At 42.6% G+C, this 57,671-nt stretch carries 57 protein-coding genes, 3 pseudogenes and 1 riboswitch (1 of these 61 running past the window's edge); of the genes and pseudogenes, 50 read left to right on the top strand and 10 right to left on the bottom strand.

The genetic code is table 11. The annotated features are described in order from the left end of the window. From E3K36_13640 to E3K36_13520, 25 genes are all read left to right on the top strand, one after another. Positions 1 to 1,150, top strand: partial view of a hypothetical protein gene (locus tag E3K36_13640; GenBank protein MCF6156251.1) — the 3' portion only. The gene continues 998 nt to the left of window position 1, outside the view; only the last 1,150 of its 2,148 coding nucleotides appear in the window; its start codon lies off the left edge, out of view; it ends in the stop codon at positions 1,148 to 1,150. A gap of 56 nt (positions 1,151 to 1,206) precedes the next feature. After that, on the top strand, positions 1,207 to 1,554 hold the full coding sequence (locus E3K36_13635; protein MCF6156250.1) for a four helix bundle protein: 348 nt from the start codon (positions 1,207 to 1,209) through the stop codon (positions 1,552 to 1,554). 63 nt (positions 1,555 to 1,617) lie between these two features. Then, positions 1,618 to 2,964, top strand: coding sequence for a hypothetical protein (locus E3K36_13630; GenBank protein ID MCF6156249.1), 1,347 nt, complete (start codon positions 1,618 to 1,620; stop codon positions 2,962 to 2,964). A 176-nt stretch (positions 2,965 to 3,140) separates the two neighbouring features. Further along, positions 3,141 to 3,407, top strand: coding sequence for a carboxypeptidase regulatory-like domain-containing protein (locus E3K36_13625; GenBank protein MCF6156248.1), 267 nt, complete (start codon positions 3,141 to 3,143; stop codon positions 3,405 to 3,407). Between the two features lie 394 nt (positions 3,408 to 3,801). After that, positions 3,802 to 5,187, top strand: a complete 1,386-nt coding sequence (gene argH / locus E3K36_13620) for an argininosuccinate lyase (protein ID MCF6156247.1) — start codon at positions 3,802 to 3,804, stop codon at positions 5,185 to 5,187. 17 nt (positions 5,188 to 5,204) lie between these two features. Then, complete coding sequence (lysA, locus tag E3K36_13615) at positions 5,205 to 6,494, top strand: diaminopimelate decarboxylase (GenBank protein ID MCF6156246.1); 1,290 nt, start codon at positions 5,205 to 5,207, stop codon at positions 6,492 to 6,494. A gap of 12 nt (positions 6,495 to 6,506) precedes the next feature. Then, on the top strand, positions 6,507 to 7,148 hold the full coding sequence (locus E3K36_13610; protein MCF6156245.1) for a bifunctional precorrin-2 dehydrogenase/sirohydrochlorin ferrochelatase: 642 nt from the start codon (positions 6,507 to 6,509) through the stop codon (positions 7,146 to 7,148). A gap of 156 nt (positions 7,149 to 7,304) precedes the next feature. Then, positions 7,305 to 8,198, top strand: coding sequence for a 4Fe-4S dicluster domain-containing protein (locus E3K36_13605; protein MCF6156244.1), 894 nt, complete (start codon positions 7,305 to 7,307; stop codon positions 8,196 to 8,198). A 4-nt stretch (positions 8,199 to 8,202) separates the two neighbouring features. After that, the gene (locus E3K36_13600) at positions 8,203 to 8,628 is read left to right on the top strand and encodes a hypothetical protein (protein ID MCF6156243.1); all 426 of its coding nucleotides are present in this window, start codon (positions 8,203 to 8,205) and stop codon (positions 8,626 to 8,628) included. 28 nt (positions 8,629 to 8,656) lie between these two features. Further along, positions 8,657 to 9,610, top strand: a complete 954-nt coding sequence (locus tag E3K36_13595) for a cysteine synthase family protein (protein ID MCF6156242.1) — start codon at positions 8,657 to 8,659, stop codon at positions 9,608 to 9,610. Then, positions 9,595 to 10,062, top strand: a complete 468-nt coding sequence (locus E3K36_13590; protein ID MCF6156241.1) for a M67 family peptidase — start codon at positions 9,595 to 9,597, stop codon at positions 10,060 to 10,062. Before E3K36_13595 ends, E3K36_13590 begins: the two co-directional genes overlap by 16 nt. A gap of 95 nt (positions 10,063 to 10,157) precedes the next feature. Next, positions 10,158 to 10,403 carry a sulfurtransferase TusA family protein gene (locus tag E3K36_13585; GenBank protein MCF6156240.1) on the top strand — a complete coding sequence of 82 codons (246 nt, stop codon included), beginning with the start codon at positions 10,158 to 10,160 and terminating at the stop codon, positions 10,401 to 10,403. A gap of 174 nt (positions 10,404 to 10,577) precedes the next feature. After that, entirely contained in the window at positions 10,578 to 11,096 is a 519-nt protein-coding gene (locus E3K36_13580) for a ubiquinol-cytochrome c reductase iron-sulfur subunit (GenBank protein MCF6156239.1), read from the top strand. A 45-nt stretch (positions 11,097 to 11,141) separates the two neighbouring features. Then, positions 11,142 to 12,899 (top strand): FAD-dependent oxidoreductase, encoded by a 1,758-nt coding sequence (locus E3K36_13575; GenBank protein ID MCF6156238.1) that lies wholly within the window; start codon positions 11,142 to 11,144, stop codon positions 12,897 to 12,899. A 65-nt stretch (positions 12,900 to 12,964) separates the two neighbouring features. Next, positions 12,965 to 13,735: a DUF4405 domain-containing protein gene (locus E3K36_13570; protein MCF6156237.1), complete on the top strand. Its 771-nt coding sequence runs from the start codon at positions 12,965 to 12,967 to the stop codon at positions 13,733 to 13,735. A 54-nt stretch (positions 13,736 to 13,789) separates the two neighbouring features. Further along, entirely contained in the window at positions 13,790 to 14,512 is a 723-nt protein-coding gene (locus E3K36_13565; protein MCF6156236.1) for a hypothetical protein, read from the top strand. A 47-nt stretch (positions 14,513 to 14,559) separates the two neighbouring features. After that, positions 14,560 to 15,651, top strand: coding sequence for a hypothetical protein (locus E3K36_13560; GenBank protein ID MCF6156235.1), 1,092 nt, complete (start codon positions 14,560 to 14,562; stop codon positions 15,649 to 15,651). Positions 15,652 to 15,724: 73 nt separating this feature from the next. Next, positions 15,725 to 17,470: a hydroxylamine oxidoreductase gene (locus E3K36_13555; protein MCF6156234.1), complete on the top strand. Its 1,746-nt coding sequence runs from the start codon at positions 15,725 to 15,727 to the stop codon at positions 17,468 to 17,470. 108 nt (positions 17,471 to 17,578) lie between these two features. After that, the gene (gene speB, locus E3K36_13550; GenBank protein MCF6156233.1) at positions 17,579 to 18,505 is read left to right on the top strand and encodes an agmatinase; all 927 of its coding nucleotides are present in this window, start codon (positions 17,579 to 17,581) and stop codon (positions 18,503 to 18,505) included. Between the two features lie 212 nt (positions 18,506 to 18,717). Continuing rightward, positions 18,718 to 19,443, top strand: a complete 726-nt coding sequence (locus tag E3K36_13545) for a tetratricopeptide repeat protein (GenBank protein MCF6156232.1) — start codon at positions 18,718 to 18,720, stop codon at positions 19,441 to 19,443. A gap of 133 nt (positions 19,444 to 19,576) precedes the next feature. Next, positions 19,577 to 20,131, top strand: coding sequence for a hypoxanthine phosphoribosyltransferase (hpt, locus tag E3K36_13540; GenBank protein ID MCF6156231.1), 555 nt, complete (start codon positions 19,577 to 19,579; stop codon positions 20,129 to 20,131). 38 nt (positions 20,132 to 20,169) lie between these two features. Next, entirely contained in the window at positions 20,170 to 21,543 is a 1,374-nt protein-coding gene (locus tag E3K36_13535; protein MCF6156230.1) for an FHA domain-containing protein, read from the top strand. Continuing rightward, complete coding sequence (locus E3K36_13530; GenBank protein ID MCF6156229.1) at positions 21,530 to 22,207, top strand: hypothetical protein; 678 nt, start codon at positions 21,530 to 21,532, stop codon at positions 22,205 to 22,207. Before E3K36_13535 ends, E3K36_13530 begins: the two co-directional genes overlap by 14 nt. A 4-nt stretch (positions 22,208 to 22,211) precedes the next feature. Next, positions 22,212 to 22,787: a hypothetical protein gene (locus E3K36_13525; protein MCF6156228.1), complete on the top strand. Its 576-nt coding sequence runs from the start codon at positions 22,212 to 22,214 to the stop codon at positions 22,785 to 22,787. Positions 22,788 to 22,817: 30 nt separating this feature from the next. Continuing rightward, positions 22,818 to 23,732 carry a formate/nitrite transporter family protein gene (locus tag E3K36_13520; GenBank protein ID MCF6156227.1) on the top strand — a complete coding sequence of 305 codons (915 nt, stop codon included), beginning with the start codon at positions 22,818 to 22,820 and terminating at the stop codon, positions 23,730 to 23,732. A 43-nt stretch (positions 23,733 to 23,775) separates the two neighbouring features. Here the strand turns inward: E3K36_13520 and E3K36_13515 are convergent, their stop codons facing one another. The 3 genes from E3K36_13515 to E3K36_13505 are packed head-to-tail and all read right to left on the bottom strand — an operon-like array spanning position 23,776 to position 25,569. Then, positions 23,776 to 24,939: a hypothetical protein gene (locus E3K36_13515; protein ID MCF6156226.1), complete on the bottom strand. Its 1,164-nt coding sequence runs from the start codon at positions 24,937 to 24,939 to the stop codon at positions 23,776 to 23,778. 41 nt (positions 24,940 to 24,980) lie between these two features. Next, positions 24,981 to 25,250: a hypothetical protein gene (locus E3K36_13510; protein MCF6156225.1), complete on the bottom strand. Its 270-nt coding sequence runs from the start codon at positions 25,248 to 25,250 to the stop codon at positions 24,981 to 24,983. A gap of 19 nt (positions 25,251 to 25,269) precedes the next feature. Then, a complete protein-coding gene (locus E3K36_13505; GenBank protein MCF6156224.1) occupies positions 25,270 to 25,569 on the bottom strand; it encodes a TetR/AcrR family transcriptional regulator in 300 nt (99 codons plus the stop codon). Between the two features lie 369 nt (positions 25,570 to 25,938). Here E3K36_13505 and E3K36_13500 point away from each other — a divergent pair, with 369 nt between their 5' ends. Both E3K36_13500 and E3K36_13495 read left to right on the top strand, forming a co-directional pair. Beyond that, entirely contained in the window at positions 25,939 to 26,532 is a 594-nt protein-coding gene (locus tag E3K36_13500) for a hypothetical protein (GenBank protein ID MCF6156223.1), read from the top strand. A 303-nt stretch (positions 26,533 to 26,835) separates the two neighbouring features. Continuing rightward, complete coding sequence (locus E3K36_13495) at positions 26,836 to 28,218, top strand: voltage-gated chloride channel (GenBank protein MCF6156222.1); 1,383 nt, start codon at positions 26,836 to 26,838, stop codon at positions 28,216 to 28,218. 58 nt (positions 28,219 to 28,276) lie between these two features. Here the strand turns inward: E3K36_13495 and E3K36_13490 are convergent, their stop codons facing one another. Continuing rightward, positions 28,277 to 28,459 carry a hypothetical protein gene (locus E3K36_13490; GenBank protein MCF6156221.1) on the bottom strand — a complete coding sequence of 61 codons (183 nt, stop codon included), beginning with the start codon at positions 28,457 to 28,459 and terminating at the stop codon, positions 28,277 to 28,279. A gap of 202 nt (positions 28,460 to 28,661) precedes the next feature. On the opposite strand from E3K36_13490, the gene mgtA reads away from it, so the two are divergent. The 20 genes and pseudogenes from mgtA to E3K36_13390 all read left to right on the top strand — a co-directional run bounded on the left by mgtA (position 28,662) and on the right by E3K36_13390 (position 46,481). Continuing rightward, positions 28,662 to 31,202, top strand: a complete 2,541-nt coding sequence (mgtA, locus tag E3K36_13485; GenBank protein ID MCF6156220.1) for a magnesium-translocating P-type ATPase — start codon at positions 28,662 to 28,664, stop codon at positions 31,200 to 31,202. 1 nt (position 31,203) lies between these two features. After that, entirely contained in the window at positions 31,204 to 32,217 is a 1,014-nt protein-coding gene (locus E3K36_13480) for a flippase-like domain-containing protein (protein MCF6156219.1), read from the top strand. Positions 32,218 to 32,308: 91 nt separating this feature from the next. Continuing rightward, the gene (locus tag E3K36_13475; protein ID MCF6156218.1) at positions 32,309 to 33,673 is read left to right on the top strand and encodes a F0F1 ATP synthase subunit beta; all 1,365 of its coding nucleotides are present in this window, start codon (positions 32,309 to 32,311) and stop codon (positions 33,671 to 33,673) included. Continuing rightward, positions 33,637 to 34,074, top strand: coding sequence for a F0F1 ATP synthase subunit epsilon (locus tag E3K36_13470; GenBank protein ID MCF6156217.1), 438 nt, complete (start codon positions 33,637 to 33,639; stop codon positions 34,072 to 34,074). The genes E3K36_13475 and E3K36_13470 overlap by 37 nt, the downstream gene beginning before the upstream one ends. Continuing rightward, positions 34,074 to 34,352 carry an AtpZ/AtpI family protein gene (locus E3K36_13465; GenBank protein ID MCF6156216.1) on the top strand — a complete coding sequence of 93 codons (279 nt, stop codon included), beginning with the start codon at positions 34,074 to 34,076 and terminating at the stop codon, positions 34,350 to 34,352. Before E3K36_13470 ends, E3K36_13465 begins: the two co-directional genes overlap by 1 nt. Further along, a complete protein-coding gene (atpB, locus tag E3K36_13460) occupies positions 34,349 to 35,014 on the top strand; it encodes a F0F1 ATP synthase subunit A (GenBank protein ID MCF6156215.1) in 666 nt (221 codons plus the stop codon). The genes E3K36_13465 and atpB overlap by 4 nt, the downstream gene beginning before the upstream one ends. 13 nt (positions 35,015 to 35,027) lie before the next feature. Beyond that, complete coding sequence (gene atpE / locus E3K36_13455) at positions 35,028 to 35,294, top strand: ATP synthase F0 subunit C (protein ID MCF6156214.1); 267 nt, start codon at positions 35,028 to 35,030, stop codon at positions 35,292 to 35,294. Further along, on the top strand, positions 35,291 to 36,031 hold the full coding sequence (atpF, locus tag E3K36_13450) for a F0F1 ATP synthase subunit B (GenBank protein ID MCF6156213.1): 741 nt from the start codon (positions 35,291 to 35,293) through the stop codon (positions 36,029 to 36,031). Before atpE ends, atpF begins: the two co-directional genes overlap by 4 nt. A gap of 219 nt (positions 36,032 to 36,250) precedes the next feature. Then, on the top strand, positions 36,251 to 37,747 hold the full coding sequence (locus tag E3K36_13445; protein ID MCF6156212.1) for a F0F1 ATP synthase subunit alpha: 1,497 nt from the start codon (positions 36,251 to 36,253) through the stop codon (positions 37,745 to 37,747). 2 nt (positions 37,748 to 37,749) lie between these two features. After that, a complete protein-coding gene (locus E3K36_13440; GenBank protein MCF6156211.1) occupies positions 37,750 to 38,595 on the top strand; it encodes a hypothetical protein in 846 nt (281 codons plus the stop codon). Between the two features lie 75 nt (positions 38,596 to 38,670). Continuing rightward, positions 38,671 to 39,462, top strand: coding sequence for a TIGR00730 family Rossman fold protein (locus E3K36_13435; protein ID MCF6156210.1), 792 nt, complete (start codon positions 38,671 to 38,673; stop codon positions 39,460 to 39,462). Beyond that, positions 39,459 to 40,865 (top strand): MBL fold metallo-hydrolase, encoded by a 1,407-nt coding sequence (locus E3K36_13430; GenBank protein MCF6156209.1) that lies wholly within the window; start codon positions 39,459 to 39,461, stop codon positions 40,863 to 40,865. Before E3K36_13435 ends, E3K36_13430 begins: the two co-directional genes overlap by 4 nt. Positions 40,866 to 40,867: 2 nt before the next feature. Continuing rightward, a pseudogene (locus E3K36_13425) lies at positions 40,868 to 40,948 on the top strand (ribose 5-phosphate isomerase A). 26 nt (positions 40,949 to 40,974) lie between these two features. After that, positions 40,975 to 43,110, top strand: coding sequence for an alpha-glucan family phosphorylase (glgP, locus tag E3K36_13420; GenBank protein MCF6156208.1), 2,136 nt, complete (start codon positions 40,975 to 40,977; stop codon positions 43,108 to 43,110). A gap of 43 nt (positions 43,111 to 43,153) precedes the next feature. Then, positions 43,154 to 43,483, top strand: a complete 330-nt coding sequence (locus E3K36_13415) for a hypothetical protein (protein ID MCF6156207.1) — start codon at positions 43,154 to 43,156, stop codon at positions 43,481 to 43,483. 14 nt (positions 43,484 to 43,497) lie between these two features. After that, a pseudogene (locus tag E3K36_13410) lies at positions 43,498 to 43,701 on the top strand (type II toxin-antitoxin system VapC family toxin). Between the two features lie 181 nt (positions 43,702 to 43,882). Further along, positions 43,883 to 44,314: a tRNA (N6-threonylcarbamoyladenosine(37)-N6)-methyltransferase TrmO gene (gene tsaA, locus E3K36_13405; protein MCF6156206.1), complete on the top strand. Its 432-nt coding sequence runs from the start codon at positions 43,883 to 43,885 to the stop codon at positions 44,312 to 44,314. Positions 44,315 to 44,510: 196 nt separating this feature from the next. Further along, a complete protein-coding gene (locus E3K36_13400) occupies positions 44,511 to 44,723 on the top strand; it encodes a class I SAM-dependent methyltransferase (GenBank protein ID MCF6156205.1) in 213 nt (70 codons plus the stop codon). A gap of 436 nt (positions 44,724 to 45,159) precedes the next feature. Then, entirely contained in the window at positions 45,160 to 45,831 is a 672-nt protein-coding gene (locus tag E3K36_13395) for a class I SAM-dependent methyltransferase (protein ID MCF6156204.1), read from the top strand. Positions 45,832 to 45,869: 38 nt separating this feature from the next. After that, positions 45,870 to 46,481, top strand: coding sequence for a damage-inducible protein DinB (locus E3K36_13390; protein MCF6156203.1), 612 nt, complete (start codon positions 45,870 to 45,872; stop codon positions 46,479 to 46,481). 55 nt (positions 46,482 to 46,536) lie between these two features. Here E3K36_13390 and E3K36_13385 read toward each other — a convergent pair whose 3' ends face one another. Then, a complete protein-coding gene (locus E3K36_13385) occupies positions 46,537 to 46,632 on the bottom strand; it encodes a twin-arginine translocase TatA/TatE family subunit (GenBank protein ID MCF6156202.1) in 96 nt (31 codons plus the stop codon). Between the two features lie 349 nt (positions 46,633 to 46,981). Here E3K36_13385 and E3K36_13380 point away from each other — a divergent pair. After that, positions 46,982 to 47,329 (top strand): annotated as a pseudogene (locus E3K36_13380) (ISNCY family transposase). A 172-nt stretch (positions 47,330 to 47,501) separates the two neighbouring features. Here E3K36_13380 and E3K36_13375 read toward each other — a convergent pair. The 5 genes from E3K36_13375 to E3K36_13355 all read right to left on the bottom strand — a co-directional run bounded on the left by E3K36_13375 (position 47,502) and on the right by E3K36_13355 (position 54,976). Next, positions 47,502 to 48,191, bottom strand: coding sequence for a hypothetical protein (locus tag E3K36_13375; GenBank protein ID MCF6156201.1), 690 nt, complete (start codon positions 48,189 to 48,191; stop codon positions 47,502 to 47,504). Positions 48,192 to 48,272: 81 nt separating this feature from the next. Next, on the bottom strand, positions 48,273 to 48,932 hold the full coding sequence (locus E3K36_13370) for a hypothetical protein (protein MCF6156200.1): 660 nt from the start codon (positions 48,930 to 48,932) through the stop codon (positions 48,273 to 48,275). Between the two features lie 19 nt (positions 48,933 to 48,951). Then, positions 48,952 to 49,986 carry a respiratory nitrate reductase subunit beta gene (locus tag E3K36_13365; protein ID MCF6156199.1) on the bottom strand — a complete coding sequence of 345 codons (1,035 nt, stop codon included), beginning with the start codon at positions 49,984 to 49,986 and terminating at the stop codon, positions 48,952 to 48,954. A 13-nt stretch (positions 49,987 to 49,999) separates the two neighbouring features. Further along, a complete protein-coding gene (locus tag E3K36_13360; protein ID MCF6156198.1) occupies positions 50,000 to 52,732 on the bottom strand; it encodes a molybdopterin oxidoreductase in 2,733 nt (910 codons plus the stop codon). A 59-nt stretch (positions 52,733 to 52,791) separates the two neighbouring features. Further along, positions 52,792 to 52,901, bottom strand: a riboswitch (cyclic di-GMP riboswitch). A 218-nt stretch (positions 52,902 to 53,119) separates the two neighbouring features. Continuing rightward, positions 53,120 to 54,976: a serine protease gene (locus E3K36_13355; GenBank protein ID MCF6156197.1), complete on the bottom strand. Its 1,857-nt coding sequence runs from the start codon at positions 54,974 to 54,976 to the stop codon at positions 53,120 to 53,122. 453 nt (positions 54,977 to 55,429) lie between these two features. Between E3K36_13355 and E3K36_13350 the strand changes: the two genes are divergently transcribed. Further along, a complete protein-coding gene (locus tag E3K36_13350; protein ID MCF6156196.1) occupies positions 55,430 to 56,179 on the top strand; it encodes a DUF445 domain-containing protein in 750 nt (249 codons plus the stop codon). Positions 56,180 to 56,194: 15 nt separating this feature from the next. Beyond that, on the top strand, positions 56,195 to 57,487 hold the full coding sequence (locus tag E3K36_13345; GenBank protein MCF6156195.1) for a twin-arginine translocation pathway signal protein: 1,293 nt from the start codon (positions 56,195 to 56,197) through the stop codon (positions 57,485 to 57,487). Positions 57,488 to 57,671: the final 184 nt, after the last annotated feature.

Here is a 57,671-nt window from a genome sequence, read left to right as displayed (position 1 = left end):
AAAGAAGGCATCATTGTTATGGCCAGAAGACATACTAAATACCAGGAAATATACCAGCCATACAAACACACCAGCTATGATTGCATTCGGAAAAATAGACGGGCACACAGTTGCGAAATTGTTAGCTTCTCATGGAGAGGCTGCGTTACAACCGCCTTCCACGGCCCATTCTCCCCAGCCCATGAAAGATACGACTGCGGACAATATCCCTCCGGTAGTACATACAGATTTAAAACCTGCCGTTGTCCATGACGTAAACCTCTTCTTCAGCATGCATGCACACGATGACAGCGGCGTTGCCGGATTTTTCGTGAATCAACAACCGTTAGATATCCGTCCTGCGAAGCACGTCTTCTTCAATCATTTGTTAACTCTCAATGAAGGAGAAAATGCCGTAATTGTCAGGGCCGTTGATACTCAGGGAAATCAGACGCAACTTTCACCGGTAAAAATTACCAAAAAGACCTTCTATCTTCTCGAAGCGGATGCACGGTATACCGTTGCATTGCTCCCGTTAAGGACATTTGTAGAAAAAGAGGTTCCCCCGGAAACCCTCTATTCCATGTTACTCAGATCATTTGACGAAGAGCCGAAGAGATTTAACTTTGTGGAACGGGACCGGGCAAAACTGGAGGAAATTCTTCGTGAACAGAAAATCACCAGCACCGAACTTACATCTCCGGACACGGCCATAAAGGTCGGGAAGATCCGATCGGCAGAGGGCATGCTTTTTGGTTCTGTGGAAGAAGATTCCAAAGGCATTAACGTCACATTGCGACTTGTAGATACAGAGACAACACAGGTACTTGCCCAGGCCGATGTTTACGATGAGGATAAAAGTGCGGAAAATCTCGAATGGCTTATGCACGGTTTATCACTCAAGGTGAAACGGCAATTTCCTATGATACAGGGGGGTATTATCCGTGTTTCAGGGAACGGATTTCATATCGATACAGGCGCAACCAGTGGTCTTAAATTAGGAATGAAATTACTCTTATTCCGGGAGACAAAGGAAGGCGATTTTGTGCTCAAAGAACCACTGGATGCCATTGCCAGAATTGTGCAGGTACAACCTGAAACCTCATTTGCCAGAATAAGTAAGAAAGGTACCGGGAAGATAAAAAAGAAGGATCTTGTGATAACGAAATGAAATGGTTTCGAGTTTCGTGTTTAGGGTTTGGAGTTTGGAGTTGAGGAGATATTGATTTGGCTACAATCAGAAAGTTTGAGGATGTCGATGCATGGCAAAAAGCAAGAGAGTTTTCAAAAGAGAGTTACTCGATTACCAATAATGGATTAATTTCCAAAGATTATGACCTGAAAGGTCAAATGCGCCAGGCAAGTGGGTCCATAATGGATAATGTCGCGGAAGGCTTTGAAAGAGGCAGAAAAGGCGAGTTTATTCAGTTTCTTGGAATAGCGAAAGGATCCTGTGGCGAAGTCCGTTCTCAGTTATACAGAGCTTTAGACCAGGGATACATCAGCAAAATGATCAAGGGCTTAATAACCTATTTCAATAATACAGAAATAAAAGGCCAAAAATACAAGAAATAATCTAGCCCGAAACCCGAAACCCGAAACACTAAACTCTAAACTTGAAACCCGAGAGGTGTCTGAATGAGATTGAAACATAATATATTTATCTGTATCCTAATCCTTATACTATCAGGCAAAACCTCTTTTGCTCAATTGGCGCCTCCTTCCATTAATGCTGTCCCACTTCCTGTCGGTTCAGGTGCAAGGGCCTTAGGACAGGGTGGTGCCTTTATTGCCGTTGCCGATGATGCAACAGCGGCGTCATGGAATCCCAGTGGCTTAACACAACTCGAAAGACCGGAATTTTCCCTGGTAGACTCATTCTTATCCATACAGCAGGATTTCGATCCCGGCACTACTGGATTGTTATCACTTGATGATGAATCTGTATCCTCTGGCGATTTGAATTATGCCAGTGTTGCGTATCCATTCAGGATCTTTGGAAAAAATCTGGTTGCAGCCCTGAACTATCAGCAGAAATATGATTTTCACATGAGGTTTGACTATGATCGGATATTTGAGTCTTCAGGAGGCGAATTTATTGACAAACAATCAGTCGATTTTAAGTCAAGAGGTGGAATAGCTGCACTGACACCTGCAATCTCCCTGCAAGTAATACCCAAATTATCCATTGGGATAGCCGTAAATTTCTTTACCGATGAGCTTTTTGGAGACTTTGCCTGGAAAGAAACACTGCGAGCAAGAAGTGAGGGTTCGGTTTTTGGTAATGATTTTAGCAGGTCCTATGATGGGACCGAAACATTCAAAAATTTTCAGGCAGTAAACATAACGGCAGGTATGCTTCTGGAAGTATGGGAGAAGGAGGATAAACGCCTTACCTTTGGAGCCGTTTTCCATTCCCCGTATACGGCTGATGTGGATCGTGTTACAGATTCTTTTTCCGTTATCACTAATAGTACTGGGACAACGGTAGGATCAGGTCATATAAGGGAACACTTAGAGATAAATTATCCCATGTCATTTGGTGGCGGATTTGGTTTCCGTTACAGCGATGCACTGTCTTTTTCCATGGATGTGACGTGGACCGATTGGTCGGAGTTTGAGCAAGAGAATGAAGAAACTGGTGTAAAATCACGTCCGCTGGGTGGTGTATCAACCGACAGGGACATTGACGATACTTACGCTGTAAGGTTTGGCACGGAATACCTCATATTCAGGCAAAAGATGATTATCCCCGTCCGCGGAGGACTTTTTTATGACCCCCGGCCATCCCTGGATGATCCTACAGACGTATATGGATTTAGTGCAGGAAGCGGTATTACTTTCAAGAGATTCAGTATTGACGGTGCATATCAGTTTAGATGGGCAAACGACGTAGATGGAGAAGATTTCGGCAGGGGTCTTAAAGGAACTCATTTTGATCTCGACGAGCACCTGTTCCTGGTCTCCGTCATCGTGTACTTTTGATCTTTTTGAATTCAACATATTATTTGTAGGTGTTAATAAGTAGGTATGGGGTGTGTACCCTACTTTTATAAAAAAAAACAAGATTTTATAGGAGGTAACGATATGTTTAAGAGATAGGTATGCGCGCTTTTCTTGAGGTTATGGCTGTATATTAAAATTTCGAAAGGAGGAAAATCATGCCGCCGGGAACATTTTGGGGAAAAGTAACAAATAAAAATACTGGTGCAGGTATTTCTGGTGCGCAAATGGCTTTTGATGGTCCTACAGATGCTACGGTGAATAGAAATACCGATGGCAGTTATGTGAGTCCTTTATTGAATTCGGGTACTTACACAATAAGAGTTACAGCTTCGGGTTATCAAACAATAACTAACTCCGGAGTAAATTTACCTGAAGGTGGGTATGTACAGAAAAACTATCGGATGACGCCAACACCAGCGTAAATAGTCAGGAATGGTAGTGTCTTCCAAAGGTGCTTTTGACATTTTAGCAAAGAATCAACCCTGTCAGGGTTTTAAACCCTGACAGGGTTGACTCACGAATTTCGTGCTTCGGATTTTGTCTTTTCCGCCTCAACTTCCGATCTCTCAGGATTCTCAGCCTTCTCCAGCACACATAACCCGCCGGATTGTGGAACGACTGTAACTTTAATGCTTATCAGTTTGGTTTTTGAATTGTATTGACTAGACTGATGTATTTAGCTATAGTACGTAACTTAATTTTGTTCAGTAATATGCAGGCATGTCAGTCTTTATTTATTTTGCTGGCAGGAATCAGTTTCGCGAAAAGTTTAAATCATTGATCTTGAGAAATACGTTTGCAAAAAGACAGATTGATATGAAGCAAAAAAAACCATGGGGAGGGAGATTTACCAAGCAGACAGCGGCTTCGGTGGAGTTGTTTACTGAATCCGTTTCCTTCGACTGGCGACTCTATCAACATGACATTGAGGGAAGTATAGCCCATGCTACCATGCTTGCCAGGTGCAGGCTTATTACCGGGAAAGAAAAGGATGCGATAGTTAAGGGTCTGAAGGAAATTCTCGCTGAAATCGAATCCAACAAGTTCGAGTTCAAAAAGTCTCTTGAAGACGTTCATATGAACATTGAATCGGCATTGATTGAACGGATTGGCGATGCCGGCAAAAAGCTCCATACCGCCCGAAGCCGAAATGACCAGGTTGCCCTCGACCTGCGGCTCTGGGCACGCAATCAGACGCACGAAACGATAGGTCTCCTGACGGCATTACAAAGGGAATTCGTGAAAAAAGGGAAAACGTTTTTGGGGCAGATTATGCCGGGTTTTACCCACCTTCAACATGCCCAGCCGGTGCTGGTATCCCACTACTTGCTGGCATACGTGGAGATGCTGGAACGTGACAAGAAGCGGCTTCAGGATTGTTGTGTCCGGCTCAACAAATCACCGCTGGGTGCTTGTGCGCTTGCAGGGACAACGCTTCCAACCGATCCGATGTTTACGGCGAAAATGCTTGGTTTTGAAGGGGTTTGTGAAAACAGCATGGATGCCGTGAGTGACAGGGATTTCTGTGCTGAGTATGCGTTTTGCCTTTCCATGGTCGCCCTGCATCTCTCCCGTCTCTGCGAGGAATGGATTATCTGGTGCAACGATGAGGTGAAGTTTATCGAAATCAGTGATGCCTATTGCACGGGCTCCAGTATTATGCCCCAAAAAAAGAATCCCGATGTACTTGAGCTGATCCGGGGTAAATGTGGTCGCGTGTTTGGCCATTTGACGTCTTTGCTCACATTGCTCAAGGGATTGCCATTAACGTATAATCGTGACATGCAGGAGGATAAGATGGCGATATTTGATGCATCGGATACTGTTCAGACTTCGTTATCTGTTCTGGCTGAACTTGTGGCAAATACCAGTTTTCATGGTGAACGGATGATGCTGGCATGCGAGAAGGGATTTATTGATGCCACAGCATTGGCGGAGTACTTGGTCAAAAAGGGTATACCTTTCCGTATGGCCCACGAGATTGTCGGGAAGATCGTGCGGGAATGTATTCGGGTGCAATGCAGGTTGATGGACTTGCGATTGGAGAGTTTTAAGGCATTTTCTTCCGTCATAGAAAAGGATGTTTATAAAGTGCTGGGAGTAGAAAATTGTATCAAGAATTATAAAAGTTACGGTTCTACGGCACCGGGTTTTGTTAAAAAGCGTATTGCGTATTGGGGAAAAAAACTGAGTAAAGGATGAGAATGGGTAAATAGTCTATGGATGCTTTTGAATATAGGGGCAAGGCGCTCTTTTGTGAAAATGTAAAGATAGAAGATATTATTTCGGAGGTGGGAACTCCTGCCTATATCTATAGCAAAAATGCGATTTTATCACGTTTCCGCGAGTTAAAGACAGCCTTTCAGGATGTCGATGCGCTGATATGTTTTTCAGTAAAGTCCAATTCGAACCTCTCAATATGTAAGACATTGGCAGAGGAAGGATCGGGGTTTGATGTGGTTTCCGGCGGCGAGTTGTTTCGGGCAATCAAGGCCGGAGGCGACCCGTCTAAGATTGTATTTGCTGGTGTGGGGAAAACAGATAAGGAGATAAAATATGCCCTGGAGAATGACATTTTTATGTTTAATGTAGAATCGCAGGCAGAACTCGAGCATATTAATGCCCTGGCTGAGGAGGCGGGAAAAGTGCCGAGAGTAGCCTTGCGAATCAATCCTGACATCGATGCAAAAACACATGCGAAGACTACTACGGGAAAAAAGGAAAACAAGTTCGGTATCGATTTTACCGAAGCTGAAAGGATTATTAAACAATCTGCATCCTATCCGAACGTTGACCTGTGCGGGTTGCATGTGCACCTGGGCTCACCTATTTACACGGTTGACCCTTACGTGCGCGCCCTTAGGAAGGTCGTGAGGTTTGTTAAAAACTGCAGAGATGGGGGACTGGATATTGAGTTTATGAACATAGGGGGTGGCTATTGTATCTCATATACAGGTGAAAAAGTAATACGGCCGAAAGATTATGCATTAAAAATTCTCCCGCTGGTGAAGGAGATGCAATGTAATCTTATTCTGGAACCGGGGCGGTTCATTGTAGGGAATTCCGGGATTTTAGTTACCAGGGTAATTTATACAAAAGAGACCGTGCATGGTAAGAAATTTGTCATTTGTGATGCGGCTATGAACGATTTAATACGCCCTGCACTTTACGATGCATTTCACAGGATATGGCCGGTAAATACGAATATAAAGATGCCAGAGGCGGAAAATCCTGGTAAATCCCCGGTAAAAACGGGTATGGATTTGGTAGATATTGTAGGTCCGGTTTGTGAGAGTAGCGATGTCTTTGCGGCCAATAGGGCTCTGCCCAGGGTAAAAGGGGGGGATTTATTGACAATATTCAGTGCCGGTGCGTATGGTTTTTCGATGAGTTCCAGTTACAATTCCCGCCCACGCCCATGTGAAGTGCTTGTGGATGGCAATCAGTATCGTATTATCAGAAAACGAGAGACATACGAAGATTTAGTCAGAGGTGAAAACTTTACATAGAGCTTTGATACGATGGCAAAATATTATCCGGTATTTCTGAATATTCAGGATAAGAGGTGTGTGGTGGTGGGTGGTGGTAATGTTGCCTGGCGCAAGGTATGTAGCCTGAAAGATGCCGGCGCAAAGGTAACAGTAGTGTCTCCCGAATTTTGTCCTGAACTTGAGAAAGAAACAGGGATTGAACGAGTTCAACAGGAATATGACGCAAAGTTTCTGAAAGGAGCGGTACTCGTCGTTGCTTCTACGGATGATGGTGCGGTGAACAAAATGATTTATTCCGATGCCATCGAAAGGGGAATCCTGGTAAATGTTGTCGACAAACCGGAATTTTGTTCTTTCATTGTGCCTTCATCTGTTATGCGGGGCGATCTCTGCATTAGCATCTCAACGGGGGGGGCAAGCCCTGCTTTAGCCCGTAATATAAGGGAATTTCTGGAAAAACAGTTTGGAGATGAGTATGGTGAATTTACAAAGCTTTTATCAGAGATGCGGCGAAAGATACTTTCCGAAGTAAAAGAAGAATCTGTAAGACGAGATATATTACAGCGAATTGCCGGGCTTGATATGCTTGAGCTTATTAAGGAAAAAGGTGTGTTAGAGGCAAAAAAGAAGATGTTCGAGATCGTATCTGAAAAAATTTCGAAAGATAATTAAGTCGACAATGTCTATAGACTTCTTTTTTCTTGCAAGATTTTTGGTGAATTGTTAATATAAAAATTAATAATTATGTTGGTTTTTGCTTTATGTAATTGGCGTTTTGCTAATTGTTTATAAAAACAGTGAGTTATACCAAAAATGTTAGGAGTTTGAATGGCGGAAAAGACTGTGACACAAAGAATTGATCTTAATGAATTGAAATCCGGTGGTTTTATAAAACAGACACAAAAGGACCTCTTTACTGTACGGTTAAAGGTTCCTGGCGGGAGGATTACCCCTGAAAAGCTGTTGAAAATTGCAGAGGTTGCGAAGAAATACAGCCGTCTCGGGTATTGTCACTTGAGTTTCAGACAGTCGGTGGAGATCATTGGTGTTCATATTAATGACTTCGATGCGGTGGTGAAAGAATTGGCAGCGGTGGGGCAGAAAGTGGCCTCCTGCGGCCCCAGGGTTCGGGTACCGACGGCGTGTGGCGGCTGTGAGTATAATCCCAATGGAATTATGGATACACAGTCCAAGGCGTTAGAGGTAGACGAAAAGTTTTTTGGCACTCCCTGCCCTCATAAATTTAAAATGGGATTTTCCGGCTGTCCGATAGATTGTACAAGGACAAGGGAGATGGATCTTGGGTTTCAGGGAGTAGTTTATCCGGTGTGGAGCAAAGATCTATGTAACGGCTGTACCTTATGTGCTAAGGCCTGCCAGGAGGGTGCAATTGTCTCTGATAAAGAGGGTAGGCCAATGTTTGATGAATCGAAATGTGTCTATTGCGGTGATTGTATCAGGGCTTGTCCAACGGATGCCTGGAAGGACAAGAAGAAAGGCTGGTTAGTGCGTGTGGGTGGAAAACATGGACGACACCCGCGGGAGGCAAATGAGGTAGCAAATTTTTTACCCGATAATAAAGTAAACGATTTTATTGATGCAACGGTAAAATGGTATAAAGAGAACGGTAAGCCGAAAGAAAGAATCGGTTCCTGTATAGACCGCGTAGGTTTGGAAAAGTTCAGGAAAGAAGTCGTGGGTACGTTGGTAAAATCCTCGTAAGGGTATTCGCGTGAAGGATAAAAAAAAGTTCGTCATCTTTGCTCATGGCGGTACCTATGATAAACTCTATCAGATCATTACTCTGGCTATAACAGCAGCATCGATGGGAAGAGAAACGTATATTTTTCTCTTTTTTTGGGCGTTGAAGAGGTTTGTGAATGAAGAGTTTGATGTTACAAGACTATCTGCTGAATATGGTGAAGAGGGGGAGAGGTTGTCAAAACGGATGCAGGAGATCAATCCCATTTCACTCAAAGAACTCCTCCGCGATGTAAGAGCTATGGGGAATTTAAAGGTTTATGCATGCACAGGGGCTGTGAAGCTGATGGAGTTGGAAGAATCCGTTGTCAGATCAAGGGTTGATGATATACTGGGGTTAACTACCCTTTTGGAAATAGCTGATGGTGCAGAAACGCAGTTATTTATATGAAGAAAGATAAGGTAACATCGTGACAAGTATCGTGACAAAGGGAAAGGGTACGAAATACATCCCGAAGAATCCTTCTCATACTTCAATTTTGGATAAAATTGGAAATACTCCCTTATTAAAGATCAATAGAATTACAAAAGGATTAAGAAATAAGGATGTTGGAGTTTATGCTAAGGCAGAATGGTTTAATCCAGGTGGATCGGTAAAGGATCGGCCTGCATTGCGGATTATAGAAGAGGCGGAGAAATCAGGCAGGCTAAACCACGATAAAATTATCATAGACTCAACTTCCGGAAATACCGGTATTGCCTATGCTCTCATTGGTGCCTCGAAAGGATATAAAGTGACTCTGGTGATGCCTTTGAACGTCAGTGAGGAAAGGAAGAGAATTGTACGTGCCTTCGGCGCTGCCATGGTGTTCACGGATCCATTACTGGGTTCTGATGGTGCCATGTTAGAGGCGAAAAGAATAGTAAATGAAGAGCCATCAAGGTATTTTTATGCAGATCAGTATAATAACCCTGCGAATTGGAGGGTACATTTTGAAACAACAGGTGTGGAGATATGGGAACAAACGGCAGGTAGGGTGACTCATTTTATTGCATCTTTGGGTACAAGCGGTACCCTTATGGGTACGGGGCGGCGTCTGAAGGAATACAATCCTGATATTCAGGTGATAGCAGTTGAGCCAGCCACTCCTATTCATGGATTAGAAGGTATGAAGCATATGGCGACTTCAATTGTCCCGGGTATTTATGATGACCATTTTCCCGATAGAAAGATCGCAGTAGAGACAGAAGATGCCTACGAGGCTGTTAAGAGGCTTGCGGCCGAAGAGGGATTTTTTGTGGGGTACTCTTCAGGTGCTGCGCTTGTTGCATCGTTGAAGATTGCGGGTGAAATTGAGAAGGGTACAATTGTTACGGTTTTCCCCGATAGAGGTGATCGGTATTTGAGCACAAGTTTTTGGGCAGGTGTGTAACTAAAAGGTTCGCTGGAAAATGTGAGGAGTTGACGGCCTTGCTGTGTATCGGTAATGATAAGCTCACGGAGATAGTGGAACAGGTAAAGAAGAGCTACCCCTTGGAATGTTGTGGATTATTACTTGGGACAAATACATCTGAAAAAAAGGTGGTTGAAGTCCGTCCTGTACAAAATAAAAATTTTCAAAGAGCACATGACAGATATGTCATAGAGCGTGGAGACTTTGAAAGAGTTGATAGGGAAGCTGTGAAAAATGGTTTGCAAATCATAGGTGTTTATCATTCTCATCCTGACCATCCAGCCATTCCATCAATATATGATGCTGAGCATGCCTGTTCCTGGTTTTCGTATATAATTGTTGCTATAGAGAATGGCGAAAAGATTGATATTAAGTCATGGGTTTTTGATGAAGAAAAGAAACAGTTTAAAGAAGAAGGAATAAATTCATAATTGGATCGTAGTTTTATTTCGTCCCAACGGGTAAGATTGTTAAATAAGAGAGCGGCAGGGCAAAACTATAAACAAAACGTTTTGGAGTTTTATAAATGGCAGAAGATGGAAAGATTGTTCCAGACGATCGGATTGACTTAAGGGGTGTACTTTGTCCGATTAATTTTGTGAAAACAAAATTAAAGCTGGAGATGCTGGATTCCGGCCAGATTTTGGAGGTAATACTTGATGATGGTGAACCGATAAGAAGCGTTCCCCGGAGTGTGAAAGAAGAGGGCCATAAAATCATAAAGGTAGAAAATATGGAAAACGCGTATCGGTTATTGATAAAAAAAGCATAAAAACACAAATATATTGTATCTATTGATAAATTATCCTTGACTTTTCTCATTGATAAATATAATATTCGCCATTCGTAAAACGATGGAAGATATTTTCGGTTGTAAAGAAGGAATTTGTACGCAAAGCCCAGAGAAAATAAGGGGTTTGAAAGGTTTTTAAGGTAGGAGGTTGTTATGGAAATAAAGGAAAAGAATCAAAACTACACATCAGAAAAAGAAAGGGGGATTTGGTTTACTTTCTCCCGGAGGAGCATTTTGACTTTAGCTGGTTGGGGTTTGTTTTTTGTCACAATAGGGGCGTATTTATCACAAATTTTGGGGTATAAAGGTTTTTTTTATCCGAAAGTGCTTTATGAACCTTCACCGAGGTTCTCTGTCGGGGATCCCAAGTCGTTTCCGGAAAATTCAGTGACAACATTAAAATCAAGGAAGATATTTGTCGTCCGTGATGGCAATAGTTTTAAAGCACTTTCTGTCGTATGCCAGCACCTGGGGTGTGCAGTAGAATTCTCGAAGGAAAAGAATATCTTTGAGTGCCCCTGTCACGGAAGTAAATACTATCGGAACGGTGTAAACTTTGCAGGACCAGCCCCCAGACCTTTGAATCATTTTGAAATTGTTTTAGATGATAGTGGCAAGTTAGTTGTTGATACCAGCAAAATCGTCCCTCTTGAAACGGAGTTAGTTGTGTAATGTAAAAATATTAATTAAAGATTTTTTAGAAAGTTAGTGTGTTTTATGAATCAAGCTACTATACCAAAAAAAGGAATAAGAGCGCTTCTAGATCTGGATTGGTTACAACAAAATATTCGCTGCCAGCATCGATGTCCCGCCCATATGGATGTACCCGGCTATATCCGTCTGATTAGTCAGGGTAAATATGAAGATTCCTATAAATTGATGAAAGAAACCAATCCCTTTCCTGCCGTTTGTGGATATGTATGTCCCCACCCTTGTGAGTCCAAATGTAAACGCGGTGATTTTGATAGACCTATAGCAATAGATGCATTAAAGAGGTTTGTTACAGACTATATCTTTAAGAACAAGATACGGATTCCACCGCCAAATGTAAAGCAAAGAGAAGAAAAAGTTGCCGTGATTGGTGCCGGTCCTGCAGGTTTGACGGCTGCGTATGACCTTGCAGGGATGGGTTACAGAGTGACGGTTTTTGAAAAGGAGTCCCAGGTTGGTGGTATGATGATGTGGGCTATCCCATCGTACAGGTTACCGCGTGAGCAGATAATGTTTGATGTAAGTCATATTCTGGCGCGGGGCGTTGAGATAAAGACAAATACTCCTATTGGAGGCCCAGGAAAAACGATTCCTGATTTGTTCAGGGAAGGATATAAGGCCGTATTTATAGCAGTTGGTGCACAAAAGGGAAAAAGGCTTGAAATTCCAGGAGAAGAAGGCACCGTGGGTGTTATGGATTGTCTGGAATTCCTGAAAAATGTTAATGATGGTGATACACGAAGTCCGGGGAAAAAGGTTGCAGTCATTGGTGGAGGAAATTCTGCAATAGATGCTGTTAGAACAGCCAAACGGTTGGGCCAGGAGGCGTTTATTGTTTATAGGAGAACCCGTGAAGAGATGCCCGCGTTGTCTTGGGAAATAGAAGAGGCAGAGCATGAAGGCGTCCGGTTTCATTTCTTGTCGGCGCCAATCAGGGTAATTGCTGAAAATGGAAGGGTAAAGGCCCTGGAATGCATTAAAATGAGGCTTGGTAAGCCCGATAGTACCGGACGAAGGAGGCCTGAACCAATTCCCAATTCTGAATTTATGCTGGAAACAGATTGTATCATTACTGCCATCAGTCAGGAAGCCGACCTCAAATTTCTTGGAGATGGTCACGGGATAAACGTTACAAAATGGGGAACGATTACCGTTGATGATAACCTCTTGACCAATAAGGAAGGCATTTTTGCCGGTGGTGACGTAACACTTGGTCCAAGTACAATTATTGAATGTATTGCACAAGGACACACTGCCGCGAAATCTATCGATAAGTATATCAGAGGAGAAGAGATTCAAGAACCTAAGAAGAAGGTCTGGGTTACGCTTTTGGATGGTGAATTTAATTTGCGGGAAGAAAATTTTGATGCTGTGCCCCGTCAAAACATGGAAATGCTCCCCGTGGGGGAGAGGGAGGGCACATTTAATTTGGTAGAGCTCGGTCTTAGCGAAGACCAGGCAAGGATAGAAGCTTTGCGTTGCCTGAAGTGCGACCTGAGCATCAATGTGGAGACAAATGAGTGTATCCTTTGCGGCCGATGCAGTATGGTATGCCCTGTGGGTGCACTGAAACAGGTGGATGTGAGTGACGAAAACAAAGAGTATCGTCCTTTTGTTAGCAAAGATGGCATTGTAATAAAATATACCGATGTTTGTATTCGATGTGGAAATTGTAAGGATTGTCCCGTAAACGTGATAACTTTAAAGCGTGTGCTTTGGAAGCCTAACGAAGAAATAAATAAGACATTAGAAAGGGAGGAATAGGAGGATAATTTTTAATATGAGGGGAGGAAATAGTAAAAAAGGAAAACGGAGAAAGGAATGTTCAAATGAAACTGATTCCTGAATTAAAAAAGAAAATTACGGACAATGAAATTTGGAGATCTGTATTTCGCCACGGTTACACAGACACCCCGAGGAACAGGGCTCTTCAGATTATAAGCAACGTATGGTTGCATTTGCACCCGGCAAAAGTTCGGGAGCATGGTACGAAGATCCGTTTTACCTGGTGTATGGGGGGGATTACGTTTTTTATATTCCTCTTTGAGGCAATAACAGGAATTCTGTTAATGTTTTATTATGTTCCCGATGTGAACAGGGCTTATGCAGATATTGTGGATTTGATGTATGTAGTACCATTTGGCAGGTTTTTAAGAAATTCTCATCGCTGGGGCGCTCATGCGATGGTTATTACGGTAAGTATACACATGTTCAGGGTGTTTTTAACAGGTTCGTATAAACCGCCAAGGCAGTTTAATTGGGTAGTTGGAGTGTTCTTGTTGGTTCTCACATTCCTGTTGAGTTTTACAGGGTATTTGTTGCCCTGGGATCAACTTGGATATTGGGCTATTACGGTTGGCACGAATATGGCTCGCGCAACACCCTTTTTGGGTCATGAGGGGCCATTTTCATACATTTTAGGAATGAGACCTGATAATGATATTCGCTTTGCTTTGTTAGGTGGAACGTTGATTGAAGCTCCTGCCTTATTGCGTGCGTATGTGTGGCATTGTATTGGAATACCGGTAGTGGCTTCAGCTTTGATGATGGTTCATTTCTGGAGAGTACGTAAAGACGGTGGTATCTCTGGTCCCTTGTGATGTTTGGAAAAGTTTTGTCATAATCTATCGAAGATATTTCTGAGGAGTGGTTCCATGGAAGTTAGGCAGGAAAAGAAAGGATTAGTCGAATTTAAAGACGACAAGGTGTTTGCATGGCCCACCCTGGTTGCTAAGGAGTTTTTAGCTGCTATTTTTGTTACGGTAGGGCTGCTTTTTTATTCGTATTTTGTGGATGCGCCTTTGAGGGAATTGTCGAATCCCGGACAAGCAGAAAACCCCGCAAAGGCTCCCTGGTACTTTCTCGGTTTACAAGAAGCGTTGGTTTATTTTGACCCATGGTATGCCGGCGTTGTACTGCCAAGCATAATTATTCTAGGTCTGATTCTTATTCCGTATTTGGATAATAACCCAAAAGGGAATGGCTACTATACGTTTAAAGAGAGAAAATTCGCTGTAACAACGTTTGTTTTTGGCTATATTTTCTGGTACGTCCTTATATATATTGGGACAGCACTGAGGGGGCCATTTTGGTCCTTTTTTTGGCCTTGGGAAGAATGGACGCATGATTTTCCTACACCCCCTCCGATGCATGATTTGCCATTGCCTTTGGGAATAATTCTTCTGGGGGGGTTTTATTTCTTAGGATTGACACTCCCTGCACTTGTGAAAAGAGATTTTTTCCTAAAGCTTGGTGTTATTCGCTATTCTCTTACGATGGGCTTGCTTTTGACCATGATTGGAACTGTGATTAAAATGTTTTTTAGGCTGGCGTTCAATGTGAAATACATTATTGCAACGCCTTGGATCAACATATGAATTCTCTTTTGAGAACTGAAAATGGATATTTCCAGAACGGGTGAAATATGAGTGTACAAAGATTTATCTTTTTTGTTTTGAGTGCCTTGTTTTTTTTAGCCACAGTTATATGGCTTAAAGATGAAATTAGTCCAAAGTGGATGAAGTATCAGAGGGAGTATTATGAAGAGCAAGCGGCAAAGGTTGGGAGGGATTTTGAGGCGGCTACTTCTGCAAAAGAGAAAGAGTTATTGGGAAAGCGTCTGGCATCTTTAAAGAGGCCTGTTTATGAAATTAAGCAAATACTTTTAAAAGGTGAATACAGCTGGGATAAGCAACAAAACGGGGACAAAGTAGACAGATGTATGACCTGTCACATTGATGAAGAAAAGCTGAAGGTTGCCCATCCTGGCGTAAAGGATTTCCCCTTTGACATTTATGGGTGTACTGTATGTCACGGTGGTATCGGGCGGGCGCTAAGTGAAGAAATGGCTCATGAAGGGATGTATTATCATAAGAGACAAATGGAACTCAGGGTAACTTCTGCTGAAGCAATGTTCGAGTTCTGGAGTGAACTTGCGACGTTGACGCCTGAGGAAAGTGACCCAAATCAAAGGATTGAGATGGGGGATTTTAAAAAGTACAGTATCACTGGTGATAAGGCGATATATGTGGGTAGCCAAAAGTGTCTCAAGTGCCACACAGGGTTAACTTCTCCTCATGTAGAAAGGTGGCAAAGGATCAAATTCAAGACTTTTGAACATGTAAAAAATGCCCCTGATTATATCGCTGGAAACGAGGCGTATCGGAAGACTTGTCTAAAGTGTCATACGACAGGTTATGATGAGGTAACAGGAAAATATTCTGAAGAGGGAGTCACCTGTGAGGCATGTCATGGTGCGGGAGAAGTGTTTAGTTATTTTATGGAGATAGGGAAGGCTCCAGAAGGACAAAAGATTGCTAAGGTAGGAACGTTTGGAACGCCTTATAATGTATGTGGACCTTGTCATCATACAAGGAATCATGAGATGAGATTGAGATTTTTCAAGGAGCGGGGTTATCCTGACGAGTGGTTTTTCCCACAGCATACGACTCCGTATAAAACGAGTTTTTCGGAGAAAGGTGAATCTGCATCAAAGCCGCTGCCAAAAATTCAATGAAAAAAAGTCAAACTTTATCAGAAAATTATGTTATTAAAAAACAATTGCTGGTTTTGTGGGGAGGAGGCATAAAATGAAGCTGTTGAAATTGGGCGCGATTTTACTCGTTGCCCCTTTAATGTGGAGTTTGCATGCAGGGAGCATACAGGCGCAGTCTGAAGCTGAGTTAAAAGAGATGCAAAAGAAGGCCACGAACTATTATGACATTTTGTATCCGACCGATACGCTCAAAGATTGGTTTACAAACAATGTTGGATTAGAAAAGGGCGCTGGTCCATGGCAAAACATATATAAGCCTGTACCTTTACAAATGTATTGGTTTCCGGTTAGGCATTATGTTAAACCGGAGGGGACATACTATGATCAATTGCTGGAAAGATACAAACCCACTGATTGTGTGGAATGCCATAGAGAAGTGACTCCGGGATTTGTGCATGATTGGGAGGAGTCCACCCATGCAAAACTAAGAAAAAATCCCCGGTTTGCGGAAAAAACACAACAGATAGAAAAACTGATCGGGAGGGAGCTTAAAGAGGTTACCTGTAGCGACTGTCATGGGAAGGATCATAAAGAGTTGCGTATGCCTACCCCGGATGTGTGTGGAGAATGTCATCCTCAGCAAACAACGGAATTTATGAGCGAAGTTGAACGTGGCCGGCCTAATCACGTTGAAGGTCTTCCCGCAAACGTGATTCCACCCTGGTATCCAGAGATGTTTCGCAGGGGATATCCAGCAGCACAGTTTGGTTGCGATCTTTGCCATGCCACAGACCGATGCAACATTTGTCACACTAGGCATAAGTTTGCAGCATCAGAAGGTAGAAGACCTGAGGCCTGTATGAGTTGTCATATGGGTTTTGACCACCCTGATGCGGAAACGTACGGTGAATCGAAGATGGGTTATATTTATCATCTGGAAGGGGAACACTGGGACTGGGAAAAACCACTGGCAGAAATAGTTCCGGGAAAGGATTATAGAACCCCAACCTGTCAGTTCTGCCATATGGACCAAGGAAACGGAAAATTTGCTCACAATCCTGTTACTAAAGGTGTATGGAGGATGGGAACGGTCCCCCCGAAAGGAATTGATTACAAGTCATCGTTAAAAGATTATCCTCATGGTGTTAATCTTCCGCCCTTAAATTATGCACTCGATATATATTCTCCTGAAAATAAGCAGAGATCTGAGCAGTGGGTGGCAGTATGCAGCAAATGTCATAGCCCCCGATTTGCGAGACTATATCGCGAGAACTTGAATGATTTCATGTTTGAGATGTGGAGATTACAGGACAGGGCGCAGGCTATATTGGATGATATAGTAGCGAATGATGCCTTTGAAGTACCAATTAAAGAGAGGGATATCTTCCCGCTTGGGGATATACTTGCTGATGCACTTGGCCCAGGATTGTTGGGAGAGGCTGTGTATAAGGCATTTAAGACAAAGGCTGGAAAAGTACCGGTTATTGGGCCTATACTGGGTTTGCATGGCTTGTTTGCGACAGGAAGAAATAACCCATCAGAGATCGAAATTACTTATGCCGATATGTGGTTTGGTGATAAAGCACACGCATACAAAGGTGTTGCTCATGGTCAACAGGATATTGCATGGTGGTATGGTGCTGCTAAGGTATACCAGAAGATCAACATATTGGAAAGTCAAGCCATTGCGCTAAAACATGGAAAGGAGCTTCATAATCTCTTAGAAGCAAAGGGAAGAAAAAATATTGCTGGTATTATAGGAAGTATTGTGGGTATCGTAGCGGTGCTCATGTTTGGTGCTGCCCTGTGGAAAAAGAAACGAGAAAACCGCCAGCAGTGAAAAATGTTATTATATTTTAACGAGTAGAAATAAAAAAGGCATCTTTTAAAAGATGCCTTTTTTATTTCATAAATAAGTGTAAATTTAAGACAGGTGCTGGAGAAAGGTATGTTAAATGATATAAGAGAGTATATCCTGAGCTCCTTACAGTTTGGAGCTTTTTCTTATGATTTTAAAAATGAAAGTGATGCCTATAAGGGTTCCAAAGTTGTGGTTATAGGAGTTCCTTTTGATGGAACAGCTACCTATCAATCAGGAACCAAAATGGGTCCCAACGCAATATTAAATGCATCAGTTAACATAGAACCTTATGATGAAGAATTAGGTGATATCTATACTTTGGGAATTTTCACAGCCGGGACACTTAAGATCGAGGAAATACATACAGACCCTAAGAAAGTAATTGATTTACTGTATTGTGCTAGTAAAGGTATTGTAAAAGACGATAAATTTCTTGTTACATTAGGTGGTGAACATTCTCTATCGCAAGGGGTAATAAAAGCCTATAAAGAGAAATACAAGAAGCTGTCCATACTTCAATTAGATGCACATCTTGATTTAATGGAACAATTTGGTGGAACCCGATATAGTCACGCAAGCGTATCGAGAAGGGTCGTTAATGACTTAAAATGCAAAGTGACCAGTTTCGGCGTACGGGTAGTATCAAAAGAAGAGCTGGAATTCGTAAAAAAGAAAAAGAATTCCATATCAGTGTTTTATGCAAAAGATATTCATGATAATGATGATTGGCACGACCAGGCCATTGAAACCTTAGATGATTACGTATATATTACGTTAGATGTGGATGGGTTAGATGTTTCAATTATGCCTGCTACTGGTACACCTGTGCCGGGTGGTTTAGGATGGTATCGGACGATGGACTTTTTACGTAAAGTATATAAGGAACGGAAAGTAGTTGGCTTAGATGTGGTAGAATTGAAACCTAATCCGGGAAATGAGGCCCCAAATTTTCTTACTGCAAATCTTGTGTATAAAAATATAGGATTTTATAAGAGGTATACGCTGTCGGACTAGTATTGTACCTATTGACGAATTCGACTTAACAAACTTCCGGGGATTGCTTCACTTGTATTCATCTGTCAGATGTTTGAGCAGTCAATGCAGAGAGATTTTTTTAAAAAAAAGCGATAATGTTCTGCACTCTGCAAAAAAACCGACAAAAATAAGATATGTTATTATGAGGAAAACCAGTTGTTTGAGTAAAAAAATAATAAAGGAAGAAATCTATGTTACGAAGAAAAATAATTACGAAAAACGTAAGTGTAATGTTTTTATTGATATTTTGCATTGTGGCGGGTTGTGGTAATAAAGCAGATTCTTATAATAAAAAAGGGATTTCTTTTTATAACCAGGGGAAGTACACTGAAGCAATTGGGGAATTTAAAAAGGCATTGGAACTGAATCCAAACCATTATGATGCCCATTTTCATTTGGGAATTGTTTATTATGCAAAGGGTATGATTGATGAATCGATAACAGAATTAAAAAGGGCAATTGAAGTAGCACCTGACGAACCAAAAGCACATTATAATATTGCTTTTGCTTATGTGGCCAAAGAGAATGTTGAGGAAGCGCTTTCTGAATATCAGAAAGCGATTAACCTGTTCGCAGCAAGAAAGGATAAAAAAGAGGCAGAAGCTTATCTTTATATGGCCGTTGCTTATAGTTTGATCGAAAAACAGGATGAAGCGTTTGCGGCGTGCAGGAAAGCAATAGAAATTAATCCGGAATTGGAAGATGCACATTATTTCTTAGGGGTTTGTTACTACAAAAAGAATATGATTGACGAGGCTATTGAAAAGTTTAAAAAAGTTATTCAGTTGAATCCAAAATCTGAAAAGGCACATAATCTTCTTTTTACTATTTACGATAAAATCGGAAAAGTTGAAGAGGCTATAGAAGAAGACCGTATATTAAAACAGATAGAGAAGGAACGCATGGAACAACGATGAATATTCCGAAGAGAATGGCTAGGAATATGATTTGAAATTGCTTAAAGAAAGTCATACAGAAGCCTATCATCTCAGCAAGCAACGCTGAGGTATCAAATGTTACACAGAAAAATGAAAATGGAGGACGGAGGACGTGGAAAAAGATGTTGCAAAAATAGTGATCAATGAAGGGCTGATTCGGAATCGGATCCTTGAATTATCGAAGACGTTGATTCATGATTATAAGGACAAGGAGTGGACAATTATTGCAATTCTTAATGGAAGTCTCGTGTTTCTTGCTGACTTGATTCGTCTGATTCCTGTTCCTATCAGATTGGACACCATCGATGCTGTTACGTATGGTGAGTCGACCTTTCCACAGGGAGAGACCAAGGTCATACGTCAGTTCAAAATTGACATAAAAGATAAACATGTATTAGTTGTGGATGATATTGTTGACACTGGAAGTACCTTGAAAAGGGTGTTGGAAGATATCAAAAGATACAACCCCATGACTCTCAAGAGTTGTGTTCTTTTGAATCGGATAAGCAGGAGGAGATATAATGTTTGTCCCGAATATTGTGGTTTTGATATTGGAGATGACTATGTTGTCGGTTATGGGCTGGATTACAATAATAAGTATCGAAATCTGCCATTTATAGCGGTGCTTAAGGATGAATGTTACCGTCAAGAAAACTTTATTCATTAGTACGGCACAGCCGCAACTAAAAGAGAGGTAAATATTCTTTGAAGGCGATTTTTGTCCATTTAAAAGGAAGTCATCGGGGGAATACAGAAGTATTTGCTTCTAAGAAGATATCCATCGGTACCGATGCTTCAGCAGACCTTCATTTCGATCCGACGGTTGATGAAAATACGTCCAGCTATCATGCCGAGATACAGTTAAAAGAATGTGATTATGTACTGAGAGATAAAGGAAGCACGAAAGGGACACTCGTAAATAATAGGCTGGTTAACGAAATCGTGCTCAAAGACGGTGATTTGATAGAGTTCGGTGCTGGCGGTCCCAAAGTTCGATTTCGAGTCAAAACAGACGAAGCGGAGGTATGTAAACCCTGGACAGAGATGATAGAAGACTCTTTGGGTATGGCACGTACATCTCAAAGTGGGCGGATTACTACAGCGACGGCATTCTTTCGGCAGCTTCTGTGGGAGGCCTTTACCCAGTCGTCCCATACCTTTAAAGTGGGGGCTTCATTTGTTCTTTTTCTTATATGTAGTGGTCTTATATTGTATTTTTATATACAATATGTTAGGTTGTCAAAAACTGCCGAAAAGGTGCGTCTTCTCGAAATTGAAAAAACCGTTGCTGAAAATATAATTAAGAAATATAGTAGTGGGGTTTGCCTGATCCAGGGGGCCTTTTATTTCTTCGACGAAGAGACAGGTGAACCGCTCATGATGATGGGTAAGGGACAGCGGGGGATCCACGAATATACAGGTACGGGGTTTCTGGTGAGTTCTGACGGTCTGATCCTGACAAACCGTCATATTGCTGAGCCATGGTGGGAAATGGAGATGTCTCCTTATATTCATATAGAACCCACAATTAAACCCCGATTTGAAGTATTTCTGGCGTTTTTTCCGGGTATTAAAGAACCGTTTGCTTTAAAGACAGAGAAGATTTCTGATGAGGCAGATGTGGCGCTGCTTCGCATAGATATGCGTGGTGCTAAGATATCCGCCCTCGAATTGGACATTACAGGCAAAGGGGCGGTCGTGGGTGAGCCTATGATATTGTTAGGTTATCCGGCCGGTGTGAATGCCATTTTTGCGAAGACCGACCCAGAGTTAGTAAAACAACTTTTTAATTTGCCTTTTATCCCATTGGTACAAGAACTGTCAAATTGGGGGTTAATAAGACCGCTTACGACACAAGGTCACTTAAGCGACATTATGTATAACAGAATTGTCTACGATGCTCAAACAACTGCTGGTGGTAGTGGAGGCCCTATTTTTAATAATAAAGGGAAAGTAATTGGGATTAGTTACGGAATCTTTCCAGGCTTTCGGGGTTCTAATTTTGGTGTTCCGATAAGTTATGGTGTAGATCTGATTAAGGCAACGTCTATGGTGAACAGGATAAATGAGGGAAAATAAAAGTGTGGGTAAAGGAAGATTTATGAAAAGCAGAGGAAAGGGAATTTATTATATAATTCTATGCATGTTTGTATCTGGTATGCTTTGCAACTCATTACGTGCACACTCTGACGGCGCACCATTGGTCTGCCTCGGTAGTGGGTTCGACAGATATAGTTGGCGTTTTGCTGCTCCCGGTACGTTTACCTGTGGCAATTTAGGATGTCACTATCAATATCCTATTGGTTCGGGTAAGGGTAAGTTTATGCTGTTTGTGCTTGAAAAGTGTGAACCCGGAGAAATTGTGGATATCCTGGTGTCATTTAAACAGACGGATACGGATTTTCATGGTTTTCAAATTACTGCACATGATAATTATTTGGGTAATCGATTGGTTGGCACTTTCATTAATGTCGGAGAAGATGAAGATACACAGGTAGAAGCCGGTGGACGTTTTGCGACTCATACAAAAAAGGGGACAAGCCAGAAATTTTGGCACGTAAAATGGCAGGCGCCGCCGGCAGATTTTTTCGTGTCCAACCCTGTACGGTTTTATGCAATGGGAGTCGAGTCCGACAATGATGGCACTCCGATGGGTGACTATATTTACAAGGCAACGAGGCTCATTGTTGTGGAGCCAAAGAAGGTGAAAAAAGAACACGTCCGTGTTCTTAAAAAGGAGTGATTCTATGAAATTTAAAAATTTGTTCTTAGGATTAATGCTTATTCTCGGCTTATCCCAAATAGCCAGTGCCTCCCAGCTTGATTTTTCATGGAATGCACCGAAAACGTACGTGCATAATAAAGGAACTGCTGGAGAGGTTACCTATATCGTATGGTTCTACAATCTGGGGAATACCATAGAAAAACCTATATTGGTTCCCATCGAAATATTGTTGACTACGGATACCGGAGAAAAATATCTCGATGCTTATTACCCGGAAATTATGGAACATGTGGCTAAACTGGATGACGATTATAAAGAAGGCAAGAAATATCAGTATGCTGCTATTGCAAAGGGAGAGTTGGCTCCCAGGACAACAAAGCATTGTGTGGCAATGTTCGAAGATGTGGACCCCAAGGTAAAGCGTCTGGATATATTTGTGACGGGCATATCACATTTCTTCTTCTGGCGGTGGAGGATGGTGGATTATTCCTACAAAATAACCTACGAAAAAGAACAAGACTACTGGAAATTGATCGAGCATGGAATGACCAAGGATGCATCGCATCGTTCATATGAATTTGAAACGAGGGGTTGGTGATTAAATTGATAAATTTTAATAGTTATAAAGATGGCAGAAAATGAGGTTCCAAAACTTACTGAGATAGTAGTTACAGATGCCTATTCACCCCCACAAATCGCTTCCCGAATTGACAATGTGGCATTAGTAAAGGCGAGATTAAGTCTTTCCCAGACCTTTATGCTTAGCATTCTGGCTGGAGCCTATCTTGGTCTCGGAGCACAATTTGCCACTTTAGTGATAAGTGATTCTACCTTGCACATCGGGCTTACCTCTCTTATTGAAGGTGTCGTATATTCTCTGGGATTCATATTGGCTGTAGTCGGTGGCGCTGAAGTATTTACGGGTAACTGCTTAATAATCATGGGGTATGTGAGTAAAAGGATTACGACGCGTGAATTGCTCAATAACTGGATCATCTCATATACTGGTAATTTCATAGGTAGCCTCACAATGGTCTGCTGGATGTACAAATCGCAGCAGTGGGAATTTTTCGACCACATGGTTGGAGCAAAGGCCTTGCTTACTGCTCATAAAAAGGTCAGCCTGCCTTTTATGGCTGCCTTTGCCAGAGGGGTTCTTTGTAATGCGTTAATATGCCTCGCTGTCTGGTTATGCTTTAGCGGCAGGAGTGTGGCAGATAAGGTTATTTCTATCATATTTCCCATAGGTGGTTTCGTTGCCAGTGGGTTTGAACAATGTGTTTCTAACATGTATTTCATTCCGATAGGAATCGTATTACGGAAAAATGAAGCAATTATCGCAGCATCAGAAAAAATGGCCGGAAAACCATTAGACCTTTCTCTGCTTACCTGGAAGGGATTTTTAATACACAATCTTATACCCGTTACCTTAGGAAATATTGTAGGTGGAGTTATTTTGGTTGGTATAGTTTTCTGGTTTGTTTACCTACGACCGAATATTAGTCTATCAGTGAATGTAAAATGGGATTTTTGGCACAAATAAAAAAGCTATCAGTATATTCTAAGGCCGCCGTAAATATCTTTCTTTAATGGAGACTATGTTTTGTCACGCTATTGCTATCGTAGTTTGCTACCCAAACGTTTGCTCCATCAAATGCGAGTCCTCTTGGATTAAAGCCCACGTTATAAGTGCCAAGTAATGCCCCATCGCTCGTCCTCAGTTCCGTTATGTTGTTACTCCCGGAATTCGTTACCCAGATATGGGCTCCATCAAAGGCTACTCCGATGGGATAAAAGCCTACGGTATAATTGCCCAGCACGGTTCCATCGTTTGTCCGTAGCTTTGTTACTTTACCACTGCCGTAATCCGCAACCCAAATATTGGTTCCATCAAAAGCTACCCATTCCGGCATCCAGTCTACAGCATAAGTGCCAAGTACAGTTCCATCACTTGCCCGAAGCTTTGTAATGTTATTCGTGTTTGAATTTGCTACCCAGATATTAGTTCCATCAAATGCGACTCCTCTGGGGTTTAAGCCAACGGCATAAGTGCCAAGTACAGTTCCATCACTTGCCCGTAACTTTGTTACGGTACCACTGCCAGAATTCGAAACCCAGATGTTTGCTCCATCAAAGGCCATTAATTGCGGAGTCCATCCAACGGCATACGTACCAAGTACAGTTCCATCGCTCGCCCGTAGCTTTGTTACACTGTTACTATTGGTATTTGTCACCCAGATATTAGCCCCGTCAAAGACTACCCCCCTGGGATTAAAGCCAACGGCATAAGTACCGAGCGGAGTTCCGTCGCTGGCCCTCAGCTTCGTTACGCTGCCGTTGCCATTATTTGCTACCCAGATATTAGCTCCGTCAAAGGCTACTCCACATGGGTAAGTACCCACCGGAAAGGTAGACATATCTTGTGCTTCTTCGTGCCAGCATGGGATGATCGTGTGTAATACGCTAAATCGCTGGTTTTCGATTATTTGATTATTGTTCATGCCCTGCAATCCTGATAAAGCTTGCAGTCTTTTTAAAACCACAATTTTCATGTCATCATGAGTTTTTAAGATTTGGGAATTTACAGACACTTCCTTTTTTGGAGCAAAATTTTTCATTGATTTTTGAGAGGAAACGATTCCAAACGTGGTTATAAGTTTTTTGTCTGAGTTTCCCGAAGATGTATTTGTGATGAATGCGATTAACGCAAGGCTAATGATAATACCCGGAACAGTTTTGAAATTTTTCATGGCTTTATTCTCCATAGATATAAAACGGCAAATATTGCAGGCTAAACTCCTATTCCTCGTTTATAGATATTCCATAAAGGCGCATGTACTTTTTGGGGTACAAAGTTAAAATTTTTGTAAGACCACACTGTTACCGTTGATTGGATTAGTCCCAAAAAGGCTATGGCGGATATCTTGGGATTGATATCATTTTTTACAAGTCCTAATTTTATAGCAACCGAAAGTATCTTTTGTATCTTCTGTAAATATTTTTGGATGAGCTTCGATATTTTTTGACGTATAAAAGGGTCGCTGAACTGCATAACTCCCATAATTACGATAAATGATGTCTCACGACGTTCCCGTGCATAGGTAAGGTGAGCTAATAATATTCTTTAGATTTTGAATAGGATCTTTATTTGTCATTGCCTCGTTTAAAGCCTTCATGAGGGTCTCTTCAATAGTATCAATTAATAAACTCAAAATATCTTGCTTGCTTTTAAAATGGCGATAGATAGCTGTTTTCGTGATGCCAATCCCGCTTGCGATCTCGCTTATGGTGACATGCTCAATACCTTTGGAAGAAATTATACTCCGTATAATTTCAATAATTTGCAGCCTCCTGATTTTTGTTCGCTTCCTAATTTGCATAATATCTCCTGTATAAGAAATGTAAAATTTCTTTATTCAAAGTATACCTCATAGATTATAATAATGCAATAGTAAGTTTACGATTGTTAACATAACAGGGCAATTATGCATGTAGCATGAATAAATAAGAGTTGATAAGGATAGTACCAACCATGCAATGCTATTAAGGAAAGAGGGAGGTTGATAAGAATGCTGGCCGCTGATTTTACAGACGAGGAAAAAGATCGATTAAAAAATATCAGAATAGGCGCGTTATTTACTTTTATAGCTGTTATTTCGAGATTTATTGTGGGCGATATTATTAGGCCCCTTATACTTTTTGATGTTATTCAGCCTGGCGGGCATGGTCATTATTGATACGAATTTCATGTGCTAAATTTACCCGACATGTGTGGAGACACTATAACCATTATTTTGTTCGGATCGGCGCTTATGTTTATGACGTCATCAAGGAGTAAGAATGCTATCAGAGGTATGATGTATGCTTCCTGCGATGCAAACAATGAATCCCATGATTCTATCAGGCAAACAAGAGATTATATCTTACAAATGAGGAATATTTTTTATGTGGCGGTAATTGGATTTGGGATGTACTTTTTCTCAAAATATGTCTTTACGACAGGATTAGAATTATTTTTCTCTGAAGAGGCAGAATCAGAGGGTCTACCATTTATTTTTAATATTTTAAATAGTGCAATTAGGCTTTGTGCATCACTTGCTTTTGTTTATGCATATTGCAAGTATCTTAACGTTCACAGGCACATAAAGATTATGTTGTACGTGTTCTTTTTTTTAAGAAATCTTCTCCTTACCAATATATTAGAGTTGGTTCATGAGTATGATGTAGAATTAGTTGCCCCTGTTTTAGATGCTTTATTACCGTGCATCCTTGTTTATTCAGTATTCACTCATATTTCTACCTCAAAGAATAACAAAAAACAGAAGCAACGTTTTGCTCAATAGCAAAAATTAAGGATATAATATTACTTATAAGCTGAAAACTGGAATCAATCATCTGACTTTTAATGGTAATTACGACATCAGATATTCTTATAATCGTGTTACTGGTATTTTTGATATTTATTTTACGATAAAGTTTCGGAGGTAACTGTTTTATTAAAGTAATAAAGCAGTTCATGCTTTATTGTATACAAGTGAGCTTTGTACATACGATTATTTTAAGTTGTGTGATGGAAAATAATATTATAGAATAACGACATATAAATTTGGAAATAATCTTTTATAAAATGGAATGACATATAATTTATGAAAAGAAGATTAGCAGAAGAAACAGTTATCTTTATCAGCGTTCTTAAATGGGTTATTCTGGCCACAATCATTGGAGCGATTGTTGGTTTGTCAACAACAGCTTTTCTAAAGGCATTGAGCTGGGGTGAAGAATTTAGCGGCAGATATTCACAATATTTTTTCCATAACGATTCATATTTTTTCTTTTTACTGCCCATAGCATTATTTGTAAGCATAGTAATGACAAAATATTTAGCTCCAGACGCTGAAGGACATGGAACAGATAAGATCATTGAAGCAATTCACAAACGCTCGGGCAAGATAAAAGCGATCGTTGTTCCTGTAAAGCTTGTTGCTACGATAATAACCCTGGTTACTGGTGGTTCTGCAGGGAAAGAGGGGCCATGCGCTCAAATAGGAGCCGGGCTTTCATCTGTTTTTGCAAGCCTGCTCAGGGTTGATGATCGTGACCGTAAAAAGCTGGTAATATGTGGTATCAGCGCTGGATTCGCTTCTGTTTTCGGCACACCAATAGCAGGCGCTATTTTCGGACTCGAAGTGCTTTTTGTGGGAAGTATATTGTATGATGTCCTTTTGCCATCCTTTGTTGCAGGAATTACGGGCTATCGGGTGGCCTGGCTACTTGGCAGTAAACATTTTCACCGCAACCTAAATTTTGTTCCTAGTTTCAACGAGTATCTCTTTTTGCAGGTAATTCTTGCCGGAATTTTCTTCGGTTTGTGTTCCTTTTTGCTTATAGAAGTATTAAGGTCGGGGGAAAAATTATCTGAGAAAATACGGATATGGAAGCCATTAAAGGGTCTCATCGGCGGTTCTGTCCTCATTATTTTAACTCTTGTATTCTCAGATAGATATCTTGGGCTTGGGGGTGACACCATTAGGGCTTCTTTGCTAGGCCGAAGTGTTCCATGGAATGCCTTCTTACTAAAAATTGTTTTTACCTGTATAACACTAAGCTTTGGAGGGAGCGGAGGGATTGTAACACCGATATTTTTTATTGGAGCAACTTCCGGGAGCTTCTTTGCAGATTTGTTGGGAGCGGACAAGGCCACTTTTTCTGCACTTGGCTTAGTGAGCCTTCTGGCTGGGGCTGCTAACACACCTATTGCAGCAAGTATTATGGCATTAGAGTTGTTTGGTCCGAAGTTGGGACCTTACGCTACCATAGCATGCATTGTTAGTTTCCTTATGACTGGACATAGAAGTGTCTACCCATCTCAGATGATCGATTTTAGGAAATCTTCATCTATTCGCCTGGAAGGGGGGGAGGAGATTGAAGATGTAAAGGCACATGTTAAACCGAGAAGTAAAAGTTTGTTAGGGATAGGTCTGAGGATTCGTAGTATAATTAAAAATATATTCAAAAAAAGCAAGGGGTAGCAGCTTTTCATTATCATTTGGGTATTGCATAGACAATATATTTTTTGAATGCAATGAGTTATACTGCCTTTTCTGCAAGGTCAATGGTAATGACATTCGCAGATGCTTCAACGGGAGAACCATTTCTCCCAAGGCAAGTTCCCAGCGATAAAGACCACCAAACGGGCATAAGGGTTAAATACTGAATAATCGATTTAAAATCTGTTCCGGCAAACAACACTTGTGCTGCATTAGTTACCATTTGTAAGTGAAATCATGCCTTCTGAAAGCTTCGAAACTAACCTTGCCTTAACGACACCGCTTACAATGATGAACAGACCAATAAAGAAAAGAGTGTTGTCCATTTCAGTTCTCTAGGCACATGGTGTGGGTCTTCTTTTGATAGAGGAATTATTGGGAAGGCCAACTCAAATCAATGATAAAAGCAAATTTTTCATAAATTTATGGTTCGACCAGATACAACTTTACAATATTGGTGTCTACCTGCTGATGAAGTGTTAAGGACTCTGGAAAGTTGCCATAAAGGTCTCAGCGTATCAGATGCTGCAGAACGATTGCAATATTTTGGTCGCAATACCATCAGCGGCCGTCAGCAAGGCAAGTTCCTACGGCTATTTTTGAATAGATTCCTCAATCCGCTCGTTCTTATTTTGATATGTGCAGCATCTATCGCTGTGGTGCTGCATGATTGGCTGGACGCAACGATTGTACTGGCTATTGTTTTTATAAGTAACGTGTTGAGCTTCATGCAGGAACGCCATGCTTCAAATGCCGTTGAAAAGCTCCGCAGGCGGGTGTCTGCAAAGACAACGGTAATACGTGATGGTCAAATGCAAATTGTCCTTAGCGAAGATGTTGTTCCAGGTGATATTGTCCAGCTTACTGCTGGTAGCCTGGTTCCGGCAGATGGGATTCTGCTTGAAGCAAGGGATTTTTTTGTTTCACAGGCAATATTAACCGGTGAAACGTTTCCCGTTGAAAAGCAACCTGGTCTCGTATCGGAAGATGCGGGTCTTGCAGAACGAAGCAACTGTGTGTTCATGGGGACGACAGTCCGTAGCGGTATGGCAACCGCTTTGATCGTGCATACCGCCAATAATACGGTGTATGGGCAGATATCAAAAAAACTCATGTTGGGTCGGCCGGAAACAGAGTTTGAGCGCGGAATTAAACATCTTGGCAGTTTGCTAATTAAAATCATGGTTATAATAGTAGTTGCTGTTCTGTCGACAAATATCGTGCTGCGTCACCCCGCGATCGAGATGCTTCTCTTCGCCATGGCCCTGGCAGTTGGTTTAACACCGGAGTTACTCCCCGCAATTTTTACTATTACGCTAGCCCGTGGTGCTAAAGATATGGCTCAACGAGGCGTGATCGTGAAACGATTGAATGCCATAGAGAACCTGGGAAGTATGGATGTGCTTTGCACAGACAAGACTGGTACATTAACTGAGGGGGTTGTGCAACTGGACGATACCCTGGATTTTAAAGGGGTTTCTTCGGACACCGTACTACATCTGGCCTACCTGAACTCCCGTTTGCAGACTGGTTTGGATAATCCCTTGGATACAGCAGTTATTCGACGTGCCGAGGCTTCTGACATAAACATTTTGGACTATCATAAACTCGATGAAATACCCTATGACTTCGTTCGGAAACGACTGAGTGTCGTGGTTTGCAAAGGACAGGATTCGCAGCCCTTATTAATTACGAAAGGCGCCTTGCAGGACGTATTGGAAGTATGTGACTGTATTCAAAATGGTGATAACGTCGAAGTGCTTGATGATGACACTCGTTCTCATATTTTTCATCAGTTTTCTGATTGGAGTCAACAGGGTTACCGTGTCCTGGGTATTGCACAAAAATCTTTGCAGCAAAAAGCAGTGTACGGGCACGCTGATGAGCAGGCGATGGTGTTTATGGGTTTTCTCCGGTTTTTCGACCCGCCTGAGCCTGGAGTGCGACAGACATTAGATGGCCTGCGCCGTTTAGGGGTGGATCTTAAAATTATTACCGGCGATAATCGTCTTGTTGCACGTCATGTGGCAGAATCGGTTGGTATGGATGTTGGTCGTATCGTGACCGGGAAAGAATTGTCAGCAATGAAGGACGAGGCCCTGTGGCAGCTGGCACCACGGGTGACGCTGTTTGCCGAAGTAGACCCCAATCAGAAGGAACGCATTATACTTGCTTTACAGAAAGCGGGACATGTAGTGGGATATCTGGGGGACGGTATTAATGACGCACCCGCATTATTCGCAGCAGATGTTGGTATCTCGGTTGACAGGGCCGTTGACGTAGCCAAAGAGTCAGCGGATTTCGTGCTGCTGGAGCACGATCTCGAGGTGCTTCGTCAGGGTATTGATGAGGGCAGGCGAACATTCGCCAATACACTAAAATACATATTCATCACTACCAGTGCCAATTTCGGCAATATGGTAAGTATGGCGCTGGCCTCTCTGGTTTTGCCTTTTTTACCGCTTCTGGCAAAACAAATTTTGCTGAATAATTTCTTGTCTGATATTCCGGCATTGGGTATTGCCGGTGACAATGTGGATCGTGAGTGGGAAAGTACTCCACATCGGTGGAATATCCGGATGATTCGCAATTTTATGATTACGTTTGGCCTGGTAAGCAGTGTTTTTGATTTCCTTACATTCTGGGCATTGTTATATCTGGTTGGTAAAGCGCCCGAGTTGTTTCGCACGGGATGGTTTGTTGAGTCGCTCCTCACCGAGTTGTTGGTTACTCTGGTTGTGCGCACGTATAAGCCATTCTATAAAAGCCGTCCTGGGCGCTTTCTTTTCTCTGCAACGCTGGCGGTCATGATTATCACGGTCTTATTACCTTTTCTGCCAGTCGGTACCCTTTTTGGGTTCGTGGCATTACCGGTAAAAGTGATGATGATACTTATCGGAATCACGGCGCTCTACTTGATAGTTTCAGAGGCGATGAAACGCATATTTTATCGATATATTAGCTGACATGGTTTCTTTTATGCCACAATCAAACGATAAACAGAGTGAAAATGTCCCGTTAAAATCCACTCTCATTACTCGCAGACTCAGGGTATGGTTTTTAAGCCTGATTTTTCTTGCAGGGTTGGTTGTATTTGTTACCCACTTCAGCGAATTAGAACACTTTGCCCAGCTTTTGCGCCAGGCAAAACCATTATGGGTGATTGCCGGTCTTCTTCTTCAATCGACAACATACTTCAGTGCCGCTGCCGTCTGGCATCAAACGCTAAGATATGCTGGTGTACGTTACTCAATAGTGTCGCTTGTTCCTTTAGGTGTAGCGAAACTTTTTTCAGACCAGGCATTACCCAGTGGTGGTATGAGCGGAACGGTATTTCTGGTTGCATCATTGAATCGTCGTGGTATATCCAAACCGCTCTGCATGGCCATTCTTCTGGTCAGCCTGGTAGCATATTACCTGGCTTACCTTCTTGCAGCGTTTGCGAGTATAGCGCTGTTGTGGTTTTATCATGACTTACACGTGTGGATCGTGGCTGTTACAGCCGTATTCTGCATTGTTGCGGTGGCAATTCCCGCAGGAACTCTGTGGCTGAGGCGCCGTGAAAAGCAACCGCTTCCGGGAATTTTGATGCGCATTCCGGGCTTAACCTTTTTGTTAAACGCCCTTGGTGATGCACCGGGTTACCTGCTGAAAAGCCCTGCGCTGTTTATGAAAACAACTTTACTTCAAGGGACTATTTTCTTACTGGATGCTTATACCCTGAATGTAATGCTGTATGCCATTGGGCACGAGGCCTCGTTTCTGGTGGTATTTCCGAGTTTTGTGGTTGCTTCGATGGTTGCAACGCTCGGTCCGGTTCCTCTTGGGCTGGGAACCTTCGAGGCAACGTGTGTTGCAATGCTCAGCATGCTTGGCATCACATTAGAGGCGGCATTTACGGCGACGTTATTGTTGAGGGGGTTCACACTCTGGATGCCCATGTTTCCCGGTTTGTGGCTGGCAAAGCGGGAACTGCGATAAAATACCTGCTTTAGAATTGGCATGAAACTTTGACATACATCTCAACAGAAAAATATTTGAAAGCCAACGTTCTTATGATAAGATTGTGTCTATGAATGGTGTTATAATTGCTATCCACGGAGATGTTGTTGAGATTGAGTTCAGCGGAGGACTTCCCAGTATCAACGATTCCCTCGTTGTAAAGAAAACGGACGGAACAAACATCATCCTCGAGGTCCATGACCATATAAGCAGCACAGTTGTAAAAGCTATTGCGCTTGGATTCACGCAGGGTCTGAAAAGAGGCATGCCTGTTATCCCTTCAGGCAGTTCGCTTAAAATTCCTGCAGGTAAGAATTGCCTGGGAAGGGCATTCAATATCTTTGGTGAACCGATAGACGGTAAGCCTCCACTTGAAAATTATAATCTGATACCTATTCATAAAACGTCTCCTGTTCTTGAAGAACAGATACCTGCTTCAGGCATCCTTGAGACTGGCATAAAGATAATAGACCTCCTATCTCCATTTCCCAGAGGTGGCAAAATTGGTCTCTTTGGAGGCGCCGGAGTTGGAAAGACCGTATTGCTTATGGAATTCATTTACAAAATAGCGAAGGTTTATTCAGGAACATCCATATTTTGCGGCATCGGAGAGAGGGTGAGGGAGGGTCACGAACTCTGGAGAGAGATGGAAAGACAGGATATCATAGGTAACGCAATACTCGTATTTGGCCAGATGTGCGAATCCCCCGGGATACGGTTTAGAACCCCGTTAACAGCAATTGCCCTGGCGGAATTCTTCAGGGATGAAATAGGAAGCGATATCCTTTTCTTAATGGATAATATCTATCGGTTTGTTCAGGCAGGGAACGAGGTTTCCGTCCTCTTAGGAAGGCTTTCCTCACGGGTAGGTTACCAGCCGACCCTCCTTTCTGAGATTGCTGAAGTGGAGGAAAGAATCGTATCAACGCAAAGGGGTTCTATTACTTCTGTGCAGGCAATATATGTGCCGGCTGATGACATAACAGACCCGGCCGTTGCAAATGTCTTTCCCCATCTCGATACGACAGTCGTTCTTTCTCGTGAAATAGCATCCAAAGGGCTTTACCCGGCCATTGATCCCCTGCTTTCAACTTCAAAATTCCTTAGCCCCGAAGATGTCGGAGAAAGACACTATGAAATTTCAAGAAATGTAAAAGAGCACCTTTCGAGGTACAAAGAACTCCTTGATATTATTGCTATGTTGGGTATAGAAGAGCTTTCTCCGGCTGACAGACTTATTGTGAAGAGGGCCAGGAGACTTGAGATGTTCCTTACGCAGCCTTTTTTTCTCACAGAAGAATTTACGGGCAGAAAAGGGAAGCATGTACCGCTCAGTAAGACCCTCGATGGTTGCGAGATGATACTTTCAGGGAAAATGGATGATATGCCGGAGAATGTATTTTTTATGATCGGCGATGTGGGAGAGATAAGGTGAACAATTCATCCTTTAAATTAAATATAGTTACTCCTGCAAAGATCGTGGAAAAAGACATAACATATATCAGATTGAAAGATGAGACAGGTTTTTTCGGTATTTTAAAGGGCCACACGAATTTCTTGACAGTCCTTGTACCCTCCCTGGTTTATTATACAGATATAAACGGCAAAGAAGTTTTCCTTGCTGTTGACGAAGGAATATTGAGCGTGAGAGAAGGAACAGTAACGATAACATCAAGAGAGGTATTTGAAAGCGACGACGCTGAAAAGCTTGCGGAAATCATTGAAAATACCCTTGCCAAAAGGGACAAATCTGAGATGGCTTTTCGTGAGATGTTTGAGGGAATCGAAAGGTCATTTATGGAAAAGACGATAAAATTGGTTAAAGGAAGGATTTGATGGAAAATAAAAAATTCTCCAGGGATATCGGGAAATCTGCAAAGGAACTGCTTAGCGCCCGAAAAGAGAAATCGAATTTCTGGCGTTACGCCAATCTCCTTGGTGTCGGGGGATGGGTTTTTGTTATCCCGGTAGTCGGAGGCGCTTATCTTGGAAGGTATCTGGATAAAAAAATGCACGGAGAAGGTATTTCCTGGACGATAACACTTATTATCATCGGCATAGCCGTTGGTATTTATAATGTCTGGTATTTGTTCATTAGAAAACCTCAGCAATGAAAATATTTAATATTTTCCCCGAAACAATTTTTTCAATTGGCCCCGTTCAGATCACAGACACAGTTATTACCACATGGTTTGTCATGGTTGCCATAATAACAATTTGCTATCTTGCAACGCGGAAACTCTCCATAAGGCCATCTTTTTTTCAGGAGATTTTAGAAGCTATCTATGAGGCCATCGAAAAAACGATAAAAGATATCCTGCCGTTGGATCCACGGTTAGTTGTTCCTGTGCTGGGAACACTATGGTTCCTGATCGGTTTCTCTAATCTGGCTGGTTTAATACCGGGGTTGAAAACCCCTACCGCTGACCTCAATACAACATTCGCATTTGCATTAATATCTTTTTCAATGACCCACGTCGTTGGTATAGCAACACAAGGGCTGAAAGGATATCTCATCCACTATAAAGAGCCAACATGGATATTGCTTCCTTTCCATCTTATAGCAGAGGTCACAAGGACAGTCGCACTTGCCGTTAGGCTCTTTGGGAATATGTTAAGTGGTGATATGATTGCCATAATACTTCTCGGCATAGTCGGATTGCTGGTGCCGATCCCGTTTAGTTTGTTACATATTATCATTGGTCTTATACAGGCGTATATATTTGGTGTTTTAACCTTGGTATTTATAGCAGGTGGCATGAGAACGAAATCCTGAAAGGAGACTTGATATGGATGCTAAAACCGTAGTTATTTCTGTTTCTATAATAGCCGCTGCTCTTGTCATGGCTATTGGTGGATATGGTCCGGCAAGGGCATTGGGAAAGGCGCTTACAGAGGCGCTTGACGCAATAGCAAGGCAACCCGAGGCGTCTGATAAGATTATGAGAGCCCTTTTTGTTGGAATGGCATTGATAGAGTCCATTGCCATATATGCATTTGTTATTGCATTGATAGTCCTTTTTGCAAATCCTCTTATCGGGTATATTTTAAAATGAAATTCAATATCTGGACACTACTATTTCAGATAATAAACTTCATTGTTCTGCTATTTATCCTGAAAAGGATATTGTATAAGCCCGTACGGGAAATCATTGAAAAGCGGAGAGGGCTTATAGCAAAAACTGTCGAGGATGCTGAGAAGACAAAAAAAGAGGCGCAAGGGCTTAAGGAAAAACACGAGGAAGAGTTGAAAAAGTTAAAGGAACTTCAAAATCAGATGCTCGAAAGGGCGAGGGAAGAAGCTCTTAAAGATAGAAATAAGTTACTGAGCGAGGCTGAGAAAGACGCAGTTAAAATAATCGAAAAAGAAAAGGCCTTGTTTGATGCAGAAAAAAGGAGGGTGGAGGCAGAGTTAAAAAATAAAACTCTTGAGATCGCCTCCGTTTTTGCATCAAACCTTTTGGGAGACATTTCAGACGAAGAGCTTCATAAGGCCATATTTAGAAAACTCATGAAAGAGAATGGGAAAATTGTTTCTGATATTTCAAAAATAAAGGCGGAAGGCGAAACATTAAATGTAGATCTTGTAAGCGCATATCCGTTAAAAGCGGATGAAATAAAAATGTTTCAAGAAACTATAGAATCACAACTTGCAAAAAAAGTGAACATCAATATGACCGTTGATAAGGCTCTTATCGCGGGGGTAAGGATAAAGGCCTACGATATGATTTACGATTCCTCGCTGGCAGGCCAGGTAAACGCGCTTGCTTCCAGGCTCAAGGAAATTACTTAGCGCCGCATAGCGCAAACAAAGATTTCCCCTCATTCGCAGGGCTTATTTTTACCCACAAGTCAGAGAAGGGAATTTTGGGGTATTGTGAAAAGATATAAACAGGGTGGCACGGACAAACTTGTTTGTCCGTGATTGCTTGAATGCATATGTGGGTATGGATATACCACACTGACAAACAGAGTTTGTCAGTGCCACCCGGAGAATAAGCTTAAACAGAAAATGGAAAAAGAATTAACGGTTTTTTGGGGAAAAGTAAAGGAAAAAGTCAAAACCAGCAGATTCTCTATCGGGATTACTGAAGAGGGGAAAGTGTTGGCCGTAGGAGACGGCATTGTGCATGTTGCTGGTCTAAGAGATGCAAAACTCTACGAACTTATAAAGTTTGAAAGCGGTGATGAGGGTATAGTGTTTGATCTCGGTGTTGATAGTATTGGTGTAGTGCTGCTTACTGACCGCAATGGAATAATGGCCGGTGACAAAGGATATAAAACCGAACAAATTGCTTCAGTAAGTGTAAGTGAAGGGCTTTTAGGGAGGGTATTGGATGCCCTCGGTAATCCTGTAGATAATGGACCGAAACCAGAGCAAGCTACATCCTGGCCGGTAGAAAGAGAAGCTCCTTCCCTGTCGCAAAGAGACTTTATTACGGAACCTCTTTATACCGGTATAAAAGTCATTGACTCTATGCTTGCCATAGGTAGAGGGCAAAGAGAATTAATCATTGGCGACCCTTCGACAGGTAAGACATCGATAGCTGTGGATACCGTTATCAATCAAAAAAACTCTAATATAATCTCTATTTATGCGATCATAGGGCAGAAGAAGTCGCACGTCTTAAAGATCATTGAAGAAATAAAGAGATACGGTGATTTCTCAAAGATCATATTTGTTATTGCTGATGCATCAAATTCTCCTGGCCTTCAATATATTGCACCTTACAGTGCTACAGCCATTGCAGAGTATTTTCTCGATAAAGGGAAGGATGTACTTGTTGTTTACGACGACCTTACAAAACATGCCGACGCGTATCGTTCATTAAGCCTTTTACTGAAGAGGCCGCCGGGTAGAGAGGCATATCCTGGTGATATATTTTTTATACACTCAAGACTTCTTGAACGATCTGCGAAACTCAATCAAAAGAACGGCGGAGGTTCCATCACTGCCCTCCCGATAGTGGAAACACAGCAGGGCCGGATATCATCCTATATTCCTACAAACCTCATCTCAATAACAGATGGTCAAATATATCTGGATACTTTACTGTTCAACAAAGGTATCCGCCCCGCAGTGGACGTGAGCAAATCTGTGTCGAGGATAGGTGGAAAAGCTCAGGTAGAAGCAATGAAAGCTGTGGCTGAAAGGCTGAAAATAGACTATTCAAGATTCATGGAAGTGGAAGTATTTACCAAATTTGGGGCGCATTTGGAAGAAGAAACCTCAAAACTCATCAGACGCGGTGAACGGTTAAGGGAAATCCTAAAACAGCCACAGTTTCATCCCTTCACACTTGAAGACGAGGTATTAAGTTTCATAATTTTAGAATCAGGCATACTCGATACTGTCGCAATTGCATCGGTTGAAAAAGTTTGCAAGGAAATAATCAATAAGACAAAATCCACATTCCCCGAAATTGTAAGTCGCGTGAATCGAGAGGGTTTGCTGGGGAAAAAGGACTTTGAAACAGTAAAGGATTTCATTGGAAAAGAAAGGGTTTAGACGTGTATTCTTCTCTAGATATTGAAAAAAAGATAAAAGCACTTTATACCATAGATGATATAGTCAGTGCAATGAAAGCATATGCCGGGGTCGCAATAAGAAGGACTGATGATCTCGTACAAAACATAAGAACATACGAAAACAATCTGCTTCTGGCTATGGCCGATATTATAACACATTACCCGGGAATATCATTAAAGGAACAAACCAAAGGGAAAAGAATTCTTGCAGCCTTTGGGTCCTCACAGGGGTTATGCGGTTCTTTTAATGAAAAAATGGTTGATGTTGTTTCCAGGGTAATTACCGGCAATGATATCCTGTTTGTTATAGGGAAGAGATTAAAATCGTCTTTTGAATTAAAACATGTACCTTATGAAGATTACAGCGATTCCGTGGCGAGCATTAACGGAATACGGCCAGCCTTAAAAGAGACTGTTTCGAAAATAATGAATATTTACAAAAAGGAAGAATACTATAAGCTTACTTTCATCTTCACTTATATTTTTGAAAAAAAGGCTGAAATTTCTGTGGAACAAATTCTTCCCCCGGATATTCAAAAAGTGCGTGCTCTAAGTCCAACCAGGATTTCACCTTTCACCTATCTTAAGCCAACGATAATTTTTGAGAAAATCCTGGAAGAATTATTGTTTATCAGCCTTTATAGAGGCTATATGGAGTCACTCAGAAGCGAGAACTGGTATCGATTGAGAAGTATGGAAGGCGCATCGGAAACTCTTAAAAGGCAACTTTCGAATCTTAATTCTATGCAGATGTACACCAGGCAGGAAGAAATTACGGAAGAAATGCTTGAGATACTGGGAAGCGGGATGTTCTTTAAGAAATACTAAGAAAGTCTGTTGCAAAAACCATTTTATTTTTCAAAATAAATATATGTTCTGCTTCCCATCTACCAAGGAGGGACTATGAATTACCCTGATAGACCAATTGCTGCAGAACCCGCTTATCATAATCAAATATTTCTCGACAGTGACGACGGACGACCTCTTCGCATTCTAGCCGAGTACCTTGAGCCTCTTTACCGGCTTCGGCGAGAAGGGATTCATGACACAATTGTTTTTTTCGGATCTGCTAGAATGAAAGAAGACGGGTCGCTCGGACAGTACTACAAAGATGCACGCTTGTTGGCGCGGCTTCTGACCGAATGGTCATGCGGCCTTTCTGGTTCAAGGCGATTTGTGATCTGCTCTGGTGGAGGAGGTGGTATTATGGAGGCGGCGAATCGAGGTGCTGCGGATGCAGGTGGTAGCACTATCGGATTCAATATCGGTTTGCCTCACGAACAGCGCCCTAACCCCTACGTTACCCCATCACTCTTATTTGAGTTTCACTACTTTTTCATGCGCAAACTATGGTTTTCGCATCTGGCGCGAGCGCTCATTGTGTTTCCTGGAGGGTTCGGTACTCTGGACGAGTTTATGGAGATGCTAACACTTGCACAAACGGAAAAGATTGACCGAGAGATTCTCATTCTTCTCTACGGTTCTGAATACTGGAAAGAAGTAATCAATTTCGACTCCCTCGTGAAGCACGGGATGATCGACGCAGAAGATCTGAATCTTATTCATCGTGTGGACAATGTTCAAACTGCCTTTGAATTTCTCAAAAATCGCCTGCCGAAAGAAAAAGAAGTGGTTTACCCTGCGATTGCAAAGGCGAAGTTTTCAAAACCACGAATTGAGGAGGCTACACGATGATAGAACTAGAATTTATAGGCGCAGCGAAGACAGTCACTGGATCTAAACATTTACTACGCACATCGTGCGCATCTGTATTGCTGGACTGTGGTTTGTTCCAAGGCCATCGCAAGGAGGCCGACGAGAAAAATCGAAATTTCTCAATAGATGACAAACAACTCGATGCCATCGTATTATCTCATGCCCATATCGACCATTCGGGCGCTCTGCCATGCATTTTCAAAAATGGCTATCGCGGTCCGATCTATGCAACACCTGCCACTCGCGATCTTTGCTCACCCATGTTGATGGATACAGCATGGATCATGAAGGGTGATGCCGAACACATTCAAAAACTCATCTCGCGCGGTGTTAAGCATCTCGATCCCGTCGAACCTCTTTATGGCGAAAGAGATGTGACCGGCACGCTGTCGCAGTTTATAGGAATTCCCTACCATAGAAACCAGACCATTGCTCCAGGCATTTCATTGTCATTTTTTGATGCTGGCCATGTATTGGGAAGTGCCATATCCGTTCTCGATGTCGAAGACGATGGTCGGAAAGTGCGTCTCGCTTTTACGGGTGACTTAGGCCGCAAGCATCTTCCCATTTTGCGAGATCCAGAAATTCCAGATGGGGTCTCATGTCTCCTGACGGAAAGCACCTATGGAGACAGGCTTCACGATCCTATCGAATTGACGACTGAGGCACTGGCTGAAGTGATCAATCGCACCAGTAAAAGGGGCGGGAAAATTGTCATTCCATCCTTTGCTCTGGAGCGTGCCCAGGAGATCATCTATGCACTCAAGAAACTACATTACCAAAAGCGGATTCCTTCAATTCCGGTGTACATCGATTCTCCTCTCACCGTGAAACTAACGGACGTCTTCAAACTGCACCCGGAGTGTTACGACACGGAGACCTTCGCTCTACTTCATAGTGAGAATTCGCCCTTTGAATTTCCAGGCCTAAAGTATATTTCAAGTGTCGAAGACTCAAAGAGAGTCTCTTCGGCCACCGAGCCCTCCATTGTAATTTCAGCAAGCGGTATGTGCGAAGGTGGAAGAATTCTGCATCATCTCGTTGCCACGATCGAGGACCCCAGGAACACCGTTATTATCGTTGGATATCAGGCAGAACACACCTTAGGGAGAAGATTGGTGGAAAAGCGACCTGAAGTTAAAATTTATGGAGGCATGTGCCGTCTCGAAGCCGAGGTGGTTGTTCTGAACGGTTTCTCTGGCCACGCAGATCAGAATGGATTGCTTCGCTTTGCTGATGCTGTCCGAAGCCAAGGGCATCTAGAGAAAGTCGTTCTTGTGCATGGAGAACCAAATTCTCAGGAGACTTTGAAAACGAAATTTAGTACCCAAGGTTTCCAATCCGTTGAGACTCCAGGGCCTGGAGACGTAATAAAACTATGATTACGGTAAACTTTTTCATCGATGCATTAGCAGATGTTAAGCACAAGCTGGAAGGTGCAGTTGCGAGTTCCGGGGCCATGGCCTTACCATCAATCCATTGAAGGTAAACATGACAGACCAGATTCAAGATAAATTCAAACACATCCCGAACAGAATTTCTGGTCTTGTTAAATTAGCATACAATCTCTGGTGGAGTTGGCATCCCGAAGCAAGAATGCTTTTTAAGATGCTCAATCGTGCTGCCTGGAAGATAAGCATACACAACCCTGTAAAAATGCTTCACGAAGTTGACAAAAAAATTCTAAATGAAGCCGTACGGGATCAAAAGTTTCTCAGACATTACGATGCAGTTATGGCACGATATAAATCCGATATTACTACAAACGGTGGCTGGTTTTCTAGTAATATTTCCGATCCCAACATGTTGCCTATCGCCTATTTTTCTGCTGAATATGGTCTTCACCATTCCCTTCCTTTTTATGCAGGAGGTCTCGGTTTTCTTGCAGGAGACTTTATAAAGGAATGCAGCGATCTTAAAGTGCCTTTGGTAGCGGTTGGGTTTATGTATCCCGGCGGATATTTGAAGCAACGAATTAAACCTGACGGATGGCAGGAAAACGAAAGTGAAATACTTGACAGGGAAAATGCCCCAGTTTGCCGTGTATTCGATAGCAAAGGAAATCGTTTGGTAGTTAAAGTACCTTTTATCGACCCTCCCATATATATTGAAGTATGGAAGGTTCAGATCGGCAAGGTATCCCTGTATCTGATAGATACGGATATAGACATGAATGACCCATGGAATCGCAATATATCAGACCATTTATACAGCGGGGGGCAGGAGCATCGCTTAAGACAGGAAATTGTCCTGGGGATAGGCGGTGCACAGGTGCTCAATACCCTTGGCATAAAACACTCCGTCCTTCATTTAAACGAAGGTCATCCGGCCTTTGCCATCCTTGAAAGAATCAGAGAAAGGGTTGAAGACGGCATGAAATACCAGGAAGCCCTTGATCAGGTGAAGGCAACGACTGTATTTACCACCCACACCCCGGTACCGGCCGGTCATGACGTGTTCCCCTTCCCGTTGATGGAAAAGTATTTTAGCGCCTATGGGCCTGTGTCTGGATTAGATCGTGATACCTTTTTCAACCTGGGAATTAATCCGGAAGCGCCAAATGCAGGATTTAATATGACCGCATTCGCGCTCAGGATGTCCGCCTATCACAACGGCGTAAGTAAAAAACATGGAGAAATTGCAAAACAGATGTGGAAATCTCTCTGGCCAGATATTCCGGAAGAAAAAACACCCATTGATCACATTACGAATGGAATTCACATCCCAACCTGGATTGAGCCGAAAATGCAACTCCTTTTCAACAAATATTTGGGACCCAACTGGTTAGCAGACCATGACGACCGAGATATCTGGAAACTCATCTATGACATCCCGGATGAAGAACTATGGAATATCCATTCCTGGTTAAAGATGAAATTAATAATAAACATCCGGGAAAGGGCAAGAAGAAGATGGCACAATGGCAAGGCAGACACACAGATAATTATTGCTTCGGGAGTACTCCTTGACCCCAATGTATTGACACTGGGTTTTGCCAGAAGATTTGCTACATATAAGAGAGCTACATTGATTTTGCAAAATGTTGAGCGCCTCAAGAATATGCTTAATGATCCCTGGAAACCCGTACAGATTATCTTTGCGGGAAAGGCCCATCCCGATGACAACCCTGGGAAACAACTCTTGCAACAAATATTTAATGCAGCAAAGAACCCATCTTTTGGTGGTCGAATAGTTTTTGTTGAGGACTACGATGAACAATTAGCACAATATCTTGTGCATGGTGTTGATGTATGGCTGAACAATCCTCTTCCCCCTCTTGAAGCGTCTGGTACGAGTGGAATGAAGGCGTCTCTGAACGGTGTTCCCCATCTGAGCATTCTCGACGGTTGGTGGTCAGAAGGGTTCAATGGTAAAAATGGCTGGGGCTTTGGTGATGGTGTTGATAATGGGGAAAACAGGGATGCCACCGATTCCGATGCCTTGTATACACTCTTAGAGAATGAAATAATCCCAACCTATTATCGTGTTGATGATGAGGGAGTGCCTCGTGAATGGGTTAAGGTTATGAAAGAAGCGATAGAAAGCAATTCTCCCCTATTCAGCGCTCGGAGAATGGTAAAGGAATATGCGATAAAGTTTTATCAAAACGCATTGAAATCGGCCTAAATGACTCTATTGATTAAGTCCCCCAAACACTCATTTTTGAAGAATATCGATTTTGTACCCCACTGATAAAACGACACTTTTTAATCTTCTGGACAAGGTTAAAACAAAAGGCACCATAATTACCATTTCCTTCTGTTTCCTATTGATTATGGCTTGTTACGCCAATACCTTTGGTATGGCTACAATCAGTGGCGCATTCTTAGCCGGCATGCATCTCACGAGAACGAAACAATTGGAATTAATCGATGAAAAGACAAAACCGCTCGTAGAAATACTAATACCTATATTTTTTGTTGTAGTTAGTGCTAGTATCGATTTAAGAGCGCTCAACCCTTTCAATCTGGAAAACAAATCTACTTTTGATACGGAGTAATGGAGCAATGGAGTATTGGAATTGCCTCTTTTGATGAAAAAGCGGCAGAAGCGTATGGATTAATCCGTTCACACCTTGAGAAGAGTGGTAAACCTATCGGCTCGCTGGATACATTAATAGGGACGCATGCCCTGTGTCCCGGCGTTACCCTTGTTGCTAACAATATCAGAGAATTTAAACGAATAAAAAACCTGAAGGTTGTTGACTGGGCTGCCTGAGAGGCGCGTTTACTACGGCCCAACCCAACGGGCATTCGAAGCGCTCACCACCAACCCTGAAAAACAGGCGGCTCTGCGTCGTGATTTATAGTGTTATTTTCAAATCCAAAAAGATAGAAATTTTATCAATAAGGTTGAAGGATAGACCACACAAAGACTTTAACCTCACAGGAGAAATTTTATGCAATTAAAGTCTATAGGTTATATCAAAAGTCCCATAGAACAACCCAAATTTGGCGGTTGGCAGGACTTGATCACAGAAATAATCATTGACGGCAACTACTCAGATGGTTTGGAAGAAATTGACGAATATTCTCACCTTATCGTACTTTATTGGTTGGATAAAGTAGATAAGGTCAAACTTAAAATGAGACCTCAGGGGAAAAAGGATGTGCCAGAGGTTGGCATATTTGCCTGCCGTTGTCCCTGGAGGCCTAATCCTATTGGTATGACTACCGTTAAAGTAATTAAAAGAAATGGGAATGTAATCAAGGTTAAAGGGTTGAATGTACTTGACGGAACTCCTCTTATTGATATTAAGCCTTATACCCTTCCTTATGATAGTGTTAAAGAAATAAGATATCCCGATTGGGTAAATAAGCTTGAATATTAATTCAAATGTATGGGGATTCCCAATTTGCTCACGAAAATACTCGAAAATAGCGAATTTTTTTAGTGTCTTTTCGAATGTTTCGTGGATAATATGTTTCTATCGAAGGCAGCCTAATTAATAAATATGAATGTTTTTGAACAAGTGGCACTGGAATATGATGCGTGGTTCGAAATACAACGTGGGTTTATAAGTCAGAATGGAGTCAGTTAGGAAATTCATACCTGAAACAGGGGATGGGATAGAGATCGGAGTTGGGGCGGGACGTTTTTCAATTCCCTTTGGGATAAAAGTTGGCGCTGAACCTGCAAAGGAAATGGCCGAAGTTGCCAAGAGGGGTATTCATGAGGCAAAAGCAGAAGACCTTCCATTTCAGGGTGATTCTTTTGATCATTACTTTGTTTTTGAATGATTTCCAGTCTTGTGCGTTTGATTGCCTGGATATCCCATTTTGAATCTGAGAAGAAGCATTGAAGCTTCTGATAATCGGTATGAGTGGCTTTTGTCATTGCATTAAGGGAGTTTCTTTTGTAGTCTTTGAACAAGGCATAGATGACCAGGGTAAACATGGCTATTTGTTTTTTGCTAAAGCAAGAGGCGAAATTTCTCAGAAACGTATTTAACAGAGGGATGTTTGCGCCAAAAATACTTAAATCCTTTGCTCCAGTTGTTGGTTGATCAAAAAGTTCACAAGTGCAATTAATAACAGGAGTAAAAGGAACAAGTCAAGTACAAAATAAGTTGCAAGGCATTGATTTATGGTAAGTTAGGCCGAACTCTACTTGTGACTTAAAAATATTTTTTCACAAACGTTTTTTAACAGAGTAATGAAAGAAGAGAGTTGTTTCTTGGAACGAGTACCCGAACCAGAACTGATGGAAGAAGAGGGGCAAGTACGCGCTTATGCCGAAGCGGATTTTGAGGATGCCCACAGCAGGTTTATCGCCTTATTTCAGGATATGTTTGGTCACAAAGGTATAAATGGTTATGTCCTCGATTTGGGTTGCGGTCATGGGGACATAACCATTCGTTTTGCCCGTGCCTATCCAGGATGCATTGTCCATGGTGTTGATGGTTCTGAAGCCATGATCCGTTACGGGAAGGGGCTTCTCAGAGAAGCACGTGACATTCATGACCGTGTAAAACTCATTCATGGGAGGTTGCCGGAAGCTGTTCTCCCGATCACAAAATACGATATCGTTATCAGTAATAGCCTGCTCCATCACCTTCCCAATCCCCGGGTGCTTTATCAGGTCATTCAACGGTATGCCAATTCCGGCGCACCTGTCTTTATCATGGATTTGAAAAGACCACAAACAGTTGTTGAAGCACGTGCACTCATGGAAACTTATGTGGCGAATGAACCAGAAATTCTTAGACGGGATTTTTACAACTCACTCCTTGCCGCTTTTGAAGCGGAGGAAATCCATGAACAGCTGAGAGAGACAAAATTGAAGCATGTATCGGTAAAAGTGGTAAGCGACCGTCATGTTATTATCGCCGGATATATGTCTTCGTAGTCCCTACGTTTTCTGCAAAAATAAAGGAGGTAACAATCGTGGAATACCAATTTTTAATCGATACTTATGAGACCGAGCGAATGAAGACGCTGAGCGTCTGGAGTATGTTTAAAGACGAGGATCTGCGTGTACGTCCACGCCATAACGACAGGCGCGGAAGAAACGCCCTTGAGCATATGGTGCATCAGTGTGTGAGTGAGAATCTCTGGTTTCGAAACATGATGGAGATCGATGTTAGCGCCCCACCATTACCGAATCAGGAAACCCGTTTGGAATTCATCAAGCGTTATGCCGAGGATTCTGGGAAGCGACTTGCAGCCTTACAAAAGACGGACAAGGCCTGGTGGGAAAAAGTAGTCCCATTCTTTGACGTCAAGCGCTCGAAGGCCTGGATTATGACCAGAAGGATAGCCCATTCAGCGCATCATCGTGGGCAATTGACGATGATGCTACGTATGCTGGGACGCGAAATTTACAGCACCTACGGTCCTTCTGCAGATACCGGAGGCTTGATGATAAATAATGCGCCAACAATATATCCATACTCTAATATAGAAGCACTTATTGAAGGTGAATCGAAGGGTGGAGCCAAAGCCCCGCTACCCGGACCTGGCAACAAACCATGCACAGAGCGTCCCGATCCTGAATAACTATCGGCTTGGCAAAGTTACATAAGTAATACTGCATTATTGTTGACATTTTCGGCTAACCTCTTGGGATGTTACCAGCCCCGAAAAGAAGGAAGACAACAAAAATGATTAATATCAACTCTGTGTATCCAGTCATTCGTCTCAACTCCATTTCTATTTTTAGCTGAAAATATGTAGTGTTTGAACGGAAACCAGCCGAAGACTGATAATACAAGGAGAAGAAGGCGAAAAGAATCGGATAAAAGTGTTGAATGTTTGAAGCAGGCGAGGTAAACTTGTGGCGGAAAATGAGGGTTTGGCTATCAGCGAGACGGGAAAAGGGGCAAATATTCGATACGTTAATAAAAAGGCAAAGGACATTCGATAGAAGATGAGAAAGAGATTTGAGCAGCAACACAAGTTTGGCATCATACCCATTTCAGCAGTACAACTGCCAATCAAGAGTCGAGATAAGCTACCGCCGATATTGAGGGCATTGCAACATATCTATGTCACACGCGATAGAGAGCATAAGTTTTGACAAAGGTTTTTATAAGCGAGAGAACAAGGAGTTGCTGAAATTATATATACCAGAGGTAATCATGCCGAAGAAGGGAAAGAAGAACCAAGCGGAACAAGCAGAGGAGTCGAGCAAGACGTTTCAGAAGCTCAGACATAGGCACTCAGCGGTGGAATCTGACATCAATCGTTTGGAACATCACGGCTTGGATAGGTGCCTGGACAAAGGATTGCATGCATTTAAAAGGTATTGTGCACTGGGAGTGCTGGCTGCGAATTTACACAAGCTGGGGAACGTGCTTCAGGAGAAGGCGCGAAAGAAGCACGAGAAGCTGCGAAAGGCAGTCTAAAAAACTACAAGAAACAGTATGACAATGGAGACACTATCTCCAGACAAGTTTAAAATCAAGGAACATGAGTAAGGAATACTTATTTTTGCCAGAAGTCTAACATCAAATTTTAAGAAATGATTTTAGCGAGTGGAAAACCGCCCTGATGCTTTTCAAAAAAAGGTGTTTTCGTTCAGACACTATGTAATTTCGCACTTACTAATTCAAGTTCACATGTGATAAACATTAATACGATCCTGGCAATCAAAACATAAAATGGTACGTTGGCCGAATTTTGAAGAGAATCGCAAAATTTTGGTACCCATTGTATCAAGTGCCTTTCAAGAAAATCTTTTTGTGCCAGAAGGTACCCTTTCAAAAATTCAGGATTTCCATCAATTCTGGCCTGAGCCTCTTTAAAGGTCAGGAAATGGAGGAATTCCAGCTCCGCACAAAGATAATCAGGGAGTTCACGTTTTCCTTCTTTTTGACTCATAATCAGGTCAAAATGTTTGTAAAATTTGCTTATACTGAGCATGACGGCAGCCCTGGATTCTGATCGATAAAATCCTTCATAGGGTGGACAGGGTGGTTCGGGGGTTCCAATATCAAAGGTGCTGACGCATTTTACCACAAAGTCTTCAAAGCCAACTCCTTCCAGACTGTCTTGAATTTTTCCGGTTAATTCGGCCTGTTGGGCTTGAATCGTTTTAAGATGGGGAAGAGATTTTATGTTATCCCACAGTCTTGTTAAATAGGTTCCATTTTGAAATGTTTTGAAAACCTCCGGAGTGGGGTAACGGAATCCAAGAGAAAATAATTTGTAAAGATTGCTCCGGATAGTTGGCTCTGTACTGACGGTAAACGATGATATTTGGGACATTAATTACTCCGGATGCGACCAGGATTGGTAAGCTGGATGCTGAACTTCTCCAGTTCCTTCCAATTGGTTAAATTTATAGCATCATTTAATAGAAAGATGTTGCCAATCTGAGACAATTTTGTTGCCACCTCGTTCGGCATCGATTCCACCCTTCCAGTTGGCAAAGGCTAATCTGTAACTTTTATCTCTTACAAAAGAGACCTGGTTGTTCGATGCGGATGCCATCGGACGGGTTATAATCAGACTCCAAACCCCCTTAGCCCAGCGCTGATAATGCCTGATATTCTGAGAAGCGGTATCCGGGCTTTTTTGAGGAGTGCCTATACCACCGCCAACAATATTTTCAGGACTTGGCAGATCAGCCCTCCAATAAATTATATTCACGGGTTTATCCGCGGCGCCCATCCAGATCGGGCTCTCTTCTGTGATGAGAGGGATTTCTATGGCAAAGGCGTCAGCAAAAAGGGTGTAATCATCTACGGTAACATGTGCAGTACTTTGATTCCACTGGCATAGAAAGAAGATATCGGTGCTGTTGTGTACCACTTTTACTTTAACACTCCTGCTCTTTTCTGCATCGGGTGGCAGCCTGGCGCCAGATTCGTGAAGTCTCCTGCTGAGACTGATTGTCATTTCCGGGGCTTGAGCCCATGCAGGGTCTGCCGGGTTGAGGGTTATTGGCCCAGGTGCAAATACGGCTGTAATAGCTCTCGAGGAACCACTGAGGTCGTGGATGGCCATGGTTAAAGCAGCCTCCTGTTCATAATTGAAACCGGTCTTTTTCTGAACGCGAAATTAATATATCAATCAATTCGGAATTACTTCCTGCTGAAACCTTCTTTCGCTCATTTTGGATAATGTCGGAGATTTGCTTGATACGGGCTACTCGTTGATCGTAGCTTTGATCATAAGCATCTCCAAACATTTTTGCCAGCATCTCAATAGGAATGCGTGGACTTGTAGTCAGCTTGCCCGCAAATGAATAAGTCGGGGGACTAAGAGGTGGAATATAAAATACGTTAGGTTCGGTTTTGTATTCAGGATGGAGCCGTAAAGCTACCTTCCATTTGTTCACCAGTTTATAGACGTTGCTGTTGGTATCCTCGGCATAGCCAACCCAGTATATGCGGCCTACACACTGGGCTGCACAGAAATTCCCTTTACGTTGCTCGATCCTGGGATAACAAAAGATACACTTCTGAGATATCTTTTCTACCGAGTTGTAGTAGATCTTCTTATAAGGACACCCTTTAACACAATAGCGGTATCCCCTGCATCTTTTCGGATCGATCAAGACAATCCCATCTTCCTTGCGTTTATAAATTGCCTGGCGCGGGCAGGCCTCCAAACATGGTGGATCGGTACAATGGTTGCAGATACGAGGTAGATAAAAATAATAGGAATTCGGGAAGATTCCCTTACCAACATCCTCATCCCAGTTGCTGGCATAAGCATCACTGCCGGATGGCTCAGGGGACGGAATTAAATTTGAAGCTTGGGAGTCTCCTCCCTCTGTTTTCAGTACTTCATGATGGTTATATTCCCACGGAGCGCCGTAATCCTCGCTGATGTTAGGAAGTGGAATGTTGTTTCTGTCAGCAGTAAACCAGCCACCCTGGGTTTCCCAGTTTTTTGGATATCCTTTGCCGGGTCTGGTTTCCACATTAATCCAGTACATATGCATTTGTCCTTTGTTTCTATCCGTCCACATTGTTTTGCATGACATGGTACACGTTTGGCATCCAAGGCACTTATTAAGATCGGCTACCATTCTTATCTGTTTCATTATCGGCAATGTACTCTACCTCCTATGAAATGTATTTACGAATATTGACGCGAGTATCCCTTTGGTTTGCAGTCGGACCCCAATAGTTAAACTGGAACTCAAGTTGTCCATAGCCTGCGACAAGTTGTGTCGGTTTAATACGGATAGTTGTTGGACTCTGGAATCCCCCTTTTTCGAAGTTGTAACGTTCCCAACCATGATACATTTGAGCCATGCATGCCGGTATCCGTTGAGAAATACAAAGTTGGGCAACTATCTTTCCGTGGTCGTTATAAATTTCAATTGTATCATTGTCAGCCAGACCACGAGCCTGAGCTTCGGCTGGATTCAGATACACGATAGGCCGGCCTCTCTGAAGTCGCAACTGATACTTTGCGTCTCGCCATACCGAATGAATACTCCAGCGGCCATGTGGGGTGTTCCAGCGAAGCGGATATTTATCCTCATCAACTGGTGGTTTGTATACGGGCAATTGCTCGCCAAAATCGAGGAACCACTGATGGTCGATATAGAATTGCTGGCGGCCGGTCAGTGTGGAGAGAGGTCGTTTCAATTCATACATTCTTTGAAAACCGTAGTACGCAACACCTTCCTTAATATCACTTGTCCTTTCCTCATGTGTAGCCACAAAGCGTTTGGGTTGTTGGTTAACTTCATCCATGGTCATGCCTTTAGTTTCCACTGCATTGTCCAGGATAAACTGCCCGGCGCTCTTGTCTGATGCAAGGGTGCCATTTCCGGTAAAATCATTCACCAGTCTCGAAAAATCGCGGCTAATTGTGGTTCCTTCCAGCAATGTATCGATAAAAGAGAACTTTGTATCCTGAAGTGCTTTAGCCAAAAGCTGCCAGATCTGCCAATCAGTTTTGCTATCCATCTGCGGCTCGATAATGGGTGTGAAGGGGTTAATGTACGAGTGAAGGTCTGTGACACTGAGGTCCCACTTCTCAAACATACTGGCGGCCGGCAGAATCACATCTGCATACAGCCCCGTTGTATTCATGCGGAAGTCGATATCCACAATAAGATCGAGCTTTGGCCAAAGATTTGTCAATATGGACTCAAATCCCTTGGCTTGGTTTAGGTAATTAGCTCCCCATATGATAAGAACCTTGGGTGACCTGCCGCTGTCGAGAGTGCCTTCCGGATAGAGTGGCATCCAGCCGTTGTTCACACTTTCGCGTATATAATCTATAATGGGACGCGGCCAGAGAGTATTAACGTCTGAGGCAATATGCGCATGTACATGTGTCCAGAGCGTCGTGGGTTGGAACCGCTGTTTTAAGCGACCGAGGGGATACGCAAGCTTTACTAATCCATCTTCTGGCCAGAATCTCTCCTGTCCTACATAGTAGTCGAAGCCCCCGCCCGGTATTCCGACATTTCCCGTCATGGCTGCAAGCAGTATATGGCTTCTGCTCATGAGGTCGTTATGGTAATAATGGTTTGTTCCGGCGCCCCCGATAATCCTGGCGGGTTTTGTTTTTGCAAATTCACGGGCTATCTGTATGATAAGACCAGCATCCACACCCGTGATGATAGATATGCTCGGAGGGTCATAGGTTGTGAGTTTCTGTTTGAGCAGGGAAAAAACCGTAGTTACATTTACCTTGCCAGACAGGGTGTTGATTGTGAATGTTCCTTCGAGGGCCGGGTTAATTGAACCTAAATTCAACGTCCAGCCGTTAGTATTCAGGGTTCCCCAGGTGCCAGGCGCAAGAACAGGTTTATCAAGGCTCAGATCCCAAACATAAAATTTATCCGGACTCCCAGCCTGTACCATATCATTTTCCCTGAGAAACATCCCACTATCCATCCTGACAAGCATGGGCATGTCGGTATACTGTTTTATATAAGTCTCATCGTAAAGCTTTTCGTTCATGATCACATTTACCATACACAAAGCCAGAGCACAGTCAGTGCCAGGCTTTACAGGGACATAAATGTCAGCATGGATTGAAGTCGGGTTGTATTCCGGGAAGATGGTTACTATCCTGGTGCCGTGCATTCGTGCTTCAGTCAGGAAATGGGCATCGGGGATACGTGTTTCCAGGATGTTTGACCCCCACACGATGATATATTTTGAGTTAAACCAATCAGCTGCTTCACAGGAGTCGGTCTGTATGCCCCAGGTTATGGGTTCGCCTGGTGGCAGGTCAGATACCCAATCATAGAAGCTGCATACCACGGCACCAATCAAGTTTGCCAGTCTCACACCCCCAGCATACGTAATCGCAAACTTGGCAGGATTAGCCGAATAAAATGTCACCGTATCAGGGCCGTAGTTAGATATGGCATTGACAATTTTGTTTGCGATATAACTCATAGCTTCTTCCCATGAGGCTTTTCGCCATTTTCCTTCGCCACGGGCACCTGCTCGTATCAGAGGATACTTCAAGCGCTGGGGACCATATACATATTCTTTGTAGTTAGCGCCTTTCTGGCATCCTCGAGGATTATATGTGGGAAGAATCGAATTTATATCGGGGTAATCCGCATACTGTTCTTCCTTGAATGCGATATTGTTCTTAACGTAAACCTTCCAGGTACAAGAGCCGGTACAATTCACCGAGTGAGTAGTTCTGCCAAAATAGTCATAATCCAACTGTTCGCGATACAATGACTCCCATCCCTGGTATGGATACTTACCTATCGGTTCACTTATATGTTCTAAGAGATCAAGTGCTGGTGATAAAACCTTTTCCATTGCCCCTGCTAACACCTTTGAAGTTTTTGTAGATTCATCTTGTGGCATTTTTCTATAACCATCCTCAAAAATAAAAAAGCCTTACTGCAAAGATACGCTGTATGATCTTCGGCAGTAAGGCTGTCTTTATCAGGGGTAGAGACGCATTGCAGTGCGTCTCTGCGAAAGACCCTTTACTTTGCGCCCCCCGATCACTCAGGGTTTGCCTTTATCGTAATTATGGATGTTTTATAAAACTTAAAGAAACCGTCATTATTAATGACATGAGTATCTTTATTATCTTTAAATGTCAAGAGAAAAATTAAAAGTGAAAAAAACAAAAAAGGTTTAAATCAAAACGAAAGCCGTTATCAAGGGCATGGAACCGATCGTGGATATTTAAGCTATCTTAGGAATTACCAGTATTGGAAGGATGCTTGTTTTTTTCAATACGCATTATTTGAAGATCAGATTAAACAACCCGCTGGCTGCATCCCTGTCAAGGTCTTTAAGAATTTTATATTCTTCCAGTGCCTGTTCCTTATCACCATGGTTCAAGTAAACTATGCCCAAACCGAGATGTGCCTCTGCAAAATCCGGTTTTATGCGGATTGCCTGTTTATAAGCTTCCATCTCTTCCTGGTAATGTCTGTTGATGCCATGAGCAAGGGCTAAATCGTAGTAAGCAGTGGCATTATCAGGCTTGATACTGATTACCCGCTTGTAAGCTTTGATCGCTTTCGAGTATTGTTTGAGCTTGAAGTAGGACATGCCCAGCATGTGATGCGCTTTGGCATCATCAGGTTTTATGAGGATTGCCTGTTTATAGGCATCGACTGCATCTGTGAAATGTCCGAGGTTATCATACACAGCGCCCAGATCACAGTATGCCTGGGTATTATCGGGCTGGATACTGATTGCCTGTTTGTAGGCATCAATCGCATCCGTGTAACGTCCTAACTTTTCATAAGCTGTGCCAAGCATGAAGTGTGCATTGGCATCATCAGGCTTGATAGCGATTACTCTCCTGAATGCGTCAGCTGCATCAGAGTAACGTCCTTGCTTTTCATAAACTGCACCCAACATGGAATGCGCATTGGTATCATCAGGTTTGGTGTTGATCGCCTGTTTGTAAGACTCGATTGCCTCCGGATAATTTCCGAGATTGAAATAAGCCAGGCCAAGACTGGAGTATACTGTGACAAGGTCAGGCTTAATAAGGATTGCCTGGTTGAGGGCTTTGGCTGCTTCCATGTGACGTCCAAGTATGCAGTAAAGCCTGCCCAGTTTATAGAGTGCTTCGGCATTTTCAGGCTGGATGCGTGTAACCTGCTTGTAAGACTCGGCTGCTTCCTCGTAGTGCTCCAGCCTCTCATAAGCTGCGCCCAAATTTGCGTGTGCTTCGACAAAATAAGGATCGATCCTGACTGCTTGCCTGTATGCTTCGATCGCTTCCGGATACCGTTCGAGTGCATCTTTGCAATATCCGAGGAAGAAATGAGAAGCGGCATATCGTGGATTTTTCCTAATAACATTTTCAAAACAGGATATTGCATTCCGATAGTCTTCTCCTGCGATATAAAAAATTCCGCGGTTGCAAAGCCCTTCAGCACTGGAAAACCATTCGTTTGGTTCTCCTTCAACCCATTCGTTATGGGTTATATCCTTATCCCGGAGAAGCTTTTCCACCCGATTAGTATGAATTGCGAAATTCAGGTTTTGACCTTCAGTGCTTTGAAAGGTCACAAGCCCAATGATTTCACCCCGCATATTCAGTACTGGGTTGCAACTACGTTCTGAAGACAATGGTGAGGTAATTTTCATAATCGTTCCAAATGTTGGAACCTCACTAACCCCGGAGACTATACCACCAGAGATCTTTTGCTCAGGACCTGGTGGGCTACCGATTACGATGACCTGTTCACCTGTATCAGGAAGAGAGGTGCTTAAGATCAAAGGATGTACCACTCTGGGAGAAATATCAACCGACACACGGATAAGATCTCCTTCTTTGTCCTGATCCAAAACCCCAATAATTGTGTATACCCTTCCATATGCCGTCTTTATTTGGGCGCTGGCTGCACCCTGAAGCACATGGATATTGGTAACAACATCGCCATCCCTGTTGATAAAAAAACCATTTCCCCTGTTGAGAAGTTTACCATTTTTATCATATGGTAAGACAACCACAATAGATGACTGAATATATTTGACAACGCCTGATAAATCTTCTTGTGAAAACGTTAAGGACGGGATCGCAACACAAAAAATAAAGACAATCCAGTGAATCAAAAACCACCGTTGCATCTTCATGTTTTCATATCCTAAAAATTATTGGTAAAAACCCTTCATTATCATGATATCAAAATCATGGTTATTATTTCAACGTTGAGAAAACAATACTAATGTACCCAAAAGCATGTTGGGTCATATATGAAGTTTTGGGGTGAAAAGATTCAAATTCAGCCAAATAAAACAGTCTGGTGAGTTTTTAGCAAAAGTGCTTATCTCTTGACTCCGGACTAAGTCAGTAATAAACTATGACATAGTCAGAGATAATTTGGTACTGTTTCTGGTTTTTAATCGTATTATGTGGTATAAAATGAATTACAAATTTCACGGCTTGAGTTCTAAAATCTTAAAAATTAGTACCTGAAACGTATCGTTGTTTAAACAAATTCATACAGAATGTGAGTTTGCGAAACAGGAGATGTTGAAATGTCTGAAGAAAAATCAGAAGCGATTTCGTACAGGCTTCCGTCTGGGATGCTTGGTGAAGAGACTGCATGGTTGGACTTTAATAGAGTAAGGATACTGAGGAATAAAAGTTTCCTGACCAATTTAATTTCCGCTGTTGTGTTTGGGGTTTCTTATGTAATTCCTGAATTTACCGGTAGAAATGCACTCATGCTGGCCAGCCTTTTTGCCTTATCGGGTGCTTTGACGAACTGGCTTGCCATATATATGCTCTTTGAAAGGATACCGGGACTTTATGGCTCTGGAATTATTGCCCTGAGGTTTGATCAATTCAAAGAGAGCATTCGTTCTCTTATTATGGAGAACTTTTTTACCAGAGAAAATTTTGTGAGGGTTACCCAAAACACGTTGCCTCACACCATACAGCCAGAGTTGGTGTTGGACAAGATTGATTTTGATAAGGTATTTCGTGGCTTTGTAGCTGTAATTCAAAGCTCCTCTTTCGGCGGCATGTTTACCTTGTTTGGCGGAGAAAAAGTTATTGAACCCATGCGTGAACCTTTTAAGAAGGAATTTGAAAGGCAGGCATCTGAAATTTTGCGGAATATTGACGTAGCCTCTGTCCTGCAGAAAGAGACTGATTTTGAAATATTTAGGGCCAAAATCGCCTCCATGGTGGATGCTACGGTAAACGAACTTACACCGCAACGGGTGAAGGAAATCGTTGAGGAAATGATGCGTACACACCTGGGCTGGCTGGTTGTCTGGGGAGGGGTTTTTGGCGCATTGATCGGTTTTATAAGCGCTGTATTTTTTTAATGCAAAGGTGATGAGATGCAAGGAGAATCTGGGAAAATATCACGCAGGTTTCTGATGAAGGTGCTTGGGGGAGGAGTTACCTGGCTAGGTTTAAACAAGTTTGTGCCGGTGTGGGCTCAGGTCTCTGGTCAGGCTATTCAGCCAATGCCTGGTTTCACCGGACCGGATGTTAATCCGTACTGGGGAGCGGTAGGTCCTTTTGTTGTTTACCCTCAAAAGCTCCCCTTGATCCAGCTTACGGACCGTCCTGTCCAACTGGAAACCCCTCGGCATTATTTCCTTACTCCGTTTACCCCCAACGCTGCATTTTACGTGCGATGGCATCTGGAAGGCATTCCGAATGCCGTGAACCTTTCTGAGTGGCGACTTTTTGTGGAAGGGCATGTTGAAAAAACGCTGGCTTTAACCATGTCCGATATCATGAAACGATTCAAATCCGTTTCTATTGCAGCAGTCAACCAGTGCTCCGGCAATAGTCGCAGTCGCTTCCAGCCTCGTGTGCCCGGTGCTCAATGGGGGAATGGGGCGATGGGTAATGCCCTCTTTACGGGAGTGCGCCTCAAGGATTTACTGGATGCCGCAAGGGTTAAGACGGGTTCGGTGCAGGTACAGTTTGAGGGGCTGGAAAAGGGGAGAGGACTGAAGGAGAGTGTTTCGTACAGGTATCTGAAATCTTTGAGTTTGAATGACCCGGTCATCCATGAAACCATTGTGGCTTATGTGATGAATGGCGAGCCGCTTCCCATGTTGAACGGTTTCCCGGTTCGTTTAGTGGTTCCTGGCAAATTCTCGACGTATTGGACCAAGGCCTTAACCTGGATTCGGGTATTGGACAAACCTGACACGAATTTCTGGATGACGAAGACATATTGTATTCCTGATACGCCGCGGGGTAACACTACCCCAAAGGACGTCAAGGAGGGTAGGGTTCGTATGGTTCCTGTCGGTATAATGCCCGTCCGTTCATTTATTATCACACCGGATGGATCGGGTAAAATTCCGTTAGAGATGCCGGTAACTGTGCGCGGCATTGCCTTCAGTGGTTATGGGCGTGTAGTCAATGTGGAGTTTTCTGATGACGATGGTGTTACCTGGAGGAAGGCAAAGCTTGGAGGAGATTATGGACAGTATTCTTTCCGCACATGGGAAGTTATTTGGATTCCAAAACGTACTGGCAAGTACATACTTGCCGTGCGGGCAACTGACGAAAAAGGTAATATCCAAACTGATGAAGGGTTCTGGAATCCAAAAGGTTACCTGTGGAATAAGATTGAACGACAGGAAGTGATGGTGGATGTATCGCAGTAGTTTAATTGCAGAGGAATTTTTTTTTATTTATGTCGGTTTCTGGGTGGCACGGATAAACTTTCAGACTGGGTCAAATGAAAAAATTTGTCTATATACAGTATTTATTGATGAAACGAGGCTCAAATACGGTATAATTTCCTACGAATCAAATATCTTCAATAGAACCAAAATAGAACCAAGGAGG

This window comes from Candidatus Brocadia sp. (genome assembly GCA_021646415.1).
In the GTDB taxonomy this organism is placed as follows: Bacteria; Planctomycetota; Brocadiia; order Brocadiales; family Brocadiaceae; genus Brocadia.
Note: the sequence above shows the minus strand (reverse complement) of the source record. Positions and strands in the feature narration are given on the sequence as shown.

Bases quoted from the DNA above. Each gene is read 5' to 3' on its own strand.
- lysA (MCF6156246.1), top strand. From the start codon at position 5,205: ATGGATGCTTTTGAATATAGGGGCAAGGCGCTCTTTTGTGAAAATGTA.
- E3K36_13610 (MCF6156245.1), top strand. From the start codon at position 6,507: ATGGCAAAATATTATCCGGTATTTCTGAATATTCAGGATAAGAGGTGT.
- E3K36_13630 (MCF6156249.1), top strand. From the start codon at position 1,618: ATGAGATTGAAACATAATATATTTATCTGTATCCTAATCCTTATACTA.
- E3K36_13585 (MCF6156240.1), top strand. From the start codon at position 10,158: ATGGCAGAAGATGGAAAGATTGTTCCAGACGATCGGATTGACTTAAGG.
- E3K36_13430 (MCF6156209.1), top strand. From the start codon at position 39,459: ATGATAGAACTAGAATTTATAGGCGCAGCGAAGACAGTCACTGGATCT.
- tsaA (MCF6156206.1), top strand. From the start codon at position 43,883: ATGCAATTAAAGTCTATAGGTTATATCAAAAGTCCCATAGAACAACCC.
- E3K36_13375 (MCF6156201.1), bottom strand. From the start codon at position 48,191: ATGTCCCAAATATCATCGTTTACCGTCAGTACAGAGCCAACTATCCGG.
- E3K36_13545 (MCF6156232.1), top strand. From the start codon at position 18,718: ATGTTACGAAGAAAAATAATTACGAAAAACGTAAGTGTAATGTTTTTA.
- E3K36_13350 (MCF6156196.1), top strand. From the start codon at position 55,430: ATGCTTGGTGAAGAGACTGCATGGTTGGACTTTAATAGAGTAAGGATA.
- E3K36_13575 (MCF6156238.1), top strand. From the start codon at position 11,142: ATGAATCAAGCTACTATACCAAAAAAAGGAATAAGAGCGCTTCTAGAT.
- E3K36_13530 (MCF6156229.1), top strand. From the start codon at position 21,530: ATGAGGGAAAATAAAAGTGTGGGTAAAGGAAGATTTATGAAAAGCAGA.
- E3K36_13515 (MCF6156226.1), bottom strand. From the start codon at position 24,939: ATGAAAAATTTCAAAACTGTTCCGGGTATTATCATTAGCCTTGCGTTA.
- E3K36_13555 (MCF6156234.1), top strand. From the start codon at position 15,725: ATGAAGCTGTTGAAATTGGGCGCGATTTTACTCGTTGCCCCTTTAATG.
- E3K36_13520 (MCF6156227.1), top strand. From the start codon at position 22,818: ATGGCAGAAAATGAGGTTCCAAAACTTACTGAGATAGTAGTTACAGAT.
- argH (MCF6156247.1), top strand. From the start codon at position 3,802: ATGAAGCAAAAAAAACCATGGGGAGGGAGATTTACCAAGCAGACAGCG.
- atpF (MCF6156213.1), top strand. From the start codon at position 35,291: ATGAAATTCAATATCTGGACACTACTATTTCAGATAATAAACTTCATT.
- E3K36_13480 (MCF6156219.1), top strand. From the start codon at position 31,204: ATGGTTTCTTTTATGCCACAATCAAACGATAAACAGAGTGAAAATGTC.
- E3K36_13495 (MCF6156222.1), top strand. From the start codon at position 26,836: ATGAAAAGAAGATTAGCAGAAGAAACAGTTATCTTTATCAGCGTTCTT.
- E3K36_13570 (MCF6156237.1), top strand. From the start codon at position 12,965: ATGAAACTGATTCCTGAATTAAAAAAGAAAATTACGGACAATGAAATT.
- E3K36_13510 (MCF6156225.1), bottom strand. From the start codon at position 25,250: ATGGGAGTTATGCAGTTCAGCGACCCTTTTATACGTCAAAAAATATCG.
- E3K36_13525 (MCF6156228.1), top strand. From the start codon at position 22,212: ATGAAATTTAAAAATTTGTTCTTAGGATTAATGCTTATTCTCGGCTTA.
- E3K36_13625 (MCF6156248.1), top strand. From the start codon at position 3,141: ATGCCGCCGGGAACATTTTGGGGAAAAGTAACAAATAAAAATACTGGT.
- E3K36_13445 (MCF6156212.1), top strand. From the start codon at position 36,251: ATGGAAAAAGAATTAACGGTTTTTTGGGGAAAAGTAAAGGAAAAAGTC.
- E3K36_13475 (MCF6156218.1), top strand. From the start codon at position 32,309: ATGAATGGTGTTATAATTGCTATCCACGGAGATGTTGTTGAGATTGAG.
- atpB (MCF6156215.1), top strand. From the start codon at position 34,349: ATGAAAATATTTAATATTTTCCCCGAAACAATTTTTTCAATTGGCCCC.
- E3K36_13435 (MCF6156210.1), top strand. From the start codon at position 38,671: ATGAATTACCCTGATAGACCAATTGCTGCAGAACCCGCTTATCATAAT.
- E3K36_13560 (MCF6156235.1), top strand. From the start codon at position 14,560: ATGAGTGTACAAAGATTTATCTTTTTTGTTTTGAGTGCCTTGTTTTTT.
- E3K36_13400 (MCF6156205.1), top strand. From the start codon at position 44,511: ATGGAGTCAGTTAGGAAATTCATACCTGAAACAGGGGATGGGATAGAG.
- E3K36_13505 (MCF6156224.1), bottom strand. From the start codon at position 25,569: ATGCAAATTAGGAAGCGAACAAAAATCAGGAGGCTGCAAATTATTGAA.
- E3K36_13360 (MCF6156198.1), bottom strand. From the start codon at position 52,732: ATGCCACAAGATGAATCTACAAAAACTTCAAAGGTGTTAGCAGGGGCA.
- atpE (MCF6156214.1), top strand. From the start codon at position 35,028: ATGGATGCTAAAACCGTAGTTATTTCTGTTTCTATAATAGCCGCTGCT.
- E3K36_13385 (MCF6156202.1), bottom strand. From the start codon at position 46,632: ATGGAGTTGAGACGAATGACTGGATACACAGAGTTGATATTAATCATT.
- E3K36_13345 (MCF6156195.1), top strand. From the start codon at position 56,195: ATGCAAGGAGAATCTGGGAAAATATCACGCAGGTTTCTGATGAAGGTG.
- E3K36_13465 (MCF6156216.1), top strand. From the start codon at position 34,074: ATGGAAAATAAAAAATTCTCCAGGGATATCGGGAAATCTGCAAAGGAA.
- mgtA (MCF6156220.1), top strand. From the start codon at position 28,662: ATGGTTCGACCAGATACAACTTTACAATATTGGTGTCTACCTGCTGAT.
- speB (MCF6156233.1), top strand. From the start codon at position 17,579: ATGTTAAATGATATAAGAGAGTATATCCTGAGCTCCTTACAGTTTGGA.
- E3K36_13565 (MCF6156236.1), top strand. From the start codon at position 13,790: ATGGAAGTTAGGCAGGAAAAGAAAGGATTAGTCGAATTTAAAGACGAC.
- E3K36_13580 (MCF6156239.1), top strand. From the start codon at position 10,578: ATGGAAATAAAGGAAAAGAATCAAAACTACACATCAGAAAAAGAAAGG.
- E3K36_13490 (MCF6156221.1), bottom strand. From the start codon at position 28,459: ATGGTAACTAATGCAGCACAAGTGTTGTTTGCCGGAACAGATTTTAAA.
- E3K36_13370 (MCF6156200.1), bottom strand. From the start codon at position 48,932: ATGGCCATCCACGACCTCAGTGGTTCCTCGAGAGCTATTACAGCCGTA.
- E3K36_13605 (MCF6156244.1), top strand. From the start codon at position 7,305: ATGGCGGAAAAGACTGTGACACAAAGAATTGATCTTAATGAATTGAAA.
- glgP (MCF6156208.1), top strand. From the start codon at position 40,975: ATGACAGACCAGATTCAAGATAAATTCAAACACATCCCGAACAGAATT.
- E3K36_13355 (MCF6156197.1), bottom strand. From the start codon at position 54,976: ATGAAGATGCAACGGTGGTTTTTGATTCACTGGATTGTCTTTATTTTT.